Source organism: Roseateles sp. (genome assembly GCF_052436255.1).
In the GTDB taxonomy this organism is placed as follows: domain Bacteria; phylum Pseudomonadota; class Gammaproteobacteria; order Burkholderiales; family Burkholderiaceae_C; genus Pelomonas.
On the sequence record NZ_JBQVNP010000019.1, the window covers coordinates 1 to 51,459 of the forward strand.

At 69.2% G+C, this 51,459-nt stretch carries 57 protein-coding genes and 1 tRNA gene; 24 read left to right on the plus strand and 34 right to left on the minus strand.

Features of this window, described 5'->3' with window-relative positions; translation table 11 throughout:
* Window positions 1–141 (plus strand): integrase core domain-containing protein (locus ACT6S0_RS06860; RefSeq protein WP_444763202.1); only part of this gene is annotated, 141 nt, incomplete at its 5' end.
* Between the two features lie 7 nt (window positions 142–148).
* Here ACT6S0_RS06860 and ppk2 read toward each other — a convergent pair.
* On the minus strand, window positions 149–1,045 hold the full coding sequence (ppk2, locus tag ACT6S0_RS06865; protein ID WP_444763146.1) for a polyphosphate kinase 2: 897 nt from the start codon (window positions 1,043–1,045) through the stop codon (window positions 149–151).
* Between the two features lie 153 nt (window positions 1,046–1,198).
* Between ppk2 and ACT6S0_RS06870 the strand changes: the two genes are divergently transcribed.
* Together ACT6S0_RS06870 and ACT6S0_RS06875 are read left to right on the plus strand one after the other, a co-directional pair.
* The gene (locus ACT6S0_RS06870) at window positions 1,199–2,086 is read left to right on the plus strand and encodes a hypothetical protein (RefSeq protein WP_444763147.1); all 888 of its coding nucleotides are present in this window, start codon (window positions 1,199–1,201) and stop codon (window positions 2,084–2,086) included.
* A 33-nt stretch (window positions 2,087–2,119) separates the two neighbouring features.
* On the plus strand, window positions 2,120–4,126 hold the full coding sequence (locus ACT6S0_RS06875) for a DEAD/DEAH box helicase (RefSeq protein ID WP_444763148.1): 2,007 nt from the start codon (window positions 2,120–2,122) through the stop codon (window positions 4,124–4,126).
* On the opposite strand, the gene ACT6S0_RS06880 is transcribed toward ACT6S0_RS06875, so the two are convergent.
* The 5 genes from ACT6S0_RS06880 to ybaK form a co-directional block, all read right to left on the minus strand.
* Window positions 4,123–4,494, minus strand: coding sequence for a RidA family protein (locus ACT6S0_RS06880; protein WP_444763149.1), 372 nt, complete (start codon window positions 4,492–4,494; stop codon window positions 4,123–4,125). The two genes, ACT6S0_RS06875 and ACT6S0_RS06880, sit on opposite strands and share 4 nt — an antisense overlap.
* Window positions 4,491–5,162, minus strand: coding sequence for a glycerol-3-phosphate 1-O-acyltransferase PlsY (gene plsY, locus ACT6S0_RS06885; RefSeq protein ID WP_444763150.1), 672 nt, complete (start codon window positions 5,160–5,162; stop codon window positions 4,491–4,493). The genes ACT6S0_RS06880 and plsY overlap by 4 nt, the downstream gene beginning before the upstream one ends.
* Window positions 5,163–5,209: 47 nt before the next feature.
* A complete protein-coding gene (locus ACT6S0_RS06890; protein WP_444763151.1) occupies window positions 5,210–5,542 on the minus strand; it encodes a hypothetical protein in 333 nt (110 codons plus the stop codon).
* Window positions 5,543–5,621: 79 nt separating this feature from the next.
* Window positions 5,622–6,095, minus strand: coding sequence for an MgtC/SapB family protein (locus ACT6S0_RS06895; protein ID WP_444763152.1), 474 nt, complete (start codon window positions 6,093–6,095; stop codon window positions 5,622–5,624).
* 40 nt (window positions 6,096–6,135) lie between these two features.
* On the minus strand, window positions 6,136–6,624 hold the full coding sequence (gene ybaK, locus ACT6S0_RS06900) for a Cys-tRNA(Pro) deacylase (RefSeq protein WP_444763153.1): 489 nt from the start codon (window positions 6,622–6,624) through the stop codon (window positions 6,136–6,138).
* A 73-nt stretch (window positions 6,625–6,697) separates the two neighbouring features.
* Between ybaK and ACT6S0_RS06905 the strand changes: the two genes are divergently transcribed.
* From ACT6S0_RS06905 to ACT6S0_RS06925, 5 genes are all read left to right on the plus strand, one after another.
* Window positions 6,698–7,246, plus strand: a complete 549-nt coding sequence (locus tag ACT6S0_RS06905) for a DUF2975 domain-containing protein (RefSeq protein ID WP_444763154.1) — start codon at window positions 6,698–6,700, stop codon at window positions 7,244–7,246.
* Complete coding sequence (locus tag ACT6S0_RS06910; protein WP_444763155.1) at window positions 7,246–7,473, plus strand: helix-turn-helix domain-containing protein; 228 nt, start codon at window positions 7,246–7,248, stop codon at window positions 7,471–7,473. Before ACT6S0_RS06905 ends, ACT6S0_RS06910 begins: the two co-directional genes overlap by 1 nt.
* Window positions 7,474–7,555: 82 nt before the next feature.
* Window positions 7,556–8,212, plus strand: coding sequence for a hypothetical protein (locus ACT6S0_RS06915; RefSeq protein WP_444763156.1), 657 nt, complete (start codon window positions 7,556–7,558; stop codon window positions 8,210–8,212).
* A gap of 3 nt (window positions 8,213–8,215) precedes the next feature.
* A complete protein-coding gene (locus tag ACT6S0_RS06920; protein WP_444763157.1) occupies window positions 8,216–8,830 on the plus strand; it encodes a hypothetical protein in 615 nt (204 codons plus the stop codon).
* Between the two features lie 47 nt (window positions 8,831–8,877).
* Entirely contained in the window at window positions 8,878–9,513 is a 636-nt protein-coding gene (locus ACT6S0_RS06925) for a LysE family translocator (RefSeq protein ID WP_444763158.1), read from the plus strand.
* Between the two features lie 41 nt (window positions 9,514–9,554).
* Here the strand turns inward: ACT6S0_RS06925 and ACT6S0_RS06930 are convergent, their stop codons facing one another.
* Entirely contained in the window at window positions 9,555–11,270 is a 1,716-nt protein-coding gene (locus tag ACT6S0_RS06930) for an acyl-CoA synthetase (protein WP_444763159.1), read from the minus strand.
* Between the two features lie 209 nt (window positions 11,271–11,479).
* Window positions 11,480–12,007: a GNAT family N-acetyltransferase gene (locus tag ACT6S0_RS06935; RefSeq protein ID WP_444763160.1), complete on the minus strand. Its 528-nt coding sequence runs from the start codon at window positions 12,005–12,007 to the stop codon at window positions 11,480–11,482.
* Window positions 12,008–12,030: 23 nt separating this feature from the next.
* Here ACT6S0_RS06935 and ACT6S0_RS06940 point away from each other — a divergent pair, with 23 nt between their 5' ends.
* Window positions 12,031–12,945: an alpha/beta fold hydrolase gene (locus tag ACT6S0_RS06940; RefSeq protein ID WP_444763161.1), complete on the plus strand. Its 915-nt coding sequence runs from the start codon at window positions 12,031–12,033 to the stop codon at window positions 12,943–12,945.
* Here the strand turns inward: ACT6S0_RS06940 and ACT6S0_RS06945 are convergent, their stop codons facing one another.
* The 6 genes from ACT6S0_RS06945 to ACT6S0_RS06970 all read right to left on the minus strand — a co-directional run bounded on the left by ACT6S0_RS06945 (window position 12,946) and on the right by ACT6S0_RS06970 (window position 18,927).
* Window positions 12,946–13,608 carry a 3'-5' exonuclease gene (locus ACT6S0_RS06945; RefSeq protein WP_444763162.1) on the minus strand — a complete coding sequence of 221 codons (663 nt, stop codon included), beginning with the start codon at window positions 13,606–13,608 and terminating at the stop codon, window positions 12,946–12,948.
* Window positions 13,605–15,497 (minus strand): DUF294 nucleotidyltransferase-like domain-containing protein, encoded by a 1,893-nt coding sequence (locus tag ACT6S0_RS06950; RefSeq protein WP_444763163.1) that lies wholly within the window; start codon window positions 15,495–15,497, stop codon window positions 13,605–13,607. Before ACT6S0_RS06950 ends, ACT6S0_RS06945 begins: the two co-directional genes overlap by 4 nt.
* 71 nt (window positions 15,498–15,568) lie before the next feature.
* Window positions 15,569–17,698 carry a sodium:solute symporter family protein gene (locus tag ACT6S0_RS06955; protein WP_444763164.1) on the minus strand — a complete coding sequence of 710 codons (2,130 nt, stop codon included), beginning with the start codon at window positions 17,696–17,698 and terminating at the stop codon, window positions 15,569–15,571.
* A 1-nt stretch (window position 17,699) separates the two neighbouring features.
* Window positions 17,700–17,960 carry a DUF4212 domain-containing protein gene (locus ACT6S0_RS06960; protein ID WP_444763165.1) on the minus strand — a complete coding sequence of 87 codons (261 nt, stop codon included), beginning with the start codon at window positions 17,958–17,960 and terminating at the stop codon, window positions 17,700–17,702.
* 104 nt (window positions 17,961–18,064) lie between these two features.
* A complete protein-coding gene (locus ACT6S0_RS06965; protein ID WP_444763166.1) occupies window positions 18,065–18,640 on the minus strand; it encodes a tetratricopeptide repeat protein in 576 nt (191 codons plus the stop codon).
* Window positions 18,631–18,927: a hypothetical protein gene (locus ACT6S0_RS06970; protein WP_444763167.1), complete on the minus strand. Its 297-nt coding sequence runs from the start codon at window positions 18,925–18,927 to the stop codon at window positions 18,631–18,633. Before ACT6S0_RS06970 ends, ACT6S0_RS06965 begins: the two co-directional genes overlap by 10 nt.
* Window positions 18,928–19,126: 199 nt before the next feature.
* Between ACT6S0_RS06970 and prfB the strand changes: the two genes are divergently transcribed.
* The 4 genes from prfB to ACT6S0_RS06990 all read left to right on the plus strand — a co-directional run bounded on the left by prfB (window position 19,127) and on the right by ACT6S0_RS06990 (window position 24,068).
* Window positions 19,127–20,231 (plus strand): peptide chain release factor 2 gene (gene prfB, locus ACT6S0_RS06975; protein ID WP_444763168.1). Its coding sequence is split into 2 segments (ribosomal slippage): window positions 19,127–19,207 and window positions 19,209–20,231, totalling 1,104 coding nucleotides; the frame shifts between segments, so codons are not numbered across the junction.
* Between the two features lie 60 nt (window positions 20,232–20,291).
* Window positions 20,292–22,946, plus strand: a complete 2,655-nt coding sequence (gene pepN / locus ACT6S0_RS06980) for an aminopeptidase N (protein WP_444763169.1) — start codon at window positions 20,292–20,294, stop codon at window positions 22,944–22,946.
* Window positions 22,943–23,953 carry a class 1 fructose-bisphosphatase gene (locus ACT6S0_RS06985; RefSeq protein WP_444763170.1) on the plus strand — a complete coding sequence of 337 codons (1,011 nt, stop codon included), beginning with the start codon at window positions 22,943–22,945 and terminating at the stop codon, window positions 23,951–23,953. Before pepN ends, ACT6S0_RS06985 begins: the two co-directional genes overlap by 4 nt.
* 39 nt (window positions 23,954–23,992) lie before the next feature.
* Window positions 23,993–24,068 (plus strand) — tRNA-Thr (locus tag ACT6S0_RS06990).
* A gap of 119 nt (window positions 24,069–24,187) precedes the next feature.
* Here the strand turns inward: ACT6S0_RS06990 and ACT6S0_RS06995 are convergent.
* The 5 genes from ACT6S0_RS06995 to ACT6S0_RS07015 form a co-directional block, all read right to left on the minus strand.
* A complete protein-coding gene (locus ACT6S0_RS06995; protein WP_444763171.1) occupies window positions 24,188–25,075 on the minus strand; it encodes a DUF4394 domain-containing protein in 888 nt (295 codons plus the stop codon).
* A gap of 115 nt (window positions 25,076–25,190) precedes the next feature.
* Entirely contained in the window at window positions 25,191–27,743 is a 2,553-nt protein-coding gene (ligD, locus tag ACT6S0_RS07000; protein ID WP_444763172.1) for a DNA ligase D, read from the minus strand.
* Window positions 27,740–28,528 carry a tetratricopeptide repeat protein gene (locus ACT6S0_RS07005; protein ID WP_444763173.1) on the minus strand — a complete coding sequence of 263 codons (789 nt, stop codon included), beginning with the start codon at window positions 28,526–28,528 and terminating at the stop codon, window positions 27,740–27,742. The genes ligD (ACT6S0_RS07000) and ACT6S0_RS07005 overlap by 4 nt, the downstream gene beginning before the upstream one ends.
* 2 nt (window positions 28,529–28,530) lie before the next feature.
* Complete coding sequence (gene ku / locus ACT6S0_RS07010) at window positions 28,531–29,439, minus strand: non-homologous end joining protein Ku (RefSeq protein ID WP_444763174.1); 909 nt, start codon at window positions 29,437–29,439, stop codon at window positions 28,531–28,533.
* A gap of 103 nt (window positions 29,440–29,542) precedes the next feature.
* Entirely contained in the window at window positions 29,543–29,878 is a 336-nt protein-coding gene (locus tag ACT6S0_RS07015) for a hypothetical protein (RefSeq protein ID WP_444763175.1), read from the minus strand.
* Window positions 29,879–29,980: 102 nt separating this feature from the next.
* On the opposite strand from ACT6S0_RS07015, the gene ACT6S0_RS07020 reads away from it, so the two are divergent.
* From ACT6S0_RS07020 to ligD (ACT6S0_RS07030), 3 genes are all read left to right on the plus strand, one after another.
* On the plus strand, window positions 29,981–31,165 hold the full coding sequence (locus ACT6S0_RS07020; protein WP_444763176.1) for a zinc-dependent alcohol dehydrogenase: 1,185 nt from the start codon (window positions 29,981–29,983) through the stop codon (window positions 31,163–31,165).
* 159 nt (window positions 31,166–31,324) lie between these two features.
* Window positions 31,325–32,005, plus strand: a complete 681-nt coding sequence (locus tag ACT6S0_RS07025) for a D-glycero-alpha-D-manno-heptose-1,7-bisphosphate 7-phosphatase (RefSeq protein ID WP_444763177.1) — start codon at window positions 31,325–31,327, stop codon at window positions 32,003–32,005.
* A gap of 20 nt (window positions 32,006–32,025) precedes the next feature.
* On the plus strand, window positions 32,026–32,904 hold the full coding sequence (gene ligD / locus ACT6S0_RS07030; protein ID WP_444763178.1) for a non-homologous end-joining DNA ligase: 879 nt from the start codon (window positions 32,026–32,028) through the stop codon (window positions 32,902–32,904).
* A gap of 3 nt (window positions 32,905–32,907) precedes the next feature.
* Here ligD (ACT6S0_RS07030) and ACT6S0_RS07035 read toward each other — a convergent pair whose 3' ends face one another.
* From ACT6S0_RS07035 to ACT6S0_RS07045, 3 genes are all read right to left on the minus strand, one after another.
* The gene (locus ACT6S0_RS07035; protein ID WP_444763179.1) at window positions 32,908–33,576 is read right to left on the minus strand and encodes an OmpA family protein; all 669 of its coding nucleotides are present in this window, start codon (window positions 33,574–33,576) and stop codon (window positions 32,908–32,910) included.
* A 74-nt stretch (window positions 33,577–33,650) separates the two neighbouring features.
* Complete coding sequence (locus ACT6S0_RS07040) at window positions 33,651–33,845, minus strand: CsbD family protein (protein WP_444763180.1); 195 nt, start codon at window positions 33,843–33,845, stop codon at window positions 33,651–33,653.
* A gap of 396 nt (window positions 33,846–34,241) precedes the next feature.
* Window positions 34,242–34,730, minus strand: a complete 489-nt coding sequence (locus ACT6S0_RS07045; protein WP_444763181.1) for a hemerythrin domain-containing protein — start codon at window positions 34,728–34,730, stop codon at window positions 34,242–34,244.
* A 143-nt stretch (window positions 34,731–34,873) separates the two neighbouring features.
* On the opposite strand from ACT6S0_RS07045, the gene ACT6S0_RS07050 reads away from it, so the two are divergent.
* Window positions 34,874–35,302, plus strand: a complete 429-nt coding sequence (locus tag ACT6S0_RS07050; protein WP_444763182.1) for a CBS domain-containing protein — start codon at window positions 34,874–34,876, stop codon at window positions 35,300–35,302.
* Window positions 35,303–35,482: 180 nt separating this feature from the next.
* On the opposite strand, the gene ACT6S0_RS07055 is transcribed toward ACT6S0_RS07050, so the two are convergent.
* Window positions 35,483–36,013: a hypothetical protein gene (locus tag ACT6S0_RS07055; protein ID WP_444763183.1), complete on the minus strand. Its 531-nt coding sequence runs from the start codon at window positions 36,011–36,013 to the stop codon at window positions 35,483–35,485.
* A gap of 181 nt (window positions 36,014–36,194) precedes the next feature.
* Here ACT6S0_RS07055 and ACT6S0_RS07060 point away from each other — a divergent pair, with 181 nt between their 5' ends.
* On the plus strand, window positions 36,195–37,115 hold the full coding sequence (locus tag ACT6S0_RS07060; RefSeq protein ID WP_444763184.1) for a hypothetical protein: 921 nt from the start codon (window positions 36,195–36,197) through the stop codon (window positions 37,113–37,115).
* A gap of 82 nt (window positions 37,116–37,197) precedes the next feature.
* Here the strand turns inward: ACT6S0_RS07060 and rpoN are convergent, their stop codons facing one another.
* A complete protein-coding gene (rpoN, locus tag ACT6S0_RS07065; protein ID WP_444763185.1) occupies window positions 37,198–38,706 on the minus strand; it encodes an RNA polymerase factor sigma-54 in 1,509 nt (502 codons plus the stop codon).
* Between the two features lie 366 nt (window positions 38,707–39,072).
* On the opposite strand from rpoN, the gene ACT6S0_RS07070 reads away from it, so the two are divergent.
* The 4 genes from ACT6S0_RS07070 to ACT6S0_RS07085 all read left to right on the plus strand — a co-directional run bounded on the left by ACT6S0_RS07070 (window position 39,073) and on the right by ACT6S0_RS07085 (window position 43,589).
* Window positions 39,073–39,387 carry a BON domain-containing protein gene (locus tag ACT6S0_RS07070; RefSeq protein WP_444763186.1) on the plus strand — a complete coding sequence of 105 codons (315 nt, stop codon included), beginning with the start codon at window positions 39,073–39,075 and terminating at the stop codon, window positions 39,385–39,387.
* Window positions 39,388–39,445: 58 nt separating this feature from the next.
* Window positions 39,446–40,615, plus strand: a complete 1,170-nt coding sequence (locus tag ACT6S0_RS07075) for an AI-2E family transporter (protein ID WP_444763187.1) — start codon at window positions 39,446–39,448, stop codon at window positions 40,613–40,615.
* 160 nt (window positions 40,616–40,775) lie between these two features.
* Complete coding sequence (locus tag ACT6S0_RS07080) at window positions 40,776–43,028, plus strand: ATP-binding protein (RefSeq protein ID WP_444763188.1); 2,253 nt, start codon at window positions 40,776–40,778, stop codon at window positions 43,026–43,028.
* 105 nt (window positions 43,029–43,133) lie between these two features.
* Window positions 43,134–43,589: a PA2169 family four-helix-bundle protein gene (locus tag ACT6S0_RS07085; protein WP_444763189.1), complete on the plus strand. Its 456-nt coding sequence runs from the start codon at window positions 43,134–43,136 to the stop codon at window positions 43,587–43,589.
* Between the two features lie 56 nt (window positions 43,590–43,645).
* Here the strand turns inward: ACT6S0_RS07085 and ACT6S0_RS07090 are convergent, their stop codons facing one another.
* From ACT6S0_RS07090 to ACT6S0_RS07125, 8 genes are all read right to left on the minus strand, one after another.
* A complete protein-coding gene (locus ACT6S0_RS07090; RefSeq protein WP_444763190.1) occupies window positions 43,646–44,152 on the minus strand; it encodes a hypothetical protein in 507 nt (168 codons plus the stop codon).
* 64 nt (window positions 44,153–44,216) lie between these two features.
* Window positions 44,217–44,756, minus strand: a complete 540-nt coding sequence (locus ACT6S0_RS07095) for a DUF421 domain-containing protein (RefSeq protein WP_444763191.1) — start codon at window positions 44,754–44,756, stop codon at window positions 44,217–44,219.
* Entirely contained in the window at window positions 44,743–45,669 is a 927-nt protein-coding gene (locus tag ACT6S0_RS07100) for a lipocalin family protein (RefSeq protein ID WP_444763192.1), read from the minus strand. Before ACT6S0_RS07100 ends, ACT6S0_RS07095 begins: the two co-directional genes overlap by 14 nt.
* Window positions 45,623–46,117, minus strand: coding sequence for a phage holin family protein (locus ACT6S0_RS07105; protein ID WP_444763193.1), 495 nt, complete (start codon window positions 46,115–46,117; stop codon window positions 45,623–45,625). The genes ACT6S0_RS07100 and ACT6S0_RS07105 overlap by 47 nt, the downstream gene beginning before the upstream one ends.
* 7 nt (window positions 46,118–46,124) lie before the next feature.
* On the minus strand, window positions 46,125–46,520 hold the full coding sequence (locus ACT6S0_RS07110; RefSeq protein WP_444763194.1) for a DUF883 family protein: 396 nt from the start codon (window positions 46,518–46,520) through the stop codon (window positions 46,125–46,127).
* A gap of 31 nt (window positions 46,521–46,551) precedes the next feature.
* On the minus strand, window positions 46,552–46,821 hold the full coding sequence (locus ACT6S0_RS07115) for a GlsB/YeaQ/YmgE family stress response membrane protein (RefSeq protein WP_444763195.1): 270 nt from the start codon (window positions 46,819–46,821) through the stop codon (window positions 46,552–46,554).
* 225 nt (window positions 46,822–47,046) lie between these two features.
* Window positions 47,047–48,021 (minus strand): SDR family oxidoreductase, encoded by a 975-nt coding sequence (locus ACT6S0_RS07120; RefSeq protein WP_444763196.1) that lies wholly within the window; start codon window positions 48,019–48,021, stop codon window positions 47,047–47,049.
* A 118-nt stretch (window positions 48,022–48,139) separates the two neighbouring features.
* Window positions 48,140–48,649: a hypothetical protein gene (locus ACT6S0_RS07125; protein WP_444763197.1), complete on the minus strand. Its 510-nt coding sequence runs from the start codon at window positions 48,647–48,649 to the stop codon at window positions 48,140–48,142.
* A gap of 113 nt (window positions 48,650–48,762) precedes the next feature.
* On the opposite strand from ACT6S0_RS07125, the gene ACT6S0_RS07130 reads away from it, so the two are divergent.
* Both ACT6S0_RS07130 and ACT6S0_RS07135 read left to right on the plus strand, forming a co-directional pair.
* A complete protein-coding gene (locus ACT6S0_RS07130; RefSeq protein ID WP_444763198.1) occupies window positions 48,763–49,218 on the plus strand; it encodes a response regulator in 456 nt (151 codons plus the stop codon).
* Window positions 49,219–49,320: 102 nt separating this feature from the next.
* Window positions 49,321–49,830: a hypothetical protein gene (locus ACT6S0_RS07135; protein WP_444763199.1), complete on the plus strand. Its 510-nt coding sequence runs from the start codon at window positions 49,321–49,323 to the stop codon at window positions 49,828–49,830.
* Between the two features lie 14 nt (window positions 49,831–49,844).
* On the opposite strand, the gene ACT6S0_RS07140 is transcribed toward ACT6S0_RS07135, so the two are convergent.
* Both ACT6S0_RS07140 and ACT6S0_RS07145 read right to left on the minus strand, forming a co-directional pair.
* Window positions 49,845–50,474 carry a L,D-transpeptidase gene (locus tag ACT6S0_RS07140; protein ID WP_444763200.1) on the minus strand — a complete coding sequence of 210 codons (630 nt, stop codon included), beginning with the start codon at window positions 50,472–50,474 and terminating at the stop codon, window positions 49,845–49,847.
* Window positions 50,471–51,459: zinc-binding metallopeptidase family protein (locus ACT6S0_RS07145; RefSeq protein ID WP_444763201.1), on the minus strand; the 989-nt coding region annotated here is incomplete at its 5' end. The genes ACT6S0_RS07145 and ACT6S0_RS07140, both read right to left, overlap by 4 nt.

A 51,459-nucleotide genomic window follows, 5' to 3' on the forward strand; every position in this document is an offset into this window, starting at 1 on the left:
AGCTCCGACGTCCGCGCCGCTGAGCTTGCGCCCTGGATGCAGCACTACAACTTCCATCGCCCTCACTCTGCCACCGGCCACAAACCTCCCGCCTCACGGCTGGGGTTTGAGGTGAACAACGTCCTGAGAAACTACAGCTAGATGCCGTTCAATAGACCTCGGGCACGACGATGTGGCCCGGCACCGGGTTGCGCAGGTAGTCCTCGCGGCGCTCGCGCGCGGGCAACTCGATATCGGCATGTGGCACCTCCTGGTAGGGCATCTGGCCCAGCAGGTGGTGGATGCAGTTCAGCCGCGCACGCTTCTTGTCGTCGGCCTTGACGACCCACCAGGGCGACTCAGGCGCGTGGGTGCGCTCCAGCATCACCTCCTTGGCCCGGGTGTATTCCTCCCAGCGGCGGCGCGACTCCAGGTCCATGGGGCTCAGCTTCCACTGCTTGAGCGGATCGTGGATGCGGCCCAGGAAACGCACGCGCTGTTCGTCGTCGCTGATCGAGAACCAGTACTTGATGAGCTGGATGCCCGAGCGCTGCAGCATGCGTTCGAACTCCGGCGCGGAGCGGAAGAACTCCTCGTACTGCTCGTCGGTACAGAAGCCCATGACCCGCTCGACGCCGGCGCGGTTGTACCAACTGCGGTCGAACAGCACGATCTCGCCGGCCGCCGGCAGGTGCGACACATAGCGCTGGAAGTACCACTGCGTGCGCTCGCGGTTGTTGGGCGCCGGCAGCGCTGCCACGCGGCAGACGCGCGGGTTCAGCCGCTGCGTGATGCGCTTGATGACACCTCCCTTGCCCGCCGCGTCGCGGCCCTCGAACAGGATGACGACCTTGTGGCCGCCGTGCACCACCCAGTCCTGCAGCTTGACCAGCTCGCTCTGCAGCCGGAACAGCTCGCGGAAATAGCGCTTGCGCTCGGCCGACGCGGCGTCGCTCGGCACGGCGCCGGGCTCGCGGTCCTCGAGCTCAAGCTCCAGCTCCTCGTCGAAATCGTCCTGCAGGTCCCGGTGAATGCGCTTCACCAGGTCGTCTTCGATGTGGCTCACAAAGGCTCCCGGCCGCGATGGCGGCTGAACCGACGATGCTGACGCGCCGATGTGGCGGGAGCGTGACAGCCTGCCTGGGCGACACTCAGCAGGCGGAAGGACGTCAGGCTTTGCACTGAACGCGCCCGCGCCTCGGGGAGGGGAGAACTCACTGTGAATCAGATTGCCAAACTGATGGTGTTCCAGGCACTGGCGCTCGCCACGGCTGGCGCGCTGGCCGCGGCCGCTGCACCACCATCCCAGCCGACACCCTGGGCCGCCGCCGCCTTTGGCGCGATGCGCGATGCCGATACCCTGCCGGCCGACGCAGGTGACCAGCCTGCACCGACGACCTTGGTGTGGCGGCTGCAAAGTCGGGAGGCCGGCGTGGCGTTCGAAAGCCAGGTGCAATCCATGACGCTGATGCCGGGCCGCGCACCCGGCGGCACGACGTCGCGCCATGTCCATAGCGATGCGACCGGGCCGCTGTGGTGCTTCGAGACGACGGGCACCCGCTTCGGCGACGGCAGTTGGGGCTTCTCGGGCCGGCTCCTCGATGCGCGGTGCCAGTCGCTGCTCGCCGAGCCGCGTCACGTCATCGCGGACGGCACGTCGCACGGCTTCCACGGCCGACTGGCTAATGGCAAGGCCATCGCCATCGAACTGCTGGCGCGTCGCTTTGCGCTGCCACCCAACTTCATCTGGATCGACGTTGGCATTGATCAGACCCCGAATGCCACCGCGCCGGCCGGGCTGCGGCTACTGGGGCCGCTCGGCGAGCGCTTGCGGGTTGAATCCGGGCCAGCCCCTGCCGACATGCGCCAGGCACTGACTGTCGAACTGGTGACGACGGCCGAGGGCGGCGACCATGCGCGCATCAAGGTCCGCCTGCTGCTCGGTGAGCCCGCGCGGCTGCTGGCCGAACCGCAGGTCGTCACGCGCTGGGGCGAACCGGCCCGGCTCGCTTGGGCGGATCCGGCCACTGGCCGGCGCGTCGAGTTGAGGTTGACACCCCATCGCAGCGCGTCCAGCGCCCGCGGGGATGGTCAGCGGAGCCGCTAAAGTCCCGCCCTCCCGAACCCTCCTGTCGCCGCCATGAGCCTTGCCGATGTGCGCGCGGCGCTGAACGCCGAGCTGTCGGCCACGCCCGAGTACTACGACTTCAAGGTCTTGCGCATCGAGCGCGACGGCGCGCTGTGGCGCGTGACGCTGGAGCCCGGCTATGTGTTCGCCGAGGGCCAGCGGCCCGGTGCGGCGTCGGCGCAGGCGCTGCTGGATGACAGCCTCGACGGTGCCAGTGCCTGGTGGGGCGCGCCGAGCAAAGGCGGCGCCAGCGTGCTGGCCATCGTCGCCGAGGACGACCAGCTCGTGTTGCAGAACGCCAGCAGCGCGCCGCCGCCGCCCGGCGGGCTGATCCGCCTGTATCCGACGCGCTTCCTGAATGCCGTGGCCGACGCCTGGTGGGACACGCCCTGGGCCGAGCGCGCGCTGGGCTGCCTGCCCGACCTCGGCCTGCCGCAGCGCGTCGACACGGGCCCGGCGCTGACGGGCGCGCCCTTCCGCTGGCTGCGCGCGGCGCAGCGCGAGGCGCTCGCCCTCGTCGGCCACAGCAGCGCCTTCCTGTGGGGGCCGCCGGGGACCGGCAAGACGACGACGCTCGGCGTGCTGCTGGCCGAGTACCTGGACACGCGGCCCGACGCCCGCGTGCTGCTGCTGTCGACGACCAACCATGCGGTGGACCTGGCGACGCTGGCCGTCGACAAGGCCTTGCAGAAGGGCCGGCGCGAGCACTGCCGGCCGCTCGTGCAGCGCCTGGGCACTCGCTTCGACGCTGCCGCCTATGCTGGGCGCGAGCACCTGATCCCGACCGAAGACACGGACCTGATCGCGCGGCTGGCGCGGGCCGAAAGCCAGCGGCCTTCCGCACGCGACGCCACCGCACTGAAGGCCTGGGCCGACCGCGTGGCGGCGCTGCGCGACGAGCTGCGCGGCGCCTCGCTGAAGGTGCTCCGGCGTTGCCGTCTGGCCGCGATGACGACGACGCGCGCCGCCTTCACGCTGAAGTCGCTGCGCGAGCTGACGGCCGACGACGAGCCGCCCTTCGACCTGGTCGTGTTCGACGAGGCCAGCCAGGTCAGCCTCGCGCATGCGCTGGCGCTGATGCCGCTGGGCCGTGCGCGCCTGTTCGCGGGTGACCCGCAGCAGCTCTGGCCGGTGCTGCGCAGCGAGGATCGGCTGGCGCGGCGCTGGCTGGGCCGCTCGGCGTTTGCCGAGATGCCGCGCCTGGGGGCGTCGGTGGCGTTGCTGGACGAGCAGTCACGCATGGCGGCGCCGATTGGCGACCTCGTCAGCCAGCTGTTCTACGACGGGGTGCTGCGCGTGGCTGCAGACACGTCGGCGGACTGGCAGGCCGCACGGCGCCGCACGCTGGGCGACATCGGCCCCGCCGAACACGTCCACCTGCATCGCGTCCGGCGCGACGGCGGCTGGTCGGCGCGGGAGCGCGGGCCGGTGCGGCGCGAGTCGGCCGAGGCCATCGCTGAACTGATCGCCAACGCCCTGGCCAGCAGCGCCTGGCGCCCTGACGAGCTGATCGTGCTGACCCCGTTCCGCGCCCAGCGGGCGCTGATCCGGCAAGCCCTGCGTGCGCGGGGCCTGCCCGAATCGTTGCGGGTCAGCACCGTGCACCGCGCCCAGGGCAGCGAGGCGCCGGTCGTGCTGTTCGACCCGGCCGATGGCGCCCAGCCCTTCCTGCATGGCGAGGCCGCGCAGCGCCTGCTCAACGTCGCGCTGAGCCGCGCCCAGGCCAAGCTGGTGGTGTTCGTGTCAGCCGCCGATGCGGCGAGCCCATTCCTGGCGCCGCTGGTTCAGAAACTGCGGCTGGCCGCCGACGACCGCGCCGCCCAGCCCCTGATCGAGCTGGCGCGCGAGTCGGGCTTTCCGGCCAATGCCGTCGGACGGCGCGTGACGGCGGGCCGGCTCAGCGGCGAGGTGGCGCGCGTCAGCGCCGATGGCAGCCAGTTCTGGCTGATCAATGCGAGCACCGGCGCGCAGCAGGTGTTCGACACCGAGTTCTGGCGCCAGCGTGCCAGGCGTGTTTAGACGGCAGCCGTGACGACGATCTCCACCTTCCACTCCGGCCTGGCGAGGCCGGCGATGACGGTGGCACGCGGCGGCGTGTGGCCGGTGGCGACCCAGGCGTCCCAGGCGGCGTTCATGCCGGGGAAGTCGGCGCGGTCGGCCAGGTAGATCTGCGCGCGCAGGATGCGGCTCTTGTCGGTGCCGGCGCGCGCCAGCAGCTTGTCGATGGCGGCCAGCACCTGGGCCGTCTGGCCGGTGATGTCGGCACTGGCGTCCTCGGGCACCTGGCCGGCAAGGTAGGCGACGCCGTTGTAGACGGCCATCTCGGACAGGCGGGCACCGATGTCGAAACGTTCGACCGTTGAGGAAAAGGGCGTGGAGGCGGTCATGCTTTCTTCCGGTTCTTGGCGGGTTTGGCGGGTTTGTGTGCGGGCGCGGCAGCCTTGGCGGACTTTTGCCCGAGCTTGCTCTCGGTGCCCGCCATCAGCTTCTTGATGTTGGCCTGGTGGCGCCAGACCAGCAGCAGACCCATGATGATCAGGGCCAGCGCGGTGGGGCCGGCTTCCCAAATGAGCAACTGATACATCGGCGCGAAGGCGGCCGACACGATGGCCGCCAGCGACGAATAGCGGCTGAACCAGGCAATGATGAGCCAGGTCGCCAGCGTTGCCACTCCCAAGATCGGGTTCAGGGCAAAGATGACACCGGCCGCCGTGGCCACGCCCTTGCCGCCCTTGAACTTGAAGAAGACAGGCCACAGGTGGCCGATGAAGGCGGCCAGCCCGACCAGCGCGGCCGTGCCCTCGCCCAGACCGAAGCGCGGCCCCCAGATCAGCACGGCCAGCACGGGCAGGTAGCCCTTGAGCGCGTCGAACATCAGCGTCAGGACGGCCGCGGCCTTGTTGCCCGAGCGCAGCACGTTGGTGGCGCCCGGGTTGCCCGAGCCATAAGAGCGCGGGTCCGACAGGCCCATGGCCCGGCTGATGATGACGGCGAAGGACAGCGAGCCGATCAGATAGCCGGCAAGGGCTGCAAGCAAGGGGAGGACGGTTTGCATGGGGCGGCATTGTCATGCAGCCACCGGTCGTTGCGCGCCGCCGGCCGTCAGTGCCGCCGGTCACGCCACCAGGCCACCAGCCGGTGCCAGCACTTGATCAGGAAGAGGATCAGGCGCCCGACCGGTTTGCGCAGGAAGGGCAGGTCCTGGGCCAGCAGCAGCAGGCCCATCGGCAACCATTCGATGCCGATGACGGGCATGAACCAGAAGGCCGAGGCGGCAATGCACAACAACCCCGCCGGGATGCGTACCCAGATCGCGCCGGGACTGCGCAGCCAAGCCAGGCCGCGCGCCAAGCGGCCGGGCAGCAGTTCCTGGAGCTGGGAGAACGCCAGGTCCAGCATCTCCTTGCCCGTCATGGTGCGGCTGTGTGTCGACATCGCGGCCAGTGTCGGCAGCGGCCGCTGCCCGGCCCATCAGGGGACGCGCGCCCCGCCGGTAGGACGGGGCCGCGTGGCCTCAGCGCCGGTCGCGCCCCACCACGCGGGGCAACACCGCCAGCACGGTCAGCGCCAGCAGGGTGCTGATCAGCGCGGTCGCCTCGCGGCCCAGTCCGCAGGCCACGCCGATGGCGGCCGTCATCCAGATGTTGGCGGCCGTCGTCAGGCCATGCACGTCTTCCTCGCTGCGGTGCTTGATGATCGCGCCCGCACCAAGAAAGCCGATGCCGGTGACGATGCCCTGGATGACGCGGCTCATGTCGGCCACAGCCATGCCGTCCAGCTCCGGCACCAGGACGAACAGCGCCGCGCCCATGGCCACCAGCATGTGGGTGCGAATACCCGCGGCCTTGCCCTTGTTCTCGCGCTCATAGCCGAGCACGCCACCCAGCAGCGCCGCCAGCAACAGCCGGGTGAGGATGCGCGTGAGCTGTTCCGCATCGGGCGCGTCGGAGAACTCGGACTGCAGGGTCGTCAGGATGGTGTTCCACATGGGCGGGCTCCTCGGCAATAGGCGTGCCTGCGCCCCGGGTTCAGTTGGCGCAGCTGACCGGCCGCGCGCCCAGCAGCTGTGTCAACAGCTGCGGCTCGATGCCGACGAGGTAGCCGCGCCGGCCGCCGTTGATGCAGATCTTCGGCAGCGCCAGGATGCTGGCCTCGACGAACACCGGCATCGACTTGCGCACACCGAAGGGCGAGGTGCCGCCGACCTGGTAGCCGCTGTGGCGTTGCGCCACGTCCGGCTTGCAGGGTTCGACCTTCTTGCACGGGATCTGCCGCGCCAGCTCCTTCAGGCTGACCGTCTTGTCACCATGCATCAGCACGATCAGCGGCTCGGCCTTCTCGTCCTGCATGACCAGGGTCTTGACGACCGCATGTTCCTCCACGCCAAGCTGCCTGGATGACTCAGCCGTACCGCCGTGCTCGACATAGTCGTAGACATGCTCGGTGAACGCGACGCCGGCGCGCTTCAGGGCCTGGGTCGCAGGGGTTTCGCTGACATGCGTGCTCTTCTTGCTCATCTGCTGGGATTGATTCTGTTGCGCGGCAAGTAATTATCGTTTTACAGTAACTTCTTTCAAACCAGCCGTCGCCATGCCCGACTCATTCTCCGCCGAAGGCCTGCGCCGCATCCGCCGCCTGGCCTGGGTCGTGCGGTTGCTCTGCCTGTTCGGCGTCGTCGTCATCGGCGCCCTGCCCTTCATCTTCTGGGCCGACCCGATGTGGGTGGCCGAGGTGGCCGCGCGCACATGGAACCTCGACCGGATGCAGCTCGACATCGGCGCGCGGCTGGGCGGGCTGGCGGCGTCGCTGCTACCGACGTCGGCCAGCGTGTTCGCGCTGTGGCAGATGTGGTCGCTGTTCGGCTGCTTCGCCCACGGCGAGCTGCTGGCGCGGCGCCCGGCCTTGCACTTGCGCCGCCTCGGCGTGGGCCTGTGCGCGCTGGCGGCGGCCCAGCCGCTGGGCCACACCTTCGCCATCCTGGCGTTGACCCTGGGCAACCCCCATGGCGAGCGCCGGATCGCGTTCAGCCTGTCGTCGGACCACTACCTCGTCCTGCTCTTCGGCCTGCTGCTGCTGGCCCTCGCCCAAGTGCTGCACGAAGCTGCCAGAGTGGCAGACGAGAACGCTGAATTCGTCTGATGCCCATCGTCGTCACCCTCGACGTCATGCTCGCGCGCCGCAAGATGCGTTCGCGCGAGCTGGCCGAGCGCGTGGGCATCACGGAGGCCAACCTGTCGCTGCTGAAAAGCGGCAAGGTGCGCGGCGTGCGCTTCGACACCTTGTCGCGTATCTGTGAAGTCATGCAATGCCAACCCGGCGACCTGCTCGCCTGGGAGCCCGGCCCCGAACCCCCCGACGAAACCTGAGCCCATGCGCCTACTCATCCTTTACTTGACATCCTTGACGTGCGCCGTCTTGGCCGCCTCCGCCGCCCGCGCCGACACTGCCATGCTGCCCACCGTGACTACCGAGCTCAAGCGCGACGCCGGCGCCATGCCCTATGGCCACATCAATGAAGTGCTGACGCGGCTGAAACAGCACGGCGAGGGCCTGTTCCGCATGGACTTCCACGTCGACAAGGGCAACACCAAGGTGCCGCTGCCCGGCATCCGCATGGTGGTGCGCAGCGACGACGCCGACTACCCGATCAAGATCGCCGACGACGGCGCGTTCAAACTGCCGCTGCTGCCGCTGCCCGAGGCCAAGACCGCAGACCTCGCGACCAACGTGCCCAAGGGCCAGCTCGCCTTGCGCGGCACGCCGGAGCTGACGACGCAGCCCGAGCAACTCGACCTGGCCACGGTGCGCCGGATCATGCGCGTCGCCCGCACGCTGCGCGAAGAGCTGTTGCCCTTCTACCTGCGCTGGCTGTTCCCGCGCATGCAAGGCGTACGCATCTGCAGCGACACCCCCACCTGGGAGCTGGAGTGGCGCGAGAACGGCCAGTTGATGGGTCTGCCGCTGCCGGCGGCCAACGAGCGCGAACCAACCACGAAAAAGGGCGACCCCAGCCGGCCCTGCACGTTGCTGACGGGGCAGGAGAACTGGCCCGAAACCGCCCGGTTGCTGCCCCCCGCCGCCACCAAGCTGAGCATCAAGTTCTAGCGCATGGACCACCGCTGGGTTGCTCGCAGCCTGGTCGTCGGGCTGCATCTGGCGCTGCTGGCGGCGCTGTGGCTGCATCGCCCGGCGCCTCTTGCCGAGCGCGGCGAGCGGCGCGTGACGACGGTCCGCATCGTGCAGCCAAAGCCCGCACCACCACCACTCGCCCAGACGCGCCTGCCGCCGCCGCGGGCCGCCGCCCCAGCAGTGCCGGCCATCACGCCGCCCGCGTTCACGACCGAGGCCGAACCGAAGACTCCCGTACAGGCCGCGCCGACAGCCCCCGCGGCAGAAGCGCCTCACCCGGAGCCGCCGCGTACCGCGCTGCGTCTGACCCTGCCGCCGGGCTTCGCCGCGTCGTCGTCATCGCTGACCAACCCGGCACTGAACGACCCGCGCAGCAACACGGCCAAACGCACCCTCGAAAGCCGCATCGCCGACGCGGCCGAGGCCACCGGCCCATGGGTCTCCGAGCGCACCAGCGACCACCGCACGCTGCTGCGCCGGGGTGACACCTGCGTGGAGGTGTTGCGCTCGCGCATCGCCGACACGGACCCTTTCAATGGCAATGTCGCGCCGCGCACCGTGCCGATGTTCGGCAAGCCCTACAAGTGCAAGTGAGCGGTGGGCGCATAGACTCGCCGCGTTCTCGCCCGACTCTCATTTCCATGCCGCTCTCGACCTGGTTGCTGTTCTGCGGCGTTGCATTGCTCGCCACTTTCTCGCCGGGCCCCGGCGTGCTGCTGGCCATCGCCAACTCGGTGGCCGTGGGTCCGCGGCAGACGGCGTTCAGTTCGCTCGGCAACGCAGCGGGCCTCTTCATCGCGTCGGGCGCGGCCACCGCCGGCATGGGGGCGCTGCTGGCGGTATCGGCCTCGGCCTTCCTCGCCGTCAAGGTCGTCGGGGCGGCCTACCTGGTCTACCTCGGCATCAAGCAATGGCGCAGCGCTCCCCTGCCGCTGGACAGCACCGCCACGGCCATCCACCCCCAGCGCACGGCCGGCAAGCTCTTCCTGCAGGGGCTCGGCGTGGCCGTCACCAATCCCAAGGCCATCTTGTTTTTCACGGCGCTGTTCCCGCAGTTCCTGACGGCGGGCGGATCGCTGGTCTTGCAGACCCTGCTGCTGACGGCCACCTTCACCGCCCTGGCACTGGTGTCGCATGCCTTCTACGTCGGGTTGTTCCGCCGCCTGCGGCGCTTCCTGACCGAAGCGCGCCATGTGCGCCTGTTCAACCGCGTGTCCGGCGGGCTGTTCGTGTTGCTGGGGCTGAGCCTGCTGAGGCTGCGCAACCGCGTGGCCTGACTGCGCAAGGGCGGCCGGCCAGCCCGCTGGATGCGAGTGCCTCAGGCGGGCGCCGCCGCCCGCTGCTGCTCGCGCAGCCGCAGCACGCGGCGCTGTACCTTGCCGGTCGTCGTCATCGGCAGGGCGTCGATGAATTCGATCTCCTTCGGATACTCGTAAGGCGCCAGACGGGACTTCACGTGCGCCTGCAGCGCCTCAACCAGCGCTGCGTCGCCCTTGTGTCCGTCGGCAAGCACCACATAGGCTTTCACCAGCGCCCCGCGCTCGGCATCCGGCTTGGGCACCACGGCCGCGTTGGCGACGGCCGGGTGCTTGAGCAGGCAGTTCTCGATCTCGCCGGGCCCGATGCGGTAGCCGGCGGCCTTGAAGACATCGTCGGCGCGGCCCTCGTACCAGAGCGTGCCGTCGGCATCCATGCGGGCGAGGTCGCCGGTGCGGCACCAACTGTTCAAAGGGTCGCCGGTGAACTTCGCCTTCGTCGCCGCCTCGCTATTCCAGTAGCCGAGGAAGAACACCGGGTCGGGCATGCCATGGCGATCACGTGCGTGCACGGCCACCTCACCCGTTTCTCCGGGGGCGCACTCGCGGCCGTCGTCATCGATGACGGCCACGCGATGCCCCGGGTAGGCACGGCCCATGCTGCCCGGTTTGGCCGGCCACAGCGCCTGGCAGTTGCCGACGACATAGTTCATCTCGGTCTGGCCGAACATCTCGTTGACCGGCACGCCCAAGGCGTCGCGGCACCACGTGAAGACGGCGTCGCCTACGGCCTCGCCCGCGCTCATCAGCGCGCGCAGCTGCAGCTTGTGTCGCTGCGGCCGCCCGTCCTTCGGCGGATACGCCTTCATCATGGCCTTGAGCGCCGTCGGGAACAGGAAGGCGTGCGTGACGCCATAGGTCGCCATCAGCTCGAAGGCCTTGGACGGCGAGAAGCGGCCCTGGAAGGCCACGATGGGCCGGCCGAAGTAGAGCGTCGGCAGCAGCGCATCCATCAGGCCGCCCGTCCAGGCCCAGTCGGCGGGGCTCCAGAAGACGGCGTCGCTGGGCTTGCCCGCGTCGAAGGGATCGAAGCCGAACCAGTTCTGGCTGGCGACAAAGCCGCTGAGGTTGCCGATCAACGCGCGCTGCGGGATCAGCGCGCCCTTGGGATTGCCGGTGGTGCCGCTGGTGTAGATCAGGATGGCAGCGTCGTCGGCGCGGGTGGCGACAGGCTTGAAGCGCGCCTCCTCGGCCTGCAGGGCTTGCATCCACGGCAGCTCGTCGCACTGCGGGTCGATTGCTGCCGGGCATTCGCCAACCACGACGATGCGGCGCAGCGCCGGGCAGCGCGCCTTGACCTCGCGCAACGCCGGCAAGGCCTCGCAGGCGGCGATGGCGAGCACCGCACCGCTGTCCTGCAGGCGGTACTCCAGCGCCTCGGCGCCGAACAGCATCGACAGCGGCATCGCCACCGCGCCGATCTGCTGGATGGCGATATGGGCGACAGCCGTCTCGAAGCGCTGCGGCAACATGATGGCGACACGGTGGCCGCGCCGCACGCCCTGGTTCAGCAGCGCGTTGGACAGCCGGTTGGCGGCGCGCTGCAGTTGCGCATAGCTGTACTGCGCGCGGCAGCCGCTGTCGCTGTCGAAATGGATGGCGGCCGCCTTGGGCGTGTCACGCGCCCAGCGGCCACAGCAGGCCTCGGCGATGTTGAAGTCGTCCGGCACCTGCCAGCGGAAGGCGGCGTGCAGCTGCGCGTAATGGTCTTCCACCATGGGCCACCCCGGGTTGGGACAAGGGGGCGAATGCTAGCCAGCGCGGCGCGTGCCTCCCTCATGGATTGCCCGGGTCTGGGCTGAGCGCCGGGCCGCTCCCAGGCCGGGCGGCCCGGCGATGTGCGAGCGGCTCAATGTCGCGCGCATCGCGTCCCCGCGGGGCTGAGGCCGGTATTCAGCGCGGCCAGCGGGGCCAGCGGGCCAGGGGCTCAAATGCCCAGCCAGGCGGACGGCGACCACATGCTGGGCCGGTCGCCATCGGCATAGCGCTCCAGCGCCTCGCCGGTGAGCCGGCAGATGCGCCAGTCGGGCATCACCTCGGCGCCGAGCTTCTCGTAGAAGCGGATGGCGTCCTCGTTCCAGTTCAGCACCGTCCAGTCGAAGCGGCCGTAGCCGCGCTCGCAGGCCAGCTGGGCCAGGTGCACCAGCAGGGACCGACCGAGGCCGCTGCGGCGGTGGGCTGGGCGCACATAGAGGTCCTCAAGATACAGCCCGGGCTTGGCCAGGAAGGTCGAGAAGTTGGTGTAGTACAGCGCAAAGGCGACGACCTCGCCGTCAACCTCGCCCAAGGTGCACTCCGCCACGGGCGTGTCGCCGAACAGGTGCGGCTCCAGCTTGGCGGGCGTGACTTCAAGCAGATGCGTCAGGTTCTCGAACTCCGCCAGCTCCGAGATGAGTTGGACGATGGCGGGCAGGTCGCGCGGCTCGGCGGCGCGCAGGGTCGGTCGTGATGGCATGACGCCATTGTCAGCTGACAACCTTGTCCTACAGTGCGGATATGCCCGATGTCTATCCCCCCCATCGCATCCACCGCAGCGAGTTCCTGAACCTGCGCGGCCTGCGCCATCACATCCTGCGCTGGGGTGTCCCGCAGGCCGATCGGCCGCCGCTGGTCATGGTGCACGGCTGGATGGATGTCGGTGCGTCCTTCCAGTTCGTCGTCGATGCGCTGCAAGGCGGCCGCGAGGTGATTGCCCTGGACTGGCGCGGCTTCGGGCTCAGCGAAACGACGGGCGCCGACAGCTACTGGTTCCCCGACTATCTCGGCGACCTGGACGCATTGCTCGATGCGCTGAGCCCCGACGCGCCGGTGGACTTGGTGGGCCACAGCATGGGCGGCAATGTGGTGATGAGTTACGCCGGGGTTCGTCCAGACCGCATACGCCGCCTCGTCAATCTCGAAGGCTTCGGCATGCCCGACATCTCGCCCGCCGCGGCGCCGGAGCGTCTGGCCAAGTGGCTGGACGACCTCAAGAACCCGCCGTCGCTGCGTCCCTACGCGACGCTGGCCGACGTGGCCGAGCGCCTGATGAAAAACAACCCCCGACTGCCCGGCGACAAGGCCGCCTGGCTGGCCCAGCACTGGTCGCGCGCAACACCAGAGGGTTTCCAGCTCAATGCCGACCCGGCCCACAAGCTGGCCAACCCGATGCTCTACCGCAAGGCGGAAGTGCTCGCCTGCTGGCAGCGCATCACGGCGCCCACGCTGTGGGTGGAAGGCAGCGACGACCAGCTGACGCGCTTCTGGGGCAGCCGCTATCCGCGTGAGGAATTCGAGTCGCGCCTGGCCGTGGTGCCAGGTCTTGCGCGCGCCGTGCTGCAGGACGCCGGCCACATGCTGCACCACGACCAGCCCGAGGCGCTGGCGCTGCTGCTGCGCGACTTCCTGGCCTGATCAGCCGCGGGGCAGCCAGCGGCCCGCATGGCTGATGGTCACGAGGTCATTGAAGCGGGTCTCGCCGCGCGCCTGCAGGGCCGGCCACAGGCGCAGCAGCAGCTCGGCCGTCGCCAGGGTATCGGCGGCGGCTCGGTGGCGCTGGGCGCAGCGGATACCAAAGCGGGCCATCCAGTCGTCCAACGACCCGCCGCCCGGCAGCGGATGCAGTGTCGCGGCCACCGGCGCGATGTCCGCCCAGCGATTGCGCAGGCGCCGGCCCAGCAGGGTCCGCATCTCGCGCTGGATCATGGCGCGGTCGAAGGGGGCATGGAAGGCCAGCAGCGGCGCGCCGTCCACCCAGGCCTCGAAGGCCTGCAGTGCCGCGACGGCCGGCATGCCGCCGCGCTGCGCGGCCAGGCCGATGCCGTGCAGCAGGATATTGGCGCGTTCGGCCTCGTCCGGCGTCTGCTGGCCCTGGGGCTGGCGCAGCAGCAGCTCGAAGCTGTCGCCCAGGCGGATGCGCGGCGCGCCAGCCGAGAGGTCGAGCGCTATGCCGGCGATGGCCAGCAGGCGGTCGCGCTCGACATCGAGGCCGCTGGTTTCGACATCGAGCACGATCCAGCGCATCGACTCGGCAGCCGTCGCGCGGCGGCGCGCCCACCAGTCTGACAGGGCCCTCATCGCAGCCAGTCCAGCTCGATGCGTTGCTGCAAACGGCGTGCGACCTTGCAACACTCCTTGAGCATCAGGCGGTCGACATCGTTGAGGCTGTCGAGCACCAGCCAGTTCGGGTTGGCGCCCGCGGGGCCGTCGGCGTCCATCTGGCCGCGCAGCCTCAGCATCTGCAGGAACTCGAAGGCGCCCACCCACCCCTCGCTCTCGGCCGCCGGCACCTGCATCAGCCGCGCCGCCGCCTCCAGACGTTCGCGCGTGGCGGTCTGCGACAGGCCGTGGGCCAACGCGAACAGCCGCGCCGCGTCGACGAACAGGGCGGTGCCCTGGAGCTTGAGGTCGATGCCCTCGGCGCCGCCGCGCTTGTGGCCCTCGAGCGCGCCCAGCCAGTTCAACGGCGGCCGGCTGCGCAGCGCGTTCTCGCCGAGCTGGCGCAGAAAGCGTGGCAGCGTCGCCGCATGGCGCCCGATCAGTTCGCGCATCGGCCGGGCCAGCTCGACATCGCCGGCCAGCGGGCGGAAGTCGAAATAGATGCTGGCCCGCAGCAGATCCTCGGGGGCACCGTGCTCCAGCCATTCGTTGAAGGCCTGCAGCCACTCCTGAGGCGTGCGACAGCAGTCGGGCATGGATGCCATGACGCCACCCTTGCACAGCGGGTAGCCACAGGCATCGAGGGCCTCGTTGACCTCGCGTGCGAAAGCCATCCAGCGCGGCCGGTCGGCCTGCGGCTGGCTGCTGACGAAGACCAGGCCGTTGTCCTGGTCGGTGGCCAGGGTCTGCTCGCTGCGGCCCTCGGAGCCGAAGGCCAGCCAGCAGGCCTGGTCCAGCCGGATGCCGCGCGCGGCCGCCACCAGCTGCAGCAGGCGCTGGGTCAGCACATCGTTGAGGTGCGAGACCAGCTCGGTCAACTGGCGCGCTGCCACGCCCTGGGCCAGCAGATTGCGCGCGAAGCGGCGGATGTCCTGGGCCACCAGCTTCAGCGTGTCGAGCGACTCCGCGGCGTGGATGGCGCCGCTGACCTGCTTGAGCGAGAGGCGCTGCAGCGCGAACAGGTCGCGCTCGGAGACGATGCCCACGAGGCGCTCGCCGTCGAGCACGGGCACATGGCGCAGGTTGTGGCGCGACATCAGCAGCGCGGCGTCCTGGGCGGTGTCGCCGCTCTGCAGGGCCCGCACGGGCTGGCTCATGACGGCCTGGATGGGCGTTTCCAGCGCGAGCCGCGGCAGCACGATGCGAGCGAGCAGATCGCCGCGCGTCAGGATGCCGAGCGCACGCCCGGCGGCATCTGCCACCAGCAGAGAGCCGATGTGGCGCGCCTGCATCAGCGCCAGCGCCTCGTGCAGGGGCGTGTCCGGCGCCACGCTGACCGGCCGGCCGCGGATCAGCCGGGCCAGCGGGGTTTCGAGCGACTGCTCGGCCAGGGTCTGAGAGGCATAGGCGACCTGCAGAGCGCGCCGCGACAGCGCCAGGAACTGGGCGACACGACGGTTCAGGAAATCGGCGAAGACGGCGCTGCGCGCGGCCACGGCCTGCACCGTGGCGGCCGGGATCAGCAGGCAGAAGCTGTCGTCCTGGGAGCGGTAGCTGGCGGTGACCGGCCGGCGGCCGAGCAGCGCACCGACCGGAAACATCTCGCCGACCCCGTAATGAAAACCGCCCGCCGTATCGGCCAGGCCGCGCTGGGCGCTGACCTCGCCCTGGCGCAGCAGGTGCAGATGCGTCACCGGGCCCTGTTCGGGGCCGAGCACCAGCTCTCCCGGCGCGAAGTAGGCCAGCTCGGCAGCGACGAGCAGCTCGTGCAGTTCGCCGGCCTGCATCTGTGCGAACGGCGCATGGCGCTCCAGCTCCTGGGCCAGCTGGGCCACCAGGCTGGCCGAAGGGGTGGCGGCGTTGTCCATCGGGCCTCCTCGGGAAACAAAAAGGCCCCGCGGTCAGCCGCGGGGCCTGCTCAGGTTTCAGGCCGGAAGGATCAGGCCTGGCCCAGCTTCAGGTCGGGGTAGCGCACATGCTCGACCAGCTCCTGGGTTTCCTTCTTGGGTGGCGGCGTCAGCAGGCTGACGATGATGATCACCGCGAAGCCCAGCGGCACGCCGAACAGGCCGGCCGAGATCGGCAGGATCCCCCACCACAGCTCGATCGGCGAGGTCACGCCGAACACGCCGCGCAGCCAGGGCTGGGTCGTCACCATGTAGTAGAAGGTGATGCCCAGGCCGGATGCGATGCCCAGTGACGCACCCCACTTGTTGGCGCGCTTCCAGAACACCCCCAGCACCAGGGCCGGGAAGAAGGCCGCCGCCGCGAAGGAGAAGGCCGCCGACACGAGGAAGAGGATGTCCGCCGGCTTCTGCGCCGCCACATAGGCCGCGGCCAGGGCCACCACCAGCAGCAGCATCTTGGAGATGGTGACGCGGCGGGCGGTCGAGGCGTTCGGGTCGATCATCTTGTAGTAGACGTCGTGGCTCAGCGCGTTGGCGATGGTCAGCAGCAGGCCGTCAGCGGTGGACAGCGCCGCAGCCAGGCCGCCGGCTGCCACCATGCCCGAGATCACGTAGGGCAGGCCGCCGATCTCCGGCGTGGCCAGCACGATGATGTCGCCGCCGATCTTCATCTCGCCGAGCTGCAGGATGCCGTCCTTGTTCACATCGGCCACCGCCAGCAAGCTGGGATCGACCCGTGACCAGTTGTTGATCCAGGCCGGCAACTGATCGAAGGGCGTGCCCACCAGCACGGTGAAGACCTCGTACTTGACCAGCACGGCCAGGGCCGGCGCGGTGAAGTACAGCAGGAAGATGAAGAACAGACTCCAGGTGACCGACTCACGCGCCTCCTTGACCGAAGGCGTGGTGTAGTAGCGCATCAGGATGTGCGGCAGCGCGGCCGTACCAATCATCAGGCAGAACACCAAGGCCAGGAAGTTGCGCCGCGAGGTGTCGTAGGTCGCTTGCGCCTTCTCGTCACCCTTGGGGTCGCCAGCGAATTGCTGGGCATGCGGCACCATGCCGGCCAGTGGCTTGGCACGCGCCTCGTTGGCGGTCTTGCCGGCCGTCCAGGCCTTCTTGGCATCGGCCTCGTTCGCAGGCAGTCCGGCCAGGGCCTTCTCCGCTGCCTCGACCTCAGGGGCCGCCGCATTGGCAGCCCTCAGCTCAGCCAGTTTCGCCTCGGCCGCCGCCTTGTCGGCAGCCATGGCCGCAGGCACATCCTTGAGCTTGGCATCGAACTCGGCCGCGCGCGCCTTGAAGATCGCGATGACCTCCTGCTCCTTCGGGTCGGCGGTGATCTTCTTCTCGGCCTCGGTGACCTTCTGCAGCTGGTAGCCGTAGATGGCCTGCGGCACCGGGATGTTGGTCTGCTTCACCGACAGCCACACCACCGGAATCATGTAGGCCACGATCAGGATGATGTACTGCGCCACCTGGGTCCAGGTGACGGCGCGCATGCCGCCCAGGAAGGAGCAGACCAGGATGCCGGCCAGGCCGACAAAGACCCCGATCTCGAAGGCCAGGCCCGACAGACGAGCCGTGATCAGGCCGACGCCGTAGATCTGCGCCACCACATAGGTGAAGGAACACAGAATGGCCGCCGCCACGCCCAGGATGCGCGGCAGATTGCCCTCATAGCGCGCGCCCAGGAAGTCGGGGATCGTGAACTGGCCGAACTTGCGCAGGTAGGGCGCCAGGAACAGCGCCACCAGGCAGTAGCCGCCGGTCCAGCCCATGATGAAGGCCAGGCCGCCGTAGCCGGTCAGGTAGAGCGTGCCGGCCATGCCGATGAAGCTGGCGGCCGACATCCAGTCGGCGCCCGTGGCCATGCCGTTGTAGATCGCCGGTACGCGCCGGCCTGCCACGTAGTACTCGGACGCATCCGAGGTGCGGCTCATGAAGCCGATGCCCGCATACAGCAGCACGGTGGCAATCAGGAAGATGAAGCCGATGTACTGACGCGGCAAGCCCATCTGTTCGAGGATGGCCAGCACGACGATGAAGGCGAAGAAACCGCCCGTGTACCAGGTGTAGACCTTGTTGAGCTGCTTCTTGAAAGCAGCATTGGAGCTAGCGGCAAACATGCCGCCGCCGCCAGATGATGGAGTTACGCCAGCCATGTCACTCTTCCTCCTCGGCAACGCCGTGTTCTTGATCGAGGCGATTCATGGTGCGCGCGTAATACCAGATGATCACGCAGTACACGACCAAGGCGCCCTGGGATGCCACCCAGAAGCTGAACGGCCAGCCAAAAAAGGTGAAGTCCAGTTCGCGGGCGAAGAACCCCACGACATAGGTCACCACGAACCAGATCGCCAGCAAAACCGCGGTGAGCCGCAGGTTCTTTCGCCAGTACTGGTGGTGTCTCTCGGTTAACTGCATTGCTGTCGTCTCCTCTGCGTTTTAAGGTCGCCCCGCTTGCGACGGGACGGGCACCGATGACATCCCCCTGCGCCAACAGCGCGCAGGCTGCTCGGGGACGCCCGTCAAGCGAGCAGGCCGGTCTCGCGCTCCAGTTGCGCGGCGACCTTGGGCTCAAAGCCCTTGAGGCGGGCGATGATGCGCCGCGCCTCCTCGGGTTCCTGACGATCCATGTACACACGGGCCAGCTGATACCAGCCATAAGGGCTCATGGGTTGCAGTTCGGTGTTGCGCTTCAGCGCCGTGACCGCCTCGTCCAGACGACGCTGTCGAATCAGGGTGAGGCCCAGGCCATACCAGACCCGGTCAAGCTTGGGGTCCAGGCTCAGGGCCTGATTGAAGGCCGTCTCGGCCTGCTCAAGGCGCCCGAGCTGGTCGAACAGAAAGCCCAGGTTGAACCAGTCACCGGCGCTGCGTCTGGGCGCCAACGCCACCAGAGCCTCGAGGTCTGCCACGGCTGCCTCGGCCGCGCCGCGCTGGGCGCGCAGATGCGCACGCGTGGCAAGCAGGTGCGGATGGGTGGGCCAGCGGGCCAGCAGGCGGTCGCAGACCGCCTCCGCGGCGGCCGAACGCCCCAGCAGCAGCGCGCCAAGCAACCGGGCACGTCCGCTCAGCAGGGAAAGTGTGTCGCTCAGCGGCATGCGGTGGCTCCCAATTCAAGGCAGAGGCTCATTTTCATCAGCGTGGCGCCCAGCCACAGCGCAATCAGCAGCATGAAGGTGGCCAGCGGAATGTGTCGATCCAGCACCACCCGCGGGCTGATGCAGCGCACGGTCCGCTCAAAAGGTCGGGTGAGGATTTGCAACAGCTGGTAGAAAAAATTGCTGTCACGGCGCTGACCGGCCAACAGGCCCAGCAGCCAACGTCCGAGCAAGGCCATCAAGGCGATCTCGGCAATCAACTTCACGGAAACCGTTAGCAACAACATGACCACTCCTCAACAAGCGGGACTGTGATGCAGAGCGGCTTACGGTGGTCTGACAGACAAGCGCCTCCCGGGGGTCGCCCCCACTATCGATAACCCTTGCGGATCGTCCTGGACGTCGGCGGCCGGGCCACAGAGGGCGTCCCGCTAAAATTCCGCAGTTGCGCACGGCCCACGGCCGTGGCTAGACGGACTGGATCCCATGGACATCGAACACATCAACCAAATCGGCAATTCCCTGGCCGACCTCTCAGCGCGCACCGACGCGCTAAGGGGGTATCTTTGACTTCGACCGCAAGGCACTGCGACTGAACGAAGTCAACGCCGCGCTGGAGAACCCCAAGGTCTGGGACGAACCCAAGCGCGCGCAGGAACTGGGCAAGGAAAAGCGCACGCTGGAGGCCGTGGTCGAGACGATCACGATGCTGACCAGCTCGCTGGCGGACAATGTCGAGCTGTTCGAGATGAGCCGCGATGAAGGCGACGAGGCCGGCATGCTGGGCATCGAGGCCGACGCCGCGAATCTGCGCGCCAAGATCGAAGAACTCGAGTTCCGCCGCATGTTCAACAACCCGGCCGACCCGCTCAATTGTTTCGTTGACATCCAGGCCGGCGCGGGCGGCACCGAGGCCTGTGACTGGGCCGGCATGCTGCTGCGCCAGTACCTGAAGTACTGCGAGCGCAAGGGCTTCAAGGCGACGCTGGAGGACGAAACACCCGGCGACGTGGCCGGCATCAAGAGCGCGACCATCAAGGTCGAGGGCGAGTACGCCTTCGGTCTGTTGCGCACCGAAACCGGCGTGCACCGGCTGGTGCGCAAGAGCCCCTTCGACAGCAGCGGCGGCCGGCACACGTCCTTCGCGTCGCTGTTCGTCTACCCCGAGGTGGACGACAGCATCGAGATCGACATCAACCCCGCCGATGTGCGCACCGACACCTTCCGCGCTTCGGGCGCCGGCGGCCAGCACATCAACAAGACCGACTCGGCGGTGCGCCTGACGCACATCCCGACCGGCATCGTCGTGCAATGCCAGGACGGCCGCAGCCAGCACAGCAACCGCGACGTCGCCTGGAAGCGCCTGCGCTCGCGCCTGTACGACCACGAGATGCGCAAGCGCCAGGAAGAGCAGCAGAAGCTCGAAGACACCAAGACCGACGTCGGCTGGGGCCACCAGATCCGCAGCTATGTGCTGGACCAGAGCCGCATCAAGGACCTGCGCACCAATTACGAGACCTCGGCGACTCAGAAGGTGCTGGACGGGGATCTCGACCCCTTCATCACCGAATCGTTGAAGCAAGGCGTCTGACGCGCCCCGGGGCCGCTGCGGCGGCCCTTTTCTTTGTTCCTCACCCCAAGGAAGCCCCTCATGCGTGAAGGCACCGCCACCCTGATCCAACGCCTGGACTACCAGCAGCCAGCGTTCTGGATCCGCAAGGTCGACCTGACCTTGGACCTCGACCCGGCCAAGACCATGGTCACCAGCAAGATGCAGGTCGAGCGCAACCGCGCCGTGCCGCACGGCCCGCTGCGCCTGCACGGCGAGGAGCTGAACCTGCTGCGCGTGCTGATCGACGGGGCCTCGGTGTCCTTCCGCCAGGAGGGCCATGAGCTGATCATCGAGGGCGCACCCGACGCCGACTTCGCGCTCGAGATCCGCAACACCTGCTGCCCCGACAAGAACACGGCGCTGTCGGGCCTGTACACCTCGGGCGGCAGCTTCTTCACGCAGTGCGAGGCCGAGGGCTTCCGCCGCATCACCTATTTCCTGGACCGCCCGGACGTGATGGCCGTCTACACGGTCACGCTGCGCGGCGACGCCGCCAAGTACCCGGTGCTGCTGTCCAACGGCAATCTGACGAGCAGCGGCAGCCTGGACAACGGCCGCCACTTCGCCGTCTGGCATGACCCCTTCCCCAAGCCCAGCTATCTGTTCGCCGTGGTTGCAGGCGATCTGGTGGCGCGCGAGCAGCGCATCCGCACGCGCGCCGGCAAGGACCACCTGCTGCAGGTTTATGTACGCCGCGGCGACCTGGAGAAGACCGAGCACGCGATGAACTCGCTGATCGCCTCCATCGTCTGGGACGAAGCGCGCTTCGAGCTGCCGCTGGACCTGGAGCGCTTCATGGTCGTCGGCGTGTCCGACTTCAACATGGGCGCGATGGAGAACAAGGGCCTGAACATCTTCAACACCAGTGCACTGCTCGCCTCGTCCGCGACCGCGACGGATGCGGACTTCGCCCGCATCGAGTCCATCGTCGCCCATGAGTACTTCCACAACTGGACCGGCAACCGCGTCACGTGCCGCGACTGGTTCCAGCTGTCGCTCAAGGAAGGCCTGACCGTCTTCCGCGACCAGGAATTCAGCAAGGACATGGCCGGCAGCGCATCAGCCCGCGCCGTCTGCCGCATCCAGGACGTGCGCCAGCTGCGCGCCCTGCAGTTCCCGGAAGACAGCGGCTCCATGGCCCACCCGGTGCGCCCGGACAGCTACAGCGAGATCAACAACTTCTACACCGCCACCGTCTACGAGAAGGGCTCGGAGGTGGTGCGCATGTACCAGACGCTGGTCGGCCGCAAAGGCTTCGAGGCGGGCATGAAGCTCTACTTCGAACGCCACGACGGCCAGGCCGTGACCTGCGATGACTTCGCGCAGGCGATTGCAGACGCCAACCCCGAGTCTGCGCTGACCACGCGCCTGGATACCTTCAAGCGCTGGTACTCGCAGGCCGGCACGCCGCGCGTCACTGCGCACGGCGAGCATGACGCCGGCGCCCGCACCTTCACGCTGCGCTTCACGCAGCAGACGCCCGCCACGCCGGGCCAGGCGACCAAGCAGCCCCAGGTCATTCCGATCGTCATGGGCCTGCTGGACCGCCACGGCGCCGCGCTGGCGCTGAATGCGGCTGGCGACACCGAACAGGTGCTGGTGCTCGACCAGGCCGAGCAGACCTTCGTCTTCGAGAACATCGACAGCGAGCCCGTGCCCTCCTTGCTGCGCGGCTTCTCCGCACCCGTCGTGCTGGAGGATGGCCTGTCGGACGCCGGCCTGCTGGTGCTGATGCGCCATGACAGCGACCCCTTCAACCGCTGGGAAGCCGGCCAACGCCTGGCGCTGAACCGCATCCTGTCCGCGCTGCGGGCCGGCCAGCCGCTGGTGCTGAGCCCTGTCTTCATCGACGCGATGCGCGGCGTGCTCAACCACGCCGAGCTGGATCCGGCCTTCAAGGAACTGGCGCTGACGCTGCCGGGCGAGAGCTATATCGCCGAGCAGCTCGACGTCGTCGACCCGCAGGCCATCCACACCGCTGTCATGGCCGCACAGCAGCAGCTCGCCAGCGCGCTGCGCGACGACTGGGCCGCCGCCTTTGAGGCTCACCAGGTCCAGGGCGGCTACACGCCCGACCCGGTCTCGTCCGGCAAGCGCGCCTTGGCCAACCTGGCGCTGTCCATGCTCGTGCTGGACGCGCAGGCCACCGGCGACACGGCGTGGCCCGGCAAGGCCTACCAGCGCTTCAAGGACGCGTCCAACATGACCGAGCGCATGGGCGCCCTGGCCGCGCTGGTCAACGCCAACGCCGCACTGGCCGCACCCGCGCTGGAGCGCTTCCATGCGCTGTTCAAGGACGACGCGCTGGTGGTGGACAAGTGGTTCGCGCTGCAGGCCCGCGCGCCCGAGGCCGAGGGCCGCGTCTTTGCGCGGGTCAAGTCGCTGATGAAGCACGCCGACTTCAGCCTGAAGAACCCCAACCGCGCGCGCAGCCTGCTGGCTTCGCTGTGCATGTTCAACCCCGCCGCCTTCCACCGCGCCGACGCGGCGGGCTATGTGTTCTGGGCCGAACAGGTGCTGGCCATCGACGCCATCAACCCGCAGCTGGCCAGCCGCATCGCCCGCGCGATGGACCGCTGGTCGGTGCTGGCCGAGCCCTATCGCAGCGCAGCCCGCGAGGCCATCGCCCGCGTGGCCGCCAAGCCGGATCTGTCCAGCGACGTGCGCGAGATCGTTGAAAGGGCCTTGGCATGAGTCGCCAGACCAGCCTGACCCAATACCTCGTCGAGCAGCAGCGCGAGCACGGCCACATCCCGCAGGAACTGCGCCTCTTGATCGAGGTCGTCGCGCGCGCCTGCAAGCGCATCGCCATCGCCGTCAACAAGGGCGCCCTGGGTGACGTGCTCGGCACCGCCGGCAGCGAGAACGTGCAGGGCGAGGTGCAGAAGAAGCTCGACATCATCGCCAACGAGGTGCTGATCGAAGCCAACGAATGGGGCGGCCACCTCGCGGCCATGGCCAGCGAGGAGATGGATGGCATCTACGTCGTGCCGAATCGCTACCCGCAAGGCGAATACCTGCTGCTGTTCGACCCGCTCGACGGCTCCAGCAACATCGACGTCAACGTCTCCATCGGCACCATCTTCAGCGTGCTGCGCAAGGTGGGCCATTCGCGCGGGGTGTCGGAGGAGGACTTCCTGCAGCCCGGCAAGCAGCAGGCCGCGGCCGGCTACTGCGTCTACGGCCCACAGAGCATGCTGGTGCTGACGGTGGGCGACGGCGTGGCCGTCTTCACGCTGGACCGCGAGACCGGCTCCTGGGTGCTGACGCAGGACCAGGTGCGCATTCCCGACGACACCAAGGAGTTCGCCATCAACATGTCGAACATGCGCCACTGGGCGCCGCCGGTGACGCGCTACATCGAGGAATGCCTGGCCGGCACCACCGGCCCACGCGGCAAGGACTTCAACATGCGCTGGGTCGCCAGCATGGTGGCCGACGTGCACCGCATCCTCACACGCGGCGGCGTCTTCCTGTATCCCTGGGACCGGCGCGAGCCCGACAAGCCCGGCAAGCTGCGCCTGCTGTATGAGGCCAACCCGATGGCCTTCCTCGTCGAGCAGGCCGGCGGCGCGGCCGTCAATGGTACGGAGCGCATCATGGATTTGAAGCCCGGCAAGCTGCATGAGCGCGTCGCCGTCGCGCTGGGTTCCAGGAACGAGGTCGAGCGCATCGCCCGCTACCACCAGGAAGCCGACTAGAAACAGCCGCTATACTCTTGGGCTGACTTCACCGTCACGGCCGGCATAGCTCAGTTGGTAGAGCAGCGCATTCGTAATGCGAAGGTCGGGGGTTCGACTCCTCTTGCCGGCACCACTCTTTAAAAAGGCCACCCCTGCCCGGGTGGCCTTTTGCTTTCCGCGCCGGGTGCGTGTTCCGGCACCGCTGGGGCGGCTGAGTGCGGAGTGCCCGGGGCAACCGGGCGCACGCCGGCTTCAGGGCTCCAGCGCCATACTCACCACGCGCTCACCGCCACCGACGGTGCCCAGCGCCTTGGCCGCACCCGTCTTCAGATCGATCATGACCCAGCGGCTGTCCATGGCGCCATCGCTGTTCAGGGCTGCGAAGGCCGCGTCGCTCAAGGCCTGGATGTCGAAGGCCGCGCTCGAGAACGCCGCGCCCAGCGCGCCGATGGTCATCAGCTGACCCGTGTTGGGCGATACGGCGGGCGCCACGCCTTCACGCGAACCCTGCGTCACCAGCGCACCCGTGGCCGCGTCCAGCGCAAAGTTGGTTGTGATCTTGGGGTCGGCCTTGTTGTAGCTATAGGCGGCGCCCACGACGACGGGCGACTTGCCGACGTTGGTGTCGCCCGCCGCATAGGCCAGCTTGCCGTCGGTCTGCACGCCTTCGAGCGTCGCGTTGCCGTCGACGACCGCGCCAGTGTCGGGGTGCAGGCGCAGGTTCTGCCCGCTGTCGCTGACGACCCGGATGCGATCAACCGCCGGGTTGAAGTCAAAACCGAACTGCGCGCCTTCGAGCTTCACGGGCAACGGGCTGCCCACCATGGTCGCTGCGCCGGTCTCGTCATCGACGACGTAAAGGCGGCCGGTGCTGCCCAGCGCGTAGAGCTGCTCCTTGGACACGCGGTAGTCGATGCCCAGCAGGGTTTCGCCAGCCTGCAGCCCGGTGATGTTGAGGCTGGCCAGGATGCGCCCGGGGCGGCCGGCATTGAACTTGAGCAGCTTGTTCGAGGCGGTGACGGCGACTGCCCTTTCATCACGCAGCGCGCCTTCAGGCTCCGGCGCCATGGTGGAGCAAGCGGCCAGGCTGGCGACGGTGAGTGCAGCAAGGCTTGCGCGCTTGATGAAGAAGTTGTTCATGACAGGCTCTCGGTCAAGTTGTGGATTGCCGGGCGTTTTACGCAACACCGGGTCGATCGGATGCAGCCGACCGGCAGCGGTCAGCCGCGGCCGGCTGCCAGCGCCAGAGCCGTGCTCAACGCTTTTGCGCGGCAGGCTGAGGCGCCGACCCAGGCGGCCAGCGCTTGATCGACTGGCGCTTCTTCCAGTAGTCGGCCCATGGGTCAGCCTTCTGCAGCGACACATGGTCGCGCGCGGTCTGCACCGTCCATTGCGCGCCGCTCTTCAACTCAGCCAGCTGTTCCCAGGCGATGGGCACGGACACGCCCAGACCGGGCCGTGCGCGGGCCGAGAAGGCGGCCACCGTCGTCTGGCCGTGGCCGTTGCGCAGGTAGTCGATGAAGATCTTGCCGACTCGGTTGGCGGGGCCGCTCTTGGCGACGAAGCGCTGCGGGATGTGGCGGGCCATGTGGGCGACGACCGCCTGCGCGAAGGCCTTGACCCCGGCGTCGTCGAGCTTGGGGGTCAGCGGCACCACCACATGCAGGCCCTTGCCGCCGCTGGTCTTCAGCCAGGCCTGCAGGCCCAGCTCCTCCAGCAGCGCACGCGTCAGCACGGCGGCCTCCTGCAGATGCGCCCACGGCACGCCCTCGCCGGGGTCGAGGTCGAAGATGACGCGGTCGGGCTGCGTGATGCGCCTGGCCGTGGTGTTCCAGGTGTGGAACTCGACGACGTTCAACTGCGCCGCGCCCAGCAGGCCATCGACGCTGTCGACGACCAGCAGCGCCGCATGCCCCGGCCACAGCGCAGCGTCCAGCTCCTTGACGCCGTGGATGGCGTTCTCGGCATGCTTCTGGAAGAAGAGCTGCCCGGTGATGCCCTGCGGCGCCCGCACGAAGGAGACGGGGCGTTGGCGCAGATGCGGCAGCATCCATTCCGCAATGCTTTCGTAGTAGCGCACCAGCTCCAGCTTCTTCACGCCCGAGGCGGGGTCGACGACGCGGTCCGGGCTGGAGACCTTGATGGCCGGCGCGCTGCGTGCCGTGGCTTTGGGTTTTGCCTTGGCCGCAGCGGGCGCGCCCTCCTCGCGCACGATGGCCGTCGCCGGCTTGTCGGTGCGCACGCCGCGGAAGCTCGCATGGCGGATGTGGCCGTCAGGCGTCCACTCGCCAAAGGCGATCTCCACGACCAGCTCGGGCTTGACCCAGCGCTCGGCGCCACGCGCACGCCCGCCCCGGCGGCTGGCCGGCGGCGCCTCGGGGTGGACGGCCGGCTGCCTGGTTTCCAGCGCCACCAGCTGCCTGTGCAACGCCCGCCCTTGCGTGGACGACCAGCCCGTGCCCACCGCGCCCGCGTGGCGCAGTTTGCCGCCGTCGTGATAGCCCAGCAGCAGCGCGCCCACCTCCTGCGCCGAGTTGCTGCGATCGGTGAAGCCCAGCACGACGAATTCCTGGCGACGCTGGCATTTCAACTTCAGCCAGCTGTCGCTGCGCCGGCCGACGTAGGGCGCGTCGGCGCGCTTGACGATGACGCCCTCCAGCCCCAGCCGGCAGGCGGCCTCCAGCACCTCGGTGGGCGCGGCCCGCAACGCGTCGCTGAACCGAATGCGCGGGCCGGCGTGGTCCTTGAGCAGCTCCTGAAGCACGGCGCGGCGGCTTTGCAGCGGCACCTCGCGCAGGTCACGGTCGCCCAGGAAGGGCACGTCGAACAAGTAGAAGACGATGTCCGCGTTGCGGGCGCCGTCGATGGCGTCCTGCAGGCGGTTGAAGTCGGGCACGCCGTGCTCGTTCATGACGACGATCTCGCCGTCCAGCCAGGCCTGGGTGATGCCGATCTGCTCCAGCTCGGCGGCCAGGTGCTTGAGCCGCTCGGTCCAGTCGTTGCCGTTGCGGGTGATCAGGCGCGCCTTGCCGGCGGCGATGCGCACCAGCATGCGATAGCCATCGAACTTGTTCTCGACGACCCAGCTGCCACCGGGCGGCACGCCCGAGGCCAGCGTGGCAAGCTGAGGCGACAGCGTCTTGGGCAGCGCGGCCTTGACCGCCCTGGACAGGTCGGGCCCGGCCGCCTGAGCGGGTGCCGCCACCGCACGCGGCTCGCGCTCCTCCACGAGGCCCAGCGGTGTGGCCACGACGCTGTCCGGCAGCGCCGTCAGCACGTCGTAGTCGCTGCCCGGCCGAGCCCAGGCGTCGCCGCGCTTCTTCAGCAGCAGCCAGGGCTCCTGCTTCTCGCCCGGCTTGGCGATGCGCACCAGCTCCCACAGGCCGGCCAGCTTTTCGCCATGCAGATGAAAGATCAGCTTGCCCTTGGCCAGGCCTTCGTGCGGGTCGCCCACCGGCGTCCAGCTGCCGCGGTCCCAGATGATGACGCGGCCGGCGCCGTACTGGCCCTTGGGGATCTCGCCCTCGAAGCGGTTGTAGCTGATGGGGTGGTCCTCCACCCGCACGGCCATGCGCTTGTCGGCCGGGTCGTAGCTCGGCCCCTTGGGCACGGCCCAGCTCAGCATGACGCCGTCGAGTTCCAGGCGGAAGTCGTAGTGCAGGCGCGAGGCCCAATGCTTCTGCACCAGGAAGGCCAGCGCCTTGGCCTTGCCGCGGCCGACCTTGCCCTCGGGCTCGGCCGTGGCGCTGAAATCGCGCTTGGCGTTGTAGCGGGCCAGCGGCAGGTCGGCCGGTGCGGGTTTGCTCATGCGTGGGCAAAGCGCCGGAAGGCGCTGAAGTGACGCAAGGCGCCCTGGCTCTGACCCAGGCGCTCCAGCAACACGCCAAGGTTGAAGTGGGCGTCGGCCAGGGCCGGGTCGATTTGCAGGCAGCGCTCGTACGCCGCCACGGCTTCGTCGGGCCGCTGCGCATCTTCCAGCGCGATGGCGCGATTGAAGTGCACGAGCGGGCTGCCCCCACACCACCTCAGCGCCTCCTCGCACAGCGCCAGCGCCTCGGCATGCCGACCCATCTCGCAAAGCAGCGCACCCAGGTTCACGTAGGCCGGGCAGCAGGCCGGGTCCCGTTGCAGCGCCTGCCGGTAGGCTGCCTCGGCCGTTTCTTCGTCGCTGGCCTCGACCTGCAGCGCGTGGGCCACGCAGGCATTGGCCTCTCTCGTGGCCGCAAAGCTGTGCAGCCCCCCGGGCTCCGCATCGTCCAGCGGCAGCAGCAGCTGGCCGGACAGGGCATCGAAGCGGCGCGGGCCGGCGCTGGCTTCCACGGCGCCGGCATTGGCGCGCAGCCGCACGCTCGCCAGGTGAGTCGAACTCAGGTTGGCCTTCACGTTGCGCAGTGCCTGGACGATCTTGCGCGCGGGAACATCGGCGTCGCGCAGCAGCTTGGCCGTGCGCAGCACGACGAGATCCTGATGCGTGAAACGCAGGCCCTCCTGCGGCTCCAGGATGCCCAGCTCCACCAACGTGGCGATGAAGCCGCGTGGCAGCACCGCCAGGCGGCGCACCTGGCTGAGCGTGTAGGCCGCCGGCTCCGCCATGGCTATTTCTGCGCGCGCGCCCGCTTCGGCGCTGCGGCCTCAGGCTCGGCGGTCGTGCGACGCGCCGTCTTGCGGGCCGGCAACGCCGTGACCTTGGCAGACGGCTTCTCGGCCCTGGCCGCCGACTTGGCGCCAAGGCTCGCGCGCAGTGCGTCCATCAGGTCGATGACCTGGCCACCGGCGACGGCACCCGGCTCCTCGCGGGACGAGGCCACGATCTTCTTTCCCTTGACCTTCTCCTCGATGGCCGCCAGCACCCTCTCCTTCTCCTCGTCGCGGAACAGTGTCGGGTCGAAGCTGTCGGCGGCGATCTGGTCGACCAGTTGCAGGGCCAGCTGCAGCTCGGGCTTGGACACCGGCGCCCTCGGAATGTCGAGGTCGGCCAGCGACCTCACCTCGGCGGCATAGCGCAGCTGCTGCAGGATCAGCCCGTCGTCGTTGGCACGCACCTGGGCGACGTACTGCTTGGTCTTCCAGGCCCACTTGGCCAGCGCGCAGCGGCCCGACTGGCGCAGCGCCTCCGCCAGCAGCGCATAAGGTTTTTCGCCGCGCTTGTCGGGCGCCAGCAAATAGCTCTTGTCGTAGAACAGCGGGTCGATGGATTCGAGCGGCACGAAGCTGACGATCTCGATGACGTGGCTGCTGCCCTCTTCGAGCTGCTTGAGCTCCTCGGGCGTGAACAGCACGAACTGGTTGTCCTCCACCTCATAGCCCTTGACCATGTCCTTGCGCTCGACGACGGCCCTGGTGCGCTCGTTGACGTATTGCTGCTTGAGCCGCGAACCGTCCTTGGCCAGCATGTTGAAACGGATCTCGCTGCCGGACTCGGTGGCCGAGAACAGCCGCACGGGCACATTGACCAGGCCGAAGCTGAGCGTCAGCGAGGCGATGGAGCGGGTAGCGGTGGCCATGGGATCTCCTGTGTGCTGCCCGCGAAGCTACGCCGCCCTTGGCCCGAGCGGACGGGGCCGAGACCGCGTCGGGCTGTAGGAGGCCGCTGAGCGCGGCCGCGTTTCAGCGTTGCCGGCCCGGGTTGTCGCCGGGGTCTTTGCCGCCCTGGCCGGCGGCCGCGCGCAGCTCGCGCCAGCGGCCAAAGTCGTCGGCAAGGCGGCGCTGCGGCTCATCGCGCCAGCTCGGGTGCCGAGCATCAAGCTCGCTTTCGTACTCGGCACGCAGGCGGTCGAAGTCGGGGTCCTGCTCCGGCGGCGTGAAACGCGCCTCGAAGTCGTAGCCGTGCGGGCCGCGCGGCTGCTCGGGTCGCCAGTCGCCGTAGTTGCTGCCCGCGGTGCTGCGCTCGCCGTCGACATCAGGGTAGACATGGGGCCGGCGTGGGGTCGAATCGTCGTTCATGGCTGTTGTTGCTGTCGTCGGGGACTTGTCGCGGCAAGGCCCATGCCCGCAGCGAGCGGCACGTCGGTTGCCCACGAAGCGCAACCTCAAGGAGCCCTCACCATGCGCGCACTCACCTATCACGGCAGCCACGACGTTCGCGTCGACAACGTGCCCGATCCCGTCCTGCGGCATGGCCAGGACATCCTGCTGCGCGTGACGGCCACGGCCATCTGCGGCTCGGACCTGCACCTCTACCGCGGCAAGGTACCCGGGCTCAAGGATGGCGACATCCTCGGCCATGAGTTCATGGGCGTTGTCGAGGAGGTCGGCCCCGATGTCACGCGCGTCAAGCCGGGCGACCGTGTCGTCATCCCCTTCGTGATCGCCTGCGGCAGCTGCTTCTTCTGCGAGCGCGACCTGTTCTCGGCCTGCGAGACCACCAACGACGGCCGCGGCGCCATCCTCAACAAGAAAAGCCTGCGGCCCGGCGCCGCGCTGTTCGGCTACACCCATCTCTACGGCGGCGTGCCCGGCGGCCAGGCCGAGTACGTGCGCGTGCCCATGGCCAACACCGGCCCGCTCGTCATCCCCGATGCACTGACAGACGCGCAGGTGCTGTTCCTGTCCGACATCCTGCCCACCGGCTACCAGGCGGTCGTCAACGCGCAGGTCGGCCCGGGCAGCACCGTGGCCATATTTGGCGCCGGCCCGGTCGGTCTGATGGCCGCGGCCTGCGCGCGCATGCTGGGCGCGGCGCGCATCTTCATGGTCGACCACCATGACTACCGCCTCAAGTTCGCCGCCGACACCTATGGCGTCGAGCCCATCAACTTCGACAAGGTCGACGATCCGGCCGAGGCCATCATCGAGGCCACCCAGTTCCGCGGTGTCGACGCCAGCATCGACGCGGTCGGCTTCGAGGCCAAGGGCAGCACCGTCGAGACCGTGCTGACCACGCTCAAACTCGAAGGCAGCAGCGGCGAGGCGCTGCGCCAGGCCATCGCCGCCACGCGCCGCGGCGGAGTCGTCAGCGTGCCCGGCGTCTATGCCGGCTTCATCCACGGCTTCCTGTTCGGCGATGCCTTCGACAAGGGCTTGCAGTTCCGCATGGGTCAGACCCATGCGCAAGCCCACATGCCGGCCCTGCTGGAGCGCATCGGCAACGGCGAGCTCAAGCCCGAACTCATCGTCAGCCACCAGCTCGCGCTGGGCGACGCCGCGCGCGGCTATGAGATGTTCGACAAGAAGCAGGACGGCTGCCGCAAGATCATCCTCACACCCGGCAGCAACCCGCTCCCAGCCTGAGCGGGCACACGGATTGCCCGTGGATCTGCCGCAGCTTCGCGGCGCCCACGCATCCGCCATGCCGCCAGCCAACCGCCGCCTCCTCACCGTCCATGGGCTGCCTCTGCCCCAGGGCACCGTCACCCCCTTGTTGACCGTGTCGCCAAAGCAGGAGACCTCATGGATTTGATGCCGCGGTTCGATGTCCTGCCGGCGGCCCGCCACCTCCCACGCACGCCCGGCCGGCCCTGCCTGTTCATGAACCAGGACGGCACGCTGGTCGAATCCACCGCCAACCCCGCCGACCCCCTGCTGTTACGCCTGCGCGCGGGCGCCGGAGAGGCACTGGCCCGGCTGCAGACGGCAGGGGTGGCCCTGGTCATCGTCACCAACCAGGCCGGCCTGGCCAGTGGCCGCATCACCCGCGCCGAATTCGCACGCTTGCAGCAGGTTCTGCTGCAACGCCTTCACGACGAATTCGGCGTGCGCATCACCGGCGTGGAGGTGTGCCCGCACAGCCCCGACAGCCAGGGGCGCCCGGCATGCCTGTGTCGCAAACCCGCGCCGGGCATGCTGGTTCGCGCGGCGCACCGCCATGGGGTCGACCTGTCGCGATCCTGGATGGTGGGCGACACGCTGGACGATGTCGAGGCCGGGCACCGTGCGGGGGCGGCCGGCCTGCTGCTGGACAACGGCAGCGAGACCGTCTGGCGCCGCTCGCCGCTGCGCGAGCCCGATGCGCGCTTGCTCGACTGGGCAGCGCTGGCCACCTACGTCGAGAAGCTCGCCGGCAGCACCGAGCATGAACCGCCGCGCTGGCCATCGCAGGCCCAGCGCGGCGCGGTACTGCCAGCCGGCTGATGGCGGCCGCCGGAGCAGGCTTGAAGCTGACCCACCCCGAGCGCATCGTCGACGCCGAGAGCGGTGCGACCAAGGGCGACGTGGCGCGCTACTACGAAACCGTCGCGCCGCAGCTGCTGGGCCAGCTCAAGGGCCGGCCGGTGGCCCTGCTGCGCGCGCCCGAGGGCGTCGGCGCGGCCGGGTTCTTCCAGAAGCACCCTGGCAAGGCGGCCTTGCCCGGCGTGCACGTGCTCGATGCCGACCTGTGGCCGGGCCACGAGGCCCTGATGGAAGTGGCCAGCCCCAGGGCGGTGCTGAGCGCCGTGCAGATGAACACCCTCGAGTTCCACCCCTGGAACGCCCGCCGCAGGCGCTTGAACAAGCCCGACCGCATGATTTTCGACCTCGACCCTGGCGAGGGTGTCGGCTGGGACGAGGTGCGCGACGGCACCCTGCTCGTGCGCGACCTGCTGCAGCAACTGCAGTTGCGCAGCTGGCTCAAGACCAGCGGCGGCAAGGGCCTGCACGTGGTCGTGCCGCTGGCAGCGCGCTGGCCGGTGGATGTCGTGCGCGGCTTTTCACAGGCCGTGGTGCAGCGACTGGCGCGCGAGCATCCCGAGCGCTTCGTGGCCAAAAGCGGGCCGGCCAACCGCGTCGGCCGCATCTTCGTGGACTGGCTGCGCAATGGCGACGGCGCCACGGCGGTGGCGGCCTATTCGTTGCGGGCGCGGCCCGGTCTGGGTGTGGCCATGCCGATCAGTTGGGACGAACTGCCCGCGCTGACCGGCGCGGCGCACTGGACGCTTGCCAATGCGCCACAGCACGTGGCAGCGCGCAAGGCCGATCCCTGGGCCGAGCTCGACGCCTACAAGCAGTCCCTTGTGGCGCCCATGCAGGCCCTGGGCTACCGGGCCGACTGAGCGTCAGCCCTGCTGCTCGGACAGGAAGATCTCGACCCGCCGGTTGGCGGCGCGACCGCTTGCGCTGTCGTTGCTGGCCACGGGCTCGTGCGAGCCGCGCCCGGCGATGCTGACACGCTGGCTGGCCAGGCCGCGGGCGGTCAGGTAGTCACGCACAGCCGCGGCGCGTTCGCGCGACAGCGGCTCGTTGATGGCATCGCTGCCGGTGCTGTCGGTGTGGCCAACGACGGTCACGCGCACATTGGGGTCGAGGTTGCGGGCAATCTCGTCGAGCACCGGGCGCATCTGCGGCTTGATGTCGGCGCGGCCGGTGTCGAAAGACACGTCGCTCGGCACATTCAGGCGCAGCCGGTTGTCGTCCGTGCGCGCCACCTCGACGCCTGTGCCCTGGCTGGCCTGGGCCAGCGCGGCGCGCTTGTCTTCCATGCGCTTGGACCACAGGTTGCCGGCGATGGCGCCGACGGCACCGCCGATGACGGCGCTGCGACCGGCATTGCCACCGGTGGTCGCGCCGATGATGGCGCCAGCCACCGCACCGGCCCCAGCGCCCTTGGCCGTGCCTTGCTCGCGCTCGCTCATGGATGAGCAGCCCGCCGCGGCCAATGCGGCGGTGATCAGCGCCAGCGTGGCGCTATGGCGAAAGGCGGGATGGGAGTTCTTGTAGGGACGCATGGCTTACCTCGTTTTCGTGGGTACACGCCGTCCGGGCCTCTCAGCCCGGCGGCGTGATGTGGGATCAATGACGATCAGATCTTGCGATTGGCGTCGCGCACGTCCTTGACGGCTTCACGCGCATTGCCGACGGCCTTCTGAGCCTTGCCTTCGACCTGGGTCGCGGCCCCCTTGACCTGGTGCTCGGTGCTGCCGACGGCCTCGCCCAACTTGCGCTGCGCCTTGCCGGCCACATCCTTCACACTGCCCTTGATTTGGTCGCTGTTCATGTCTTACTCCTTGAATGCCCTTGTGACGGGATGCCTGTGGGGCTGAGGTGAATTTACCGAGCACACAGACCGCCGATCGCCAGCATCGGCCCTGTCCGCCGGTGGGTCCAGTCCTACGCCGCGCAGCATGTCGTTGCATGCCTCGGCGATGGTGCCGACCGCCAGCCCGGTGGGGCGTGCCGCTCTTCCTACGCGCCGGCCGGGTCTCGTCCGCTTCTTCGCCGCAGTCGGCGCGGACATCCTTGGCAGCACCACTTCAGGAGATCACCATGGGTAAATACTTTCTGGCCTGGCTTCTCGGTGTCCCCGGCATCGTGCTGCTGCTGGTCTATCTCTTCTTCAATTGAAGCCCCGGCAGCCCGCCGCCCGCAAAGGTCGGTGGGCTGTCTCGCAGGCTTAGACAAGCGGGCCCGGCTCGCTCATCAGTTCGTCGCGCCGCGCGGCAATGCGCTGCCCCAGGTCTTCCAGATCCAGACTGGTGAAGGCCAGTCGCGTGAACAGCGGCCCCTCCTCCTGCTCAACATGCTCGCTGACCAGCCGGTGCAGTTGAGCCATGCGCGCATCGAGCCCCTCGTCCCGCTCGTCCATTTGCTGAATCTGGCGGATGAGTGCGTGCAGGATGCGATGGTCGCTGGCGGCACTGGTGATGACCTGCTCGTCTTCGAGCGCATCGAAGGCCGCCGGGTAGAACAGTTCCTCCTCTACCGTCGCATGAACGCTCAGGCGCTGGCAGATCTCGCGCGCCAGTTGCAGGCGCGCCGCAGCGTCCGCGCCGGCGGCCCGCTGTTGCTCGAAGCGGTCGAACACGCGGCTGAATGCCAGGTGATCGTCAGTCAGCACGGAGAGCGCGCAGACGCCTTGCTTGGGCATCGCGGCGCGGGTCAACGGCAAAGCCGTCGGGCCGCGGTGGCGGGGCCGGCCACGCCGAGATTGTGAAAACCGGGTTCGTTCATGACACGGGCAAGGCAGGTCGCGTGCCCGGCATCCGCCTTGCCACAAGGGTGGCTCACCCAAGCCGGAGACCGCCCATGTCCACCATTGCCGAAATCATGTCCACCGATGTCCGCACCATCCAGCCCCAGGAGAGCCTGCGCCGCGCTGCGCAATGCATGCAGGAGCTGGACGTTGGATCCCTGCCCGTCTGCGACGGCGAGCGCCTGCTGGGCATGCTGACCGACCGCGACATCACCGTGCGCGGCGTGGCCGATGGGCTCAACCCTGACGACGTCTGCGTGTCCGACATCATGACGCCCGACATCGTCTACCTCACGGTCGACCAGGATGTCGACGACGCCAAACGCATGATGGGTGACCGCCAGCTGCGCCGCCTGCCCGTCATCGATGCTGATCGCAAGCTGGTCGGCATCGTGTCGCTGGGCGACCTGGCGGTGCGCGGTTCCGGGCACATCGACAAGGCCCTGCGCGACATCTCCGAACCCGGCCAGGAAGCACGCTGACGGCAGGCCCTTCATTCGAGCAGGAAGGTCGCCTCTCGCGGCTGCGCGCCAGCAGATCGGCGCCCTTCCTGATGTGCGGCGCGGGTGCGGTGTGCCTAGCCCGCTGCCGCAAAGACTGCCGCAATTCAGACCGGCGCCAAGGGCGCCGTGCCAGCGTCGGCACGGCGCCCGAGGGGGCAGTTAGCGGTAGACCTTCTGGCCACCGGCCTGGGTGCGCCAATGCTCTTCCAGATGCGCCGCATCGACATCGTCACGGGGCCGCACACCCATCAGGATGCCGCCTTCACGCAGGCCGCTCTCGTACTCCTTGATGCGCTCTTCCGGGATGTTCCAGCCGATCAGCGCGCCCACCAGGCCGCCGGCCGCACCGCCTGCGCCAGCGCCGGCCAGTGCCGCCGCGATCGGGCCCGCGATGACCAGCCCGAGGCCTGGCAAGGCCACGCTGGTACCGACGGCCGCGACCGCTGCGGCAATGGCGCCGATGGTGCCGCCGATGCCGGCGCCGATGCCGGCACCCTCGGCGGCCTTGTTGCCCAGCTCGGTCTCGCGGCCTGCTTCATTGCCGAAATGGCGCTTGCGGGTTTCGTCGGACATGACGACGTCGATGTCGTTGGACGTGTACCCGCGCTCCACCACGCCTTGATAGGCGCGCTCGGCGCTGTCGCGGTCGGGGAACAGCCCCGTCAGATGGGAGGTGTTGGTGTTGGCCATAGCTCTTTCCATTCCATAAGTGGTCCCGGCGCGGATGCGCGGGTGCCCCGACAGGGCAAGCGCGGGGCCCGGGCGCGGCGCCGCCACGGGTATGCGCATTGCCGCAAAAAACGCACAGGCGATCCGGCAAAGAGGCCGCGCCTGCGGACACGACGACGACTCAGCTTGAAAGGACATTTCCATGTCACGACATGACGACCAAGGGCGCCGCTCCAGCGGCCAGCAAGCCAATTACGGCGAACACGAACGCAGCCGCCAGAGCGGCAATGCCCAGCACGGCGGCTACGAGAACGAAACCAGCCAGCACTACGCCCAGAGCGGCGGCCTGCGCGGCCCGCAAGGCGGCCCGGGCGGCTCCGGCGAGTCGCGTGACTACTACCAAGGCGGCACCTTCCGCGAGCAAAGCGAAGGCAGCGCCAGCTACGGCGGCCAGAGCGGCTACGGCAGCCCGGGCTCGGGCCAGAGTTACCAGGGTGGCAGCGGTCAGGGTGGCTACCAGGGCGGCTACCAGGGCGGCTATCAAGGCAGTGGCGGATCGGGCAGCTACGGCGGCCAGGGCCATGGCCAGAACTACCAGGGCGGCAGCGGCCAGGGCGGCTACCAAGGCGGCCATCAAGGCAGTGGCGGCTCGGGCAACTACGGCGGCCAGAGCTACGGCGGGTCGGGCAGCCATGGCGGCTTTGGCAGCCCCGGCTCCGGCCAGAGCTATCAGGGCAGCAGCTACCAGGGCAGTCAAGGTGGCGGCTATCAGGGTGGTGGCAGCTACCAGGGCGGCTACGGCCAGCAAAGCGGCTACGGTCAGCAGAGCGGCGGCTATGGCGCCAGCCAGGGTGAGCAGTTCGACCCCGACTACCACCAATGGCGCAACGAGCAGTTGCGCTCGCTGGACCAGGACTATCAAAACTGGCGCCAGGACCGCTACAAGAAATTCTCGGACGACTTCTCGACCTGGCGGCAGAGCCGGCAGGCGGGCAGCGCCGGTGAGGGCAGCAGCGGCCTGAGCGGCAGCGCCAGCAGCAGCAACGAATCGGCCAGCGGTTCGTCGACAAGCGGTTCGTCCGGGGGCTCGTCCGGCAGCTCGTCGAGTTCCAAGACCAAGTAAGCACCAAGGCGCCGCCCCACCGGGGGCGCCTGCTGAGTGAGAAGGACCGCCCGCAGGCGGCCCTTCTCACGGGCAATGTGCTTCAGGCCACGCGGCGGCGGCGGTCGACGGCTTCAATCTTCAGCATCTGGCGGTACTTGGTGACGGTGCGCCGCGCCACGACCAAGCCCTGCTGGGCCAACTGGCGCGTGATCTCGGCATCCGACAGCGGTGCATCGGGGCTCTCGGCCTCGATGATGTCCTTGATGAGGCCGCGGATGGCGGTGCCCGAGCAGGCACTGCCATTGGCGCTGATCATGGCGCGGCTGAAGAAGTACTTCAGCTCCAGCACACCGACGGGCGTGGCCATGTACTTGTTGTTGGTCACGCGCGAGACCGTGCTCTCGTGGATGCCCACCTCCTCGGCGATTTCCTTCAGGCCCAGCGGCTTCATCGCCATCGGCCCGTAGTCCAGGAAATTGTGCTGGCGGCGCACGATGGCCTCGGCCACCTCGAGGATGGTCGAGAAGCGTTGCTCGACGTTGCGCAGCGTCCAGCGCGCCTCCTGCAGGTGCGCCCCCAGCTCGGCATTGGCCGGCGTTCGGTGGCGCGCAAACAGCTGGGCATACACCTGGTTGAGCCTCACCTTGGGCACGATGGCCGGGTTGAGCTGCACCGTCCACTGGCCACGCACCTTCCTGACGATGACGTCCGGCACGACATAGGCCACATGCGATGAGCCGAAGCGCCAGCCCGGCCGAGGGTCGAGCCGGCGGATGCGGTCGCACACGGCCTCGACGCGCGCCGGCGGCTCGCCGAGCTGGCGGGCCAGCGAAGACACATCGCGCGCAGCCAGCGCTGACAGATGGCTGGTGATGATCCTGTGGGCCAGTGCGCGGGTCTCCGGGCAGCTGATGCCGGGCAGCTGCAGCAGCAGGCATTCGGCGACATCGCGCGCGGCAATGCCGGCCGGGTCGAGCGATTGCACCAGCTTCAGCGCGATCTGCATCTCCTGCAGCTCGGGCGCGGGGTCGAGCCTCGTCACGCCGATCAGCTCCTCCAGCGGCGTACGCAGGTAGCCATCGTCGTCCAGCGACTCGACAACGGTGCGGGCCATCGCGAGGTCGCGCTCGGACAGCGGCATCACGTTCAACTGCGTATGCAGATGAGACGTTAGCGAGGCTTCCACGGCCATCATGTCCAGCGCGCTGAGCTCGCCGTCCTCGGCACGCTTGAGTCCGGCGCCGCCGTCTGCGGCCCACAGGTCGCGGTCGTTCTCGCCGTTGTCGGCACCTTCCATCGGGCTGGCGAGTTCGTCACTCGAGGCGCCGCCCGGTTCGGCGCTGGCGTCGTTGGCGGCCACGCTGGCCAGCACGCCGACATCGGCGCCGCCATCCTGCAGGGCAGCCAGCGGCAGCGCGCCCTCACCGGCCTCGGCGCCGTCGCCGCCATCGTTGTCCTCGACTTCGAGGAAAGGGTTCTTGCCCAACGTTTCGCGCAGCATCGCGGCAAAGTCCAGCGAGGACATTTGCAGCAGGCGCACTGCATGCTGCAGCCGTGGGGACAAGGTCTGGGTTTGCCGGTGATCGGCACGGAGATCCATGGAGGGCATGTCTCGTCTTTCGCAGTCGGTCGTGGCAGCCACATTGCTGCAGCGCAGTGCGGCCCGACATCAGCTAACGCAACCTCCGTGCCGGGTCTGGCGGTGCAACTGCATCCAGACACAAAGCCGCCTCTGCCAGGGCGTAGACAACCCTGGCAGGGGCCTCATTCCAGGACGGGCGGGCACGCCGATTGCACGAATTACCGATCGCTCGCCCGGCGACCGGCAATTGCGGCAAAGCGTGCCGTCTGTCACGAACTGAGCGCCGGCGGCGGTTTTGCCCGGATTGCCGGCCGATGCGACAGGCCGGCGACACAGACCGGGCACGCCCGTTGCCTTCGCCGCCAGGCGAGATACCTCGCGCAAGGAGCACACATGAAAAAGATCCTCATCGCCGCGATGGTCGTCCTGACCGCGCTGGCCGGCAGCGGCTGCGCCGTCACCAGCGGCCAGAGCACCGTGGGCCAGTACGTCGACGACGCCACCATCGCCACGCGCGTCAAGGCGCGCTTCGCCGAAGACACCCAGGTCAGCGCGATGCGCATCCAGGTCGAGTCGCTGAAGGGCACCGTGCAGCTCGCCGGCTTCGCCACATCGCAGGCCGAGAAGGACCGCGCCGGCCAGCTCGCTCGCGCCGTGCCGGACGTGAAAGAGGTGCGCAACAACATCATCGTGCGCGCCGCCAACTGACGCCTCGAGCGCTTGAAGTCAGGCAGGACCGGGGCCGGCCCATCCAAGCCCGCGGTCCATGACGCCATCCGCCTCCAGCAACGAGCCGCCACGCACGCGCCACAGCGCCTGGGCGCTGCGAGGCCTGTTCCTGATCAGCCTGGTGTTCGCGTTCCGCGAGGCCAGGCCGCTGCTGGCCCCCGTGCTGGTGGCCGTCATGCTGACCTTCACGCTGGCGCCCGCGGTGCGCTGGCTGGGCCGTCGCGGTGTGCCTGCGTCCCTCGGTGCGCTGCTATTGGTGCTGGCGCTGCTGCTCAGCACGGTCACGCTGGCGGCCAGCCTGGCCCGGCCCGCCGCCAGTTGGTGGGAGCAGGCCCCGCAAACCGTAGCCCAGCTGCTCGACCAGCTTGAAAAGCTGCGCGACGCCGTGCCCGGCCTGCGCCGGGCCTCACCGCCACCCGCCCGCGCCGGCCGCGCGGCACCCACGGCCGACCCGGCGCCCGACCCCCTCAGGGAGAGGTTGGCCAGCGAGGGCGTCGCCCTGACCGGCCTGGTGCTGGCGCGTGGCCTTTCCTTCGTGCTGGCGGCCGCGGCGACGGTCATCCTGACCTACTTCTTGCTGGCGTCCGAGCATTGGCTGCTGTCGCGCCTCGTCGAGGCCATGCCGCGGCAGCGCACGCGCGCGCTGATGTTGGGCGGCTTGCGCGCGGCCCAGCGCGAGATCAGCCGCTACCTCGCCGCGCTGGCCATCATCAACGGGCTTGCCGGCCTGACCACGGGCCTGGCGCTGTGGCTGCTGGGCCTGCCCAACCCGACGCTGTGGGGCGTGCTGACGGCGCTGCTGTGCTTCATTCCCTATCTCGGCCCGGCGGCGCTGATGGCAATGCTGTTGCTGGCCGGCATCAGCGCCTTCGAGACCGGAGCGGCGGTTTTCGGGCCGATGTTGGCCTTCATGATCATCCACGGCATCGAAAGCAACCTCGTCAGCCCGGTGATCGTCGGGCGGCGGCTGTCGCTCAGCACAGTCTCGGTCTTCGTGTCGGTGCTGTTCTGGGGCTGGCTCTGGGGCATCGTCGGCGCCATCATCGCCGTGCCGCTGCTGATCGGGCTGCGCAGCGTGTGCCGGCGCCGGCGCGGCCTGAGGTTGCTGCGCCTCTTCCTGGAAGGCCACCACCGGGCGCCGCCGCCGTCGCTGCGCTCGCTGCTGCGCGTGCCACCAAGATCTGGCGCACGCAAGCGCTACACCTGAGCAACCAGAGCCGGGAACACCGCTTGCCGGCGGCCTGAAAACAAGACTCCTCCGTGGGCCGGGGCCGGGCTGCGGCGCGCCGCGGCAGGTCCGTCATAGTTATGGCTGCGTCTTGAATTCCGCCCTGCCTCGCGTGGGCCTGCGCTGTCTTGGACTTGCCATGCCGGTCACCATCCGCTCCCGACTGCTCCTGCTCGTACTCTCCGTGCTGCTGCCCGGCATGCTCGGTGTTGCCTGGCTGATCGCCGACAGCTACGAAACCGTGCGCCATACCCACGAACGCTCGCTGCGCGACACCGCTTCGGCGCTGTCGATGCTTGTCGATGGCGAACTGCTGCGCCGCGCCGCCGTGGCCCACGTGCTGGCGCAGTCGCCCGCGCTGGACGGCGCCAAGCTGTCCGATCCCGAGCAACGCCAAAGCTTCGAGCAGTTGGCGCGCCGCGCTCTGCAGGGCATGGAAGGCTGGGTGGAGGTGCGCGCGCCCGGCCGCGTCCTGTTGAGCACCCGCCAGGCCGAGGGCTTGCCCAGCGAGGCGCCCGGTCCGGCCGAGCTCAGCCCCAGGGCCGTCATGCTGCCCCTGACGCCGCTGGCCACGGCCAAGCCGGGCAACCCGCAGGAGCTGCATGCCGCCTGGGTGGAGCCGGTGACGCGCAGTGGCCGCCTGGTCTACAACCTTGTCGTCACGGTGCGCCCCTCGGAGCTGCAGCGCATCGTGCAGGCCCAGGCGCCACGGCCGGGCTGGATAGGCACGGTCGTCGACAGCAGCGGTCGCCTCGTCGCGCGGCTACCCGGTGGCGCTGCTTACGTGGGCCGCCAGGCCAGCCCGGATCTCCGCCAGCACATGGCGGAGGCGTCCGCGGGCCGCTTTGAGTCGGTGTCGCTGGACGGCGTGCCGACGACGGGCTACTTCAGCACCTCGCCATTGGGCTGGAGCTATGTCAGCGCCATGCCAAGACAGCAGTTCGCCGGCCGCCTGCCCGAGGCGGTGCAGCGCGTCATCATCGGCGCGCTGGTGCTGCTGGGGCTGGCGATGGCGGGCGCCATCTGGGTGGCGCGCCGCGTGGAGCTGCCGGTTCGCACACTCAAGCGCATGGCCCAGGACCTGCAAGCCGGCCGGCCAGTGCAGCCCCGGCCAACCGGCATGGTCGAAGCCGACGAGGTGGCCGCGGCGCTGGCCGAGGCGGGGCGCAGCATGGGCAGCGCCCGCGCCGAACTCGAGCGCAGCGTGGCCGAGGCCGTCGAGCGCACCCGGCAGATGGAGCAGCGCGGCGCGCAGAGCCAGCGCGTCGTGGCGCTGGGCCGCCTGACCGGCGGCGTGGCCCACGAGTTCAACAACCTGCTCGGCGTCATCAGCAACAGCATGCACCTGATGCAGCGCCACCCCAGCGCCGCCGAGCTGCAGGCGCCGCTCAGCGCGACCCAGCGCTCCGTCGACAAGGGCAGCCAGCTGACCCAGCACCTGCTGCGCTTTGCCGGCCGGCGGCCCGTGCGGGTACAGACGCTGTCGCTGGCCCGCTACCTGCCCGAGGTGCAGGAGCTGATGCGCAGCGTGCTGGGCCGGCGCATCGAGATCCAGGTGCACGTCGCGCCCGACATCTGGCCGGTGCGTGTGGATACCAACGAACTGGACCTGGCCCTGGTCAACCTGGCCTTGAACGCCCACGACGCCATGCCCTCTGGCGGCGAGCTCAGGCTCAGGGCCGGCAACGCCGAGCCGCATGACAAGGAAGGCCTCAACCATCTGGCGCCGGGCGACTACGTGCTGCTGACGGTCGGCGACGACGGCATGGGGCTGGACCCGAGCCTGGTCGAACATGCCTTCGAGCCCTTTTTCACCACCAAGGGCGTGGGCCAGGGCACCGGCCTGGGCCTGAGCCAGGTCTACGGCTTCGCGACGCAGGCCGGCGGCACCGCGCGGCTGGCCAGCACACCCGGCGTGGGGACGACGGTCTCGCTGCTGCTGCCGGTGGCCCAAAGCCAGGAAGACGCGCCCGCGCCGGCCATCGGAGTGGCCGAGCAAAGCATTGCCGGCTCGACCGTGCTGCTGGTGGAGGACGATGCATCGCTGGCCGACGTGACCGCCGCGCTGCTGCTGGCGCATGGCGCCAAGGTCCTGCGCGCTGCTGACGCCGCGGCCGCCCTGGCGCTGCTGCAGGGAGGCGGCCGGCCCGATGTCGTGCTGACCGACGTGGTCATGCCCGGTGCGATGGACGGCGTGGCGCTGGCGCGTCGCCTGCGGGAGCAGCGCCCGGGCCTGCCGGTCGTGCTGATCAGCGGCTTCAGCAACACGGTGGTCGCCGAGGGCGAGTTCATCCAGTTGCGCAAGCCCTGCGCCCCCGATGAGATGCTGGCGACGCTGCAGGCCGCCATCGTCACCGCGCGCGCCAGGCGCTCGGCGTCAGCGACCGGCTGAGCCCCGCCAGCGCCTGCCGCAACCCAGGCACGTCGGTTGCCATTCCGAGGGCTCGCCGCCGCGCCGCTGCGGCGGCGTCTTCATCGACCCGCGAAAGGACCTGCCATGAGCAACGACGACATCATCGACACCTTGAACGACCTCATCGAAACCTCGAAGGATGGCGAATACGGCTTCCGCACGTCTGCGGAATACATCAAGGACCCGGCCATCAGGCAGTCGTTCGTGCGCCGCGCCGAGGAATGCCGCCAGGCCGCCGCCGAGCTGCAGGCCCAGGTGGCACGTCTGGGCGGCAAGGCCGAGGACAGCGGCACGGCCGCCGGTGCCATGCACCGTGGCTGGGTAGCCGTGAAGGGCACGCTGGCCGGCTATACCGACAAGGCCATCCTGGAAGAGACCGAGCGCGGCGAGGACACCGCACTGGCCTCTTACCGCGAGGCGCTGGAAGAGGCGCTGCCGCCCGATGTGCGCATGATCGTGGAGCGCCAGTACGAAGGCGTGAAGCGCAACCACGTGGCGGTGCGCACGCTGCGCGACCAGGCCCGCGCCGCGGCGGCCTGATGACCTGATGCGGGCGCCGCGTCCAGCGGCCCCGCCACCTGGCTGCGGCCAGCTCGCTAGTCACCGCGGCCCGGACGACGCTCTGCCGGATCGCTCACGCCCGGCAGCGCTTCCTCGCTGGGAGGCTCGTCGACCGGACGCGCACGGCGGCCGCTGCGGGTCGTCGGGGCGTCGTCGGCATTCACGCCCTCCTCGTCGCCCTCCTCGTCCTCGGGATCGGTCTCGGCCTCCTCCAGCAGCCGGAGCGCTGGCGTGTCGCGGTCGAGGTCACCCTCGGGCTGGTCCGGCGTGAAGATGCGGTCCACGCCGATGTCGGCGCCGTCGCGCACGCCGGCACCATCCTCCCTGGACGCCAGCGACTCGCCCAGCGGCAACGGGGCGATCTGGTCATCGCGCAGGGCGACATCGACCGGCAGGCCGGGATCGGCGTCGTCTTCGTCGCTGTCGAGCCCGACGACGTCGCTGCCGCTGTCGGAGCTGTCGCCCGGGCCGAGGCTGGCCTTGTCACGGCCGGCGGGCTCGGCCGCGGCGGGGTCGATGCCGAGCAAGCTGCTGCGTGCCATGGGGAACCTCCGATGTGTAGAACGCGGGACGGCCCCGCCAGGACAGGGAGGCAAGGCATGTGCCCTAGGGCAGCGGCTGCCGCCGCTCCTGGCCCTGGTCGTCGTCGTCGCTGGCCTTGGATTCACGGATGACGCTGATGCCACCGTCGGGCTCCATGCGTGCGATCTTGACGTCGGCAAGCTTGTCGATGCCGTGGCTGCGCAGGCTGGCCATCAGCTCAGGCGCCGTGACGTACTCGCGACGCATATTGCGCAGGATCAACTGGCCATGCCTGATCAGCACGAGGGGCGGTGGCTCGACGAAGCGGCGCACGCGTTTGTAGCGAAAGCTTGCCCAGTCCATCAACCAGTTCCAGCCCACCAGCGTCGCCACCAGCACGATGCCTTCGGCGACCGTCTCGTAGCCGCCCGACATGGCGTTCTGCGCCGCATCGGCAATCAGTACCAGCAGCAGGATGTCAGGGATGCCGATGGAGCCGGCGTCGCGCCGCAGCACGAAGCGCAGCATCAGGAACAGCGCCCAGTACATCAGGCTGCCCCGCAGCATCAACTCCAGCGGCGAGACACTGAAGCGCAGCAGCTCGCCCAGGTCAGGCAGCGTCACCGCCGGCCCCGTGGAAGCGCAGACTGTCCACGGCGAAGCCACGGTCGCGAGCGATCAGCACGAGGGCCTGGCGGCGCGCGGCGTCCAGCGCGGGGTGGCGCGCCAGCACCCAGAGCGTGTCGCGGCCGGGGCTGCCGATGAGGGCCGCGTCGTAGTCCTCGTCGACATGCAGCACGGCGAGGTCAGACCACGCATGACTCAGCCACTGCAGGGCCTCGGGCCAACGGCTCAGGCGCAGCCTGGCCCCGCGGCTGCCGGGCACGGCCTGCACGCGGGCCTCGCTGCCATGCGTGCCGTCGGCGTCGATGCGGCGCTGCAGCAGGTCGAAGTGGCCATCGTCACGCGGCAGCAGGCCCAGCTCGGGCGGCTCTACGGCCTCGGCCTGCAGCGGCGGCGGCAGTTCGGCGACCAGGAACCAACGGCCGCTCAGTCGCGCCAGGTCCACCTCGGGCATGACCTCCAGCGGGCTGGCGTCGCGCTGGCCGAGCAAGCTGTCGATGAGGGGCTGGCCCAGCACCACCAGGCTGCTGACCGTCGCGGGGTTGACGCGGTGGCGCCAGCGTTCGGGCAGCATGGGCCAGGCCAGGCCGAGCAGTTGCATCCACGGAATGTGCGGCGGCAGCGAACCCGACGGAGCTTCGGGCGGCAGATGGACCGCCACCGGCTGCGGCCGCGGCCGACGCCACAGCGACGCCAGGGCCACGACGCCCAGCAGTGCCCCACCGACGGGCACCAGCAGCCGCCTGGGGCTGAGGGTCTCGCGCAGCTGGCCGCTGAAGTCGGCGACGCCGCGACGCAGGTTTTCCTCGCGGGCGATCAAGCGGTGCTCGATCAGCCGGATCTGCTCGTCGATATCGCCGGCGGCCTCAGCGTGCGACAGGCTGGCCGGCCATGGGGGCCGCGTTGCGTTCATCGTTGCCCTCCTCGGGCGGTTTGGGAGGCGCCGGATCGGGCGTGATCATCAAGTGGCGGCGCGTGGCCGGCAGGCTCAGCTTGGGCAGCAGACTGCGCACGCGCTGCAGCACCAGCACGACGGCCAGCACGTTGACGACGACGGACAGCAGCAGCGCACCCGCCATCGGCAAGCCTGCGTCCACCAGCAGGCGGATCACGCCCGCCCACAGCAGCAGCCAGGCCGTGACGCCGAGGATGCCCACGGCAACGAGCAGCGCCACGATCTGCGCCAGGGCCCGCACCGCACGCTTGAGCTCCAGCGACAGCAGCTCGACGCGGTCGCTGACCAGGCCGGGCAATTCGCGCCACAACGCCTGCAGCTGCGCCAGCAGCGATGCAGGCACCGGGTACGCGTCGGGCCCGGGCGTACCGGGTGGTGGGCCTTCGCGGGCGGGTCGGTCGGCCAAGGCCGCCTCAGCGCGCGAGGCGGGCGATGAGCACGCCAACGGCCAGGGCGGTCGCCACGGCGGCGAGCGGGTGCTCGCGCACGGTGGAGCGCAGGCTCTCGGCCCATTCGTCGCCCATCTCGCGGGCATCGTGGGCGCGCTGGCTCAGCGTGTCGCTGGCCGAATGAACGCCATCCTGCAGGCGCTGCACGGCCGGCGCCGCCGTCTCGGCCATGCGATCGATGGCATGGTGCGCGCCCTGCACGACGCGGTTCAACACGTCGTGCCCGGCGGCCGCGCCCTTGTCGACAGCGTCATTGGCCTTCACGGCCGCGTCGTTGACGGCCGATGTTGCGCCCGCCGCCGGTGTAGCCGGCGAGGCGGATGACGTGGGAAAGGGAGTGTTGGCTGTGGTGGTGGCCATGATGGTCCTTGCTAGTAATGAAGGGAAAGGGTCAACGCGTGGTGCCGCGGCGGATCAGGTTCACGATGGCCAGCAGCACGACCGCGCCCAGCAACGACACCACGAGGGCACCGAGGCTGAGGGAACCATCGTTGATGCTGGGCATGCCCACCATGGGCGAGATCAGCCAGCCACCGATGGCTGCGCCGACGATGCCCACGAGGACATTGAGGATGACGCCCTGCTCGCCGTCGGTTTTCATCAACAGGCTGGCAACCCAGCCAATCAAGCCGCCGGCAATGAGCCAGATGATCAAGTTCATGGTGTTCTCCTGGTTAAACGGGCAAGGCCGCAGCGACTTAGGGCAATCGAGGTGCCGGGCTGGTTGGCCCCTCGCCCAGCTTCGCCCCGCTGGACGCGGGCAAGCCTGGTCGGTCCCCCGCGGGGACGGCGTGATTTGCCGGTTTGACCGGTAAATCACGCCCAACGCGGGCCGGCTTGGGGCGGCCCGGCGCTCGGCCCGCAATGCGCGCTGGACACCGGCCGACTAGATGGCACCGACGCTGCCGGTGACCGGCAGCACGATGCCGGTGATGTAGCCGGCGCACACGGGCGAGGCCAGGAAAACGTAGGCCGGCGACAGCTCCTCCGGCTGGGCGGCGCGCTTCATGTCGGTCTTCTTGCCGAACTCGGCGACCTCCTCGGCTGGCTTGTCGGCCGGGTTCAGCGGCGTCCAGACCGGCCCGGGCGCCACCGCATTGACGCGGATGCCGCGCTCGATGAGGTTGCTGGCCAGCGACTTGGTCAGCGCATGGATGGCGCCCTTGGTGGCCGAGTAGTCCAGCAGCTTGGCACTGCCCTCCAGGCCGGTCACCGAGCCGGTATTGATGATGGACGCACCGGCCTTGAGGTGCGGCAGGGCCGCGCGGGCCATGCGCATATAGCCGCCGATGTTGGTGTCCAGCGTCTCAAGCATGCGCTCGTCGTCGAGTTCCTCCAGCGAGGACGCATGCTCCTGGAAGGCGGCGTTGTTGACGAGCACGTCGAGCCTGCCGAAGCGATCAATGACCTCGTCCACCGCGCGCTCACACCAGGCGCTGTCCTTCACATCGCCCTGCAGCAGCAGGCACTGCCGGCCTTCGGCCTCGATGCAGCGCCGCGTCTCCTGGGCATCCTGAGTTGACGAGTGGTAAGCCACGGCGACGTCGGCCCCCTCGCGTGCAAACAGCACCGCCACCGCGCGGCCGATGCCGGAGTCGGCGCCGGTGATCAGCGCGACGAAATCCTGCAGCTTGCCGCTGCCGACATAGTCGGGCGCCATGAAACGCGGCGCCAGCTCGAGGTCGGCCTCCAGGCCGGGCTTTTCCAGGTGCTGGGCCGGCAGCGCCTCGGGCTGCTTGCGGGCGCCGGCCTGCATGGCGCCACGGTCCTTGTCGTCCTCGGACGGCTGCCGGGCATCGGCGGCATCCTGGCGCTGCTGGATGCTGCGTTGGGTCTGGAGGGTGTCGTCGGCGGAACTCATGATGGGCCTTTCTGAAAGCGGGTCGGGGGGCCTTGGCCAGCAGTCGGCGTGCCATGCGGCTGCCAAAGACGCTGCAGACGCTGCCGCAAGACTTGCCCGGTCGGCAGCCCCTACCGGCTCAGGCGCCGGCCTTCTTCAGTTCGGCTGCTTCGGTCTCCTTGCCCGACGGCGTCTGCGCGTCCAGGCCGCGGTCGGGCGACTCGGCCACCTGGGGCTCGTTGCCCGGGCGCTCGATCAGCTCCTCGATGATGAAGTGGCCGTACTGCTGGGCGCGTTCGGCGCCCGCCGCCTTGGCCGCCTGGGCCATTTGCACCGCCTGTTCATCGCTGGTGGCACGCACGACCAGCCAGTGATAGCCCTTCTCGGCCAGCGCCCGGTGCGCCAGCACGAGGTTCATCTCCTGGCCGACGGAGGCCAGCGGGCTGGCGTGGGCGATGTCCTCATCGATCTGGCGCAGCATCTCGGTGTCGCTGTATTCGTGCACCGCGCTGGATACCACGCCCAGCTTGGCGATGGCCTCAGCCGCAGCCCGGGCCTGGTCGGCCTTGGGAAATGAGATGACAACATGGCCCACGGGCTTGAAGACGCCAAAGCTGCGCGGTGCATCGGTGGTGACATCGGTAGACATGGTGATTCCTCTTGAATGCTGGTTCACGCCCGCGCGGCAAAACAGGTGCCCGGGCCTTGACGGTTCGTGGGCACGCCGCTTGCCATACGCGCTGGTCACATACCGGAGGATCCATGCCCAGCCCTGCTCGCCGACCTGTTCTCTATGTGGAGGACCACCCGGTCAACGCGTTGCTAATGGCGGCCATCTTCGAGCGACGGCCTGAGCTGGAGCTCGTCGTCGCGACGAACGGCGAGGAGGCGCTGTGCCTGGCTGCCGGTCTGAATCCCGCGTTGCTGCTGCTGGACCTGGGCCTGCCCGACTGCCACGGCAGCCGGCTGCTCGGCCTGCTGCGCTCACTGCCCGGCTGCGACAAGGTGCCGGCAGTCGCCGTCACGGCGGAACTCGGTTTCGACATCTATGCCTGGGGCTTCCATGAGCTATGGCCCAAGCCGCTGTATGTGGACGAGGTGCTGAGCCGGCTCGACGCGCTGATCGGCACGCGCCCGTCACCGCCGCCGGAGCTGCCGCGAGAGCTGCTGCTGCCGGCACAGCCCGCGGTGGCCACCCTAACGCAACACTGCCGCTGACAATTTTCTTGGCTCCGCAGGCATCGCCGTTGCCTGTCGTGGTTCACCCGTCTTCATGATCGGCATGGGCGGCGGGCGATTGAACTTACTTAGGAGATGGACATGAGCAAGACTTTCACCCGCGTGGCCTCGGTGGCCGCGGTTTGCATGGCGGTGGCGGGCGGGCTGGCCTACGCGCAGGGCACCGGCGGGACCGGTGGCGCCGGCGGCACGGGCACCGGCTCCAGCAACACCGACAACACGACCGCCACGGGTAACACCCGCAGCACGAACAGCACCAGCGGCACGGGCAGCACCACTGGCACGAGCGCCACCACGCCGGGCACGAATGCCAACAGCACCACCGGCAGCACTGCGAACACGACCGGCGCCTCGGGTACCGGCATGAACGCGAATAACACCGGCAGCACTTCGGGCAGCATGGGCACGAATGCCAACACCACCGGCACGTCCGGCATGGGCGCGAACGCCAACAACACGGCGGGCACGGGCTACAACGCCAACAATGCCAACAACACTGCCAGTACCGGCTACAACGGCGGCACGGCGTCCAACAACAGCGGCGACTGGAATGCCGATGGCACGCGCGCACCGCGCCGTGACCGCAATTGAGCCTGGCCCGTCACTCAGTCTGAAGCAGCGGCCCCCTCGAGGGGCCGCTGGCTTGGTGTGAACAGCAGGCCGGCCGGCAGAATTTCCGGCAACAAATAGACCACGCCGCGGCCGCTGGCGAACAGCGGCATCAGCTGCCGCACGAAGAACACCACCGGCACATTGATGCAGCCATAGGAGATGCGGTTGTCGGCCGGCGTGGCCGAGAGCAGCCGTTGTGGGCGACGCTCGGCGGGATCGCTGGGCCGCAGCCGGTGCAGCGACACGGCAGCGTCGTAGTCGATCCAGAAGATCTCCTCGCCCGAGGCATTGCGCCCCGGCTCGGCGACAAAGCGGCCGGCCGGCGTGATGCGCTCGTGCGGCAGGATCTGGCTCATGTCACGCTCGCCGATGCCTGGCACCGAGATGTCGCCATGCGCCTGCCCGAGCAGCACCGGGGTGGCAGCGACGGGGCGGCGCTGCGCATCGAACAACCACAAGCGCGCATCGCGCTTGTCGATGATGGCGAAGGGCGCGCCCTCGTTGTCCTCGGACTGCTGCAGCCATTGCAGCAAGGACTGCACGGCCTCGGGCGGTGGCGCAGCCGCTGCGGCCAAAAGCGGCGCCGCCAGCGCCAGCGCAGCGACAAAGCCCGGCGGCTTCACGCGCTGGCACCTCGCACGATGCGGTGCACCAGATGCAGTTTGCGCACGGCCGGCGCCGACAGCACGAAGGGATAGAAGTCGGCCATGCCCATGCTGCGAGACAGCTCGTTGAGCACACCGGTCAACTCCATCCAGCTGTTGATCAGCTGCAGAAAGCCGGTGGCATCGGTGTCACCGGCTTCCTGCAGCAGCTCGACGCCGAAGCGCTCATAGCTCAGCTCGACGCGCTCGCCGTCCAGGCCGAAGCTGCGCGCCGTGTCCAGCGTGTCGACCAGGTGGAGGTAATGCGCCCACGTCTCGGCCCAGTCTTCCCAGGGATGGGCGCTGGCATAGGCGCTGACGAAGCGCTGGCCCCAGTCGGCCGGTGCGCCGTTGGCGTAATGGCGCTTGAGCGACTCGCCATAGTCTTCGCGCTCGTCGCCGAACAGCGCGCGGCAGGGCTCCAGCCAGGCCGTGGGCTCGACCAGACGCTGCCAGTAGTAGTGACCGCTCTCGTGGCGCAGGTGGCCGAGCAGCGTGCGATAGGGCTCGCCGAGCTGGTCGCGGCGCTGCTCGCGGCACGAGTCGTCGGCCTCGGAGACATCCAGCGTGATGACGCCATCGGCATGGCCGGTCATGACGGGGGGCGCGCCGGGGGCGGCCAGCAGCAGGTCGAAGACCAGGCCCCGTTCGGGGTCCTCGGCCTTCGAGATCACCGGCAGTTTCAGCCCGATCAGCGATGACACCAGGCGGCGCTTGGCCTGCTCGACGCGCCGCCACCATGCGCCGGCATTGGGCAGGCTCAAGTCGGGCAGGGTGCGCGTCAGCCGGCAGCAGCGGCACAGTGTCTGGCCGGCCGCGATCTCGCCCGCGTCGAGCAGCCAGTTGCAGGCCGCCGCCGAATCGAGGTTGGCGCAGCGCGCATAGCGCAGGGCGCGGCGCACTGGCACGCCGGCCTCGCGCCAGCCGGGCTTGCGGCCGCGCGCCGGCGCGGGGTCCAGCGCGA

Bases quoted from the DNA above. Each gene is read 5' to 3' on its own strand.
- ACT6S0_RS06875 (WP_444763148.1), top strand. From the start codon at position 2,120: ATGAGCCTTGCCGATGTGCGCGCGGCGCTGAACGCCGAGCTGTCGGCC.
- ACT6S0_RS06880 (WP_444763149.1), bottom strand. From the start codon at position 4,494: ATGACCGCCTCCACGCCCTTTTCCTCAACGGTCGAACGTTTCGACATC.
- plsY (WP_444763150.1), bottom strand. From the start codon at position 5,162: ATGCAAACCGTCCTCCCCTTGCTTGCAGCCCTTGCCGGCTATCTGATC.
- ACT6S0_RS06890 (WP_444763151.1), bottom strand. From the start codon at position 5,542: ATGTCGACACACAGCCGCACCATGACGGGCAAGGAGATGCTGGACCTG.
- ACT6S0_RS06895 (WP_444763152.1), bottom strand. From the start codon at position 6,095: ATGTGGAACACCATCCTGACGACCCTGCAGTCCGAGTTCTCCGACGCG.
- ybaK (WP_444763153.1), bottom strand. From the start codon at position 6,624: ATGAGCAAGAAGAGCACGCATGTCAGCGAAACCCCTGCGACCCAGGCC.
- ACT6S0_RS06905 (WP_444763154.1), top strand. From the start codon at position 6,698: ATGCCCGACTCATTCTCCGCCGAAGGCCTGCGCCGCATCCGCCGCCTG.
- ACT6S0_RS06910 (WP_444763155.1), top strand. From the start codon at position 7,246: ATGCCCATCGTCGTCACCCTCGACGTCATGCTCGCGCGCCGCAAGATG.
- ACT6S0_RS06915 (WP_444763156.1), top strand. From the start codon at position 7,556: ATGCTGCCCACCGTGACTACCGAGCTCAAGCGCGACGCCGGCGCCATG.
- ACT6S0_RS06920 (WP_444763157.1), top strand. From the start codon at position 8,216: ATGGACCACCGCTGGGTTGCTCGCAGCCTGGTCGTCGGGCTGCATCTG.
- ACT6S0_RS06925 (WP_444763158.1), top strand. From the start codon at position 8,878: ATGCCGCTCTCGACCTGGTTGCTGTTCTGCGGCGTTGCATTGCTCGCC.
- ACT6S0_RS06930 (WP_444763159.1), bottom strand. From the start codon at position 11,270: ATGGTGGAAGACCATTACGCGCAGCTGCACGCCGCCTTCCGCTGGCAG.
- ACT6S0_RS06935 (WP_444763160.1), bottom strand. From the start codon at position 12,007: ATGCCATCACGACCGACCCTGCGCGCCGCCGAGCCGCGCGACCTGCCC.
- ACT6S0_RS06945 (WP_444763162.1), bottom strand. From the start codon at position 13,608: ATGAGGGCCCTGTCAGACTGGTGGGCGCGCCGCCGCGCGACGGCTGCC.
- ACT6S0_RS06950 (WP_444763163.1), bottom strand. From the start codon at position 15,497: ATGGACAACGCCGCCACCCCTTCGGCCAGCCTGGTGGCCCAGCTGGCC.
- ACT6S0_RS06955 (WP_444763164.1), bottom strand. From the start codon at position 17,698: ATGGCTGGCGTAACTCCATCATCTGGCGGCGGCGGCATGTTTGCCGCT.
- ACT6S0_RS06960 (WP_444763165.1), bottom strand. From the start codon at position 17,960: ATGCAGTTAACCGAGAGACACCACCAGTACTGGCGAAAGAACCTGCGG.
- ACT6S0_RS06965 (WP_444763166.1), bottom strand. From the start codon at position 18,640: ATGCCGCTGAGCGACACACTTTCCCTGCTGAGCGGACGTGCCCGGTTG.
- ACT6S0_RS06970 (WP_444763167.1), bottom strand. From the start codon at position 18,927: ATGTTGTTGCTAACGGTTTCCGTGAAGTTGATTGCCGAGATCGCCTTG.
- pepN (WP_444763169.1), top strand. From the start codon at position 20,292: ATGCGTGAAGGCACCGCCACCCTGATCCAACGCCTGGACTACCAGCAG.
- ACT6S0_RS06985 (WP_444763170.1), top strand. From the start codon at position 22,943: ATGAGTCGCCAGACCAGCCTGACCCAATACCTCGTCGAGCAGCAGCGC.
- ACT6S0_RS06995 (WP_444763171.1), bottom strand. From the start codon at position 25,075: ATGAACAACTTCTTCATCAAGCGCGCAAGCCTTGCTGCACTCACCGTC.
- ligD (WP_444763172.1), bottom strand. From the start codon at position 27,743: ATGAGCAAACCCGCACCGGCCGACCTGCCGCTGGCCCGCTACAACGCC.
- ACT6S0_RS07005 (WP_444763173.1), bottom strand. From the start codon at position 28,528: ATGGCGGAGCCGGCGGCCTACACGCTCAGCCAGGTGCGCCGCCTGGCG.
- ku (WP_444763174.1), bottom strand. From the start codon at position 29,439: ATGGCCACCGCTACCCGCTCCATCGCCTCGCTGACGCTCAGCTTCGGC.
- ACT6S0_RS07015 (WP_444763175.1), bottom strand. From the start codon at position 29,878: ATGAACGACGATTCGACCCCACGCCGGCCCCATGTCTACCCTGATGTC.
- ACT6S0_RS07020 (WP_444763176.1), top strand. From the start codon at position 29,981: ATGCGCGCACTCACCTATCACGGCAGCCACGACGTTCGCGTCGACAAC.
- ACT6S0_RS07025 (WP_444763177.1), top strand. From the start codon at position 31,325: ATGGATTTGATGCCGCGGTTCGATGTCCTGCCGGCGGCCCGCCACCTC.
- ACT6S0_RS07035 (WP_444763179.1), bottom strand. From the start codon at position 33,576: ATGCGTCCCTACAAGAACTCCCATCCCGCCTTTCGCCATAGCGCCACG.
- ACT6S0_RS07040 (WP_444763180.1), bottom strand. From the start codon at position 33,845: ATGAACAGCGACCAAATCAAGGGCAGTGTGAAGGATGTGGCCGGCAAG.
- ACT6S0_RS07050 (WP_444763182.1), top strand. From the start codon at position 34,874: ATGTCCACCATTGCCGAAATCATGTCCACCGATGTCCGCACCATCCAG.
- ACT6S0_RS07055 (WP_444763183.1), bottom strand. From the start codon at position 36,013: ATGGCCAACACCAACACCTCCCATCTGACGGGGCTGTTCCCCGACCGC.
- ACT6S0_RS07060 (WP_444763184.1), top strand. From the start codon at position 36,195: ATGTCACGACATGACGACCAAGGGCGCCGCTCCAGCGGCCAGCAAGCC.
- rpoN (WP_444763185.1), bottom strand. From the start codon at position 38,706: ATGCCCTCCATGGATCTCCGTGCCGATCACCGGCAAACCCAGACCTTG.
- ACT6S0_RS07070 (WP_444763186.1), top strand. From the start codon at position 39,073: ATGAAAAAGATCCTCATCGCCGCGATGGTCGTCCTGACCGCGCTGGCC.
- ACT6S0_RS07075 (WP_444763187.1), top strand. From the start codon at position 39,446: ATGACGCCATCCGCCTCCAGCAACGAGCCGCCACGCACGCGCCACAGC.
- ACT6S0_RS07080 (WP_444763188.1), top strand. From the start codon at position 40,776: ATGCCGGTCACCATCCGCTCCCGACTGCTCCTGCTCGTACTCTCCGTG.
- ACT6S0_RS07085 (WP_444763189.1), top strand. From the start codon at position 43,134: ATGAGCAACGACGACATCATCGACACCTTGAACGACCTCATCGAAACC.
- ACT6S0_RS07090 (WP_444763190.1), bottom strand. From the start codon at position 44,152: ATGGCACGCAGCAGCTTGCTCGGCATCGACCCCGCCGCGGCCGAGCCC.
- ACT6S0_RS07100 (WP_444763192.1), bottom strand. From the start codon at position 45,669: ATGAACGCAACGCGGCCCCCATGGCCGGCCAGCCTGTCGCACGCTGAG.
- ACT6S0_RS07110 (WP_444763194.1), bottom strand. From the start codon at position 46,520: ATGGCCACCACCACAGCCAACACTCCCTTTCCCACGTCATCCGCCTCG.
- ACT6S0_RS07115 (WP_444763195.1), bottom strand. From the start codon at position 46,821: ATGAACTTGATCATCTGGCTCATTGCCGGCGGCTTGATTGGCTGGGTT.
- ACT6S0_RS07120 (WP_444763196.1), bottom strand. From the start codon at position 48,021: ATGAGTTCCGCCGACGACACCCTCCAGACCCAACGCAGCATCCAGCAG.
- ACT6S0_RS07125 (WP_444763197.1), bottom strand. From the start codon at position 48,649: ATGTCTACCGATGTCACCACCGATGCACCGCGCAGCTTTGGCGTCTTC.
- ACT6S0_RS07130 (WP_444763198.1), top strand. From the start codon at position 48,763: ATGCCCAGCCCTGCTCGCCGACCTGTTCTCTATGTGGAGGACCACCCG.
- ACT6S0_RS07135 (WP_444763199.1), top strand. From the start codon at position 49,321: ATGAGCAAGACTTTCACCCGCGTGGCCTCGGTGGCCGCGGTTTGCATG.